The organism is Bradyrhizobium sp. SZCCT0231 (genome assembly GCF_018130245.1).
Classification (GTDB): domain Bacteria; phylum Pseudomonadota; class Alphaproteobacteria; order Rhizobiales; family Xanthobacteraceae; genus Bradyrhizobium; species Bradyrhizobium japonicum_F.
Genome location: NZ_JAFCKP010000003.1, coordinates 55,143 through 112,813, shown reverse-complemented (window position 1 = coordinate 112,813; position 57,671 = coordinate 55,143). Strand labels below are relative to the sequence as shown.

At 64.8% G+C, this 57,671-nt stretch carries 49 protein-coding genes (2 of these 49 cut by a window edge); 17 read left to right on the top strand and 32 right to left on the bottom strand.

The genetic code is table 11. The features are described 5' to 3' along the window. The 7 genes from JQ566_RS10900 to JQ566_RS10870 form a co-directional block, all read right to left on the bottom strand. Positions 1 to 971, bottom strand: the 5' portion of a protein-coding gene (locus tag JQ566_RS10900; RefSeq protein WP_212372242.1) for an ABC transporter ATP-binding protein. It extends 4 nt beyond the left edge of the window; 971 of the gene's 975 nt are visible here — the first part of the coding sequence; the start codon lies at positions 969 to 971; its stop codon lies off the left edge, out of view. After that, a complete protein-coding gene (locus tag JQ566_RS10895) occupies positions 968 to 2,383 on the bottom strand; it encodes an amidase (RefSeq protein WP_212372241.1) in 1,416 nt (471 codons plus the stop codon). Before JQ566_RS10895 ends, JQ566_RS10900 begins: the two co-directional genes overlap by 4 nt. Continuing rightward, the gene (locus JQ566_RS10890; protein WP_212372240.1) at positions 2,380 to 2,577 is read right to left on the bottom strand and encodes a hypothetical protein; all 198 of its coding nucleotides are present in this window, start codon (positions 2,575 to 2,577) and stop codon (positions 2,380 to 2,382) included. The genes JQ566_RS10895 and JQ566_RS10890 overlap by 4 nt, the downstream gene beginning before the upstream one ends. Next, positions 2,574 to 3,635 carry an ABC transporter ATP-binding protein gene (locus JQ566_RS10885; RefSeq protein WP_212372239.1) on the bottom strand — a complete coding sequence of 354 codons (1,062 nt, stop codon included), beginning with the start codon at positions 3,633 to 3,635 and terminating at the stop codon, positions 2,574 to 2,576. Before JQ566_RS10885 ends, JQ566_RS10890 begins: the two co-directional genes overlap by 4 nt. Before the next feature lie 3 nt (positions 3,636 to 3,638). After that, positions 3,639 to 4,541, bottom strand: coding sequence for an ABC transporter permease (locus JQ566_RS10880; RefSeq protein ID WP_212372238.1), 903 nt, complete (start codon positions 4,539 to 4,541; stop codon positions 3,639 to 3,641). A gap of 3 nt (positions 4,542 to 4,544) precedes the next feature. Next, positions 4,545 to 5,498, bottom strand: a complete 954-nt coding sequence (locus JQ566_RS10875) for an ABC transporter permease (RefSeq protein ID WP_212372237.1) — start codon at positions 5,496 to 5,498, stop codon at positions 4,545 to 4,547. 277 nt (positions 5,499 to 5,775) lie between these two features. Beyond that, positions 5,776 to 7,437: an ABC transporter substrate-binding protein gene (locus JQ566_RS10870; RefSeq protein WP_212372236.1), complete on the bottom strand. Its 1,662-nt coding sequence runs from the start codon at positions 7,435 to 7,437 to the stop codon at positions 5,776 to 5,778. A 199-nt stretch (positions 7,438 to 7,636) separates the two neighbouring features. On the opposite strand from JQ566_RS10870, the gene JQ566_RS10865 reads away from it, so the two are divergent. Then, the gene (locus JQ566_RS10865; protein ID WP_212372235.1) at positions 7,637 to 9,232 is read left to right on the top strand and encodes an ABC transporter substrate-binding protein; all 1,596 of its coding nucleotides are present in this window, start codon (positions 7,637 to 7,639) and stop codon (positions 9,230 to 9,232) included. Between the two features lie 259 nt (positions 9,233 to 9,491). On the opposite strand, the gene JQ566_RS10860 is transcribed toward JQ566_RS10865, so the two are convergent. Continuing rightward, positions 9,492 to 11,723: a CHASE2 domain-containing protein gene (locus tag JQ566_RS10860; RefSeq protein WP_212372234.1), complete on the bottom strand. Its 2,232-nt coding sequence runs from the start codon at positions 11,721 to 11,723 to the stop codon at positions 9,492 to 9,494. Positions 11,724 to 11,801: 78 nt separating this feature from the next. Continuing rightward, a complete protein-coding gene (locus JQ566_RS10855; RefSeq protein WP_212372233.1) occupies positions 11,802 to 17,147 on the bottom strand; it encodes a VCBS domain-containing protein in 5,346 nt (1,781 codons plus the stop codon). Positions 17,148 to 17,767: 620 nt separating this feature from the next. On the opposite strand from JQ566_RS10855, the gene JQ566_RS10850 reads away from it, so the two are divergent. Together JQ566_RS10850 and JQ566_RS10845 are read left to right on the top strand one after the other, a co-directional pair. After that, on the top strand, positions 17,768 to 18,499 hold the full coding sequence (locus JQ566_RS10850; protein WP_212372232.1) for a transglutaminase-like cysteine peptidase: 732 nt from the start codon (positions 17,768 to 17,770) through the stop codon (positions 18,497 to 18,499). A gap of 221 nt (positions 18,500 to 18,720) precedes the next feature. Beyond that, complete coding sequence (locus JQ566_RS10845; protein WP_212372231.1) at positions 18,721 to 19,836, top strand: lysozyme inhibitor LprI family protein; 1,116 nt, start codon at positions 18,721 to 18,723, stop codon at positions 19,834 to 19,836. A gap of 161 nt (positions 19,837 to 19,997) precedes the next feature. Here the strand turns inward: JQ566_RS10845 and JQ566_RS10840 are convergent, their stop codons facing one another. The 6 genes from JQ566_RS10840 to JQ566_RS10815 all read right to left on the bottom strand — a co-directional run bounded on the left by JQ566_RS10840 (position 19,998) and on the right by JQ566_RS10815 (position 26,779). Next, positions 19,998 to 21,197, bottom strand: coding sequence for an ABC transporter substrate-binding protein (locus JQ566_RS10840; protein WP_212372230.1), 1,200 nt, complete (start codon positions 21,195 to 21,197; stop codon positions 19,998 to 20,000). A 72-nt stretch (positions 21,198 to 21,269) separates the two neighbouring features. After that, a complete protein-coding gene (locus JQ566_RS10835) occupies positions 21,270 to 23,108 on the bottom strand; it encodes an AMP-dependent synthetase/ligase (protein ID WP_212372229.1) in 1,839 nt (612 codons plus the stop codon). Positions 23,109 to 23,199: 91 nt separating this feature from the next. After that, positions 23,200 to 23,988 carry an ABC transporter ATP-binding protein gene (locus tag JQ566_RS10830; RefSeq protein WP_100232260.1) on the bottom strand — a complete coding sequence of 263 codons (789 nt, stop codon included), beginning with the start codon at positions 23,986 to 23,988 and terminating at the stop codon, positions 23,200 to 23,202. Between the two features lie 3 nt (positions 23,989 to 23,991). After that, positions 23,992 to 24,750, bottom strand: a complete 759-nt coding sequence (locus JQ566_RS10825; protein ID WP_212372228.1) for an ABC transporter ATP-binding protein — start codon at positions 24,748 to 24,750, stop codon at positions 23,992 to 23,994. Further along, a complete protein-coding gene (locus tag JQ566_RS10820) occupies positions 24,747 to 25,898 on the bottom strand; it encodes a branched-chain amino acid ABC transporter permease (protein WP_212372227.1) in 1,152 nt (383 codons plus the stop codon). Before JQ566_RS10820 ends, JQ566_RS10825 begins: the two co-directional genes overlap by 4 nt. Positions 25,899 to 25,903: 5 nt before the next feature. Beyond that, on the bottom strand, positions 25,904 to 26,779 hold the full coding sequence (locus JQ566_RS10815; protein WP_100232257.1) for a branched-chain amino acid ABC transporter permease: 876 nt from the start codon (positions 26,777 to 26,779) through the stop codon (positions 25,904 to 25,906). Between the two features lie 273 nt (positions 26,780 to 27,052). Here JQ566_RS10815 and JQ566_RS10810 point away from each other — a divergent pair, with 273 nt between their 5' ends. The 6 genes from JQ566_RS10810 (at position 27,053) to JQ566_RS10785 (ending at position 31,523) form a co-directional block, all read left to right on the top strand. Further along, on the top strand, positions 27,053 to 27,802 hold the full coding sequence (locus tag JQ566_RS10810) for an ABC transporter ATP-binding protein (RefSeq protein ID WP_212372226.1): 750 nt from the start codon (positions 27,053 to 27,055) through the stop codon (positions 27,800 to 27,802). After that, entirely contained in the window at positions 27,799 to 29,325 is a 1,527-nt protein-coding gene (locus JQ566_RS10805) for a permease (protein WP_212372225.1), read from the top strand. Before JQ566_RS10810 ends, JQ566_RS10805 begins: the two co-directional genes overlap by 4 nt. An 83-nt stretch (positions 29,326 to 29,408) precedes the next feature. Then, a complete protein-coding gene (locus JQ566_RS10800; RefSeq protein ID WP_122405874.1) occupies positions 29,409 to 29,663 on the top strand; it encodes an AbrB/MazE/SpoVT family DNA-binding domain-containing protein in 255 nt (84 codons plus the stop codon). Further along, positions 29,660 to 30,064, top strand: coding sequence for a type II toxin-antitoxin system VapC family toxin (locus JQ566_RS10795; RefSeq protein ID WP_212372224.1), 405 nt, complete (start codon positions 29,660 to 29,662; stop codon positions 30,062 to 30,064). The genes JQ566_RS10800 and JQ566_RS10795 overlap by 4 nt, the downstream gene beginning before the upstream one ends. A gap of 59 nt (positions 30,065 to 30,123) precedes the next feature. Then, positions 30,124 to 30,936, top strand: coding sequence for an MBL fold metallo-hydrolase (locus JQ566_RS10790; protein WP_212372223.1), 813 nt, complete (start codon positions 30,124 to 30,126; stop codon positions 30,934 to 30,936). A 65-nt stretch (positions 30,937 to 31,001) separates the two neighbouring features. After that, a complete protein-coding gene (locus JQ566_RS10785; RefSeq protein WP_212372629.1) occupies positions 31,002 to 31,523 on the top strand; it encodes a hypothetical protein in 522 nt (173 codons plus the stop codon). A 107-nt stretch (positions 31,524 to 31,630) separates the two neighbouring features. Here JQ566_RS10785 and JQ566_RS10780 read toward each other — a convergent pair whose 3' ends face one another. Beyond that, positions 31,631 to 32,086, bottom strand: a complete 456-nt coding sequence (locus JQ566_RS10780) for a cupin domain-containing protein (protein WP_212372222.1) — start codon at positions 32,084 to 32,086, stop codon at positions 31,631 to 31,633. A 236-nt stretch (positions 32,087 to 32,322) separates the two neighbouring features. Here JQ566_RS10780 and JQ566_RS10775 point away from each other — a divergent pair, with 236 nt between their 5' ends. After that, the gene (locus JQ566_RS10775) at positions 32,323 to 32,877 is read left to right on the top strand and encodes a hypothetical protein (protein WP_212372221.1); all 555 of its coding nucleotides are present in this window, start codon (positions 32,323 to 32,325) and stop codon (positions 32,875 to 32,877) included. A 132-nt stretch (positions 32,878 to 33,009) separates the two neighbouring features. Here JQ566_RS10775 and JQ566_RS10770 read toward each other — a convergent pair whose 3' ends face one another. Continuing rightward, positions 33,010 to 34,266 (bottom strand): aminopeptidase, encoded by a 1,257-nt coding sequence (locus tag JQ566_RS10770; protein ID WP_212372220.1) that lies wholly within the window; start codon positions 34,264 to 34,266, stop codon positions 33,010 to 33,012. 113 nt (positions 34,267 to 34,379) lie between these two features. Next, positions 34,380 to 35,741 carry a 3-carboxy-cis,cis-muconate cycloisomerase gene (pcaB, locus tag JQ566_RS10765; protein WP_212372219.1) on the bottom strand — a complete coding sequence of 454 codons (1,362 nt, stop codon included), beginning with the start codon at positions 35,739 to 35,741 and terminating at the stop codon, positions 34,380 to 34,382. Positions 35,742 to 36,220: 479 nt separating this feature from the next. On the opposite strand from pcaB, the gene JQ566_RS10760 reads away from it, so the two are divergent. Both JQ566_RS10760 and JQ566_RS10755 read left to right on the top strand, forming a co-directional pair. Next, positions 36,221 to 37,777 (top strand): winged helix-turn-helix domain-containing tetratricopeptide repeat protein, encoded by a 1,557-nt coding sequence (locus tag JQ566_RS10760; protein WP_212372218.1) that lies wholly within the window; start codon positions 36,221 to 36,223, stop codon positions 37,775 to 37,777. Positions 37,778 to 37,898: 121 nt separating this feature from the next. Beyond that, positions 37,899 to 39,479 carry a GMC family oxidoreductase gene (locus JQ566_RS10755; protein WP_212372217.1) on the top strand — a complete coding sequence of 527 codons (1,581 nt, stop codon included), beginning with the start codon at positions 37,899 to 37,901 and terminating at the stop codon, positions 39,477 to 39,479. Positions 39,480 to 39,482: 3 nt separating this feature from the next. Here the strand turns inward: JQ566_RS10755 and JQ566_RS10750 are convergent, their stop codons facing one another. The 11 genes from JQ566_RS10750 to JQ566_RS10700 form a co-directional block, all read right to left on the bottom strand. Beyond that, positions 39,483 to 40,166, bottom strand: a complete 684-nt coding sequence (locus tag JQ566_RS10750) for a hypothetical protein (protein WP_212372216.1) — start codon at positions 40,164 to 40,166, stop codon at positions 39,483 to 39,485. 87 nt (positions 40,167 to 40,253) lie between these two features. Continuing rightward, the gene (locus JQ566_RS10745; RefSeq protein WP_212372215.1) at positions 40,254 to 40,958 is read right to left on the bottom strand and encodes a hypothetical protein; all 705 of its coding nucleotides are present in this window, start codon (positions 40,956 to 40,958) and stop codon (positions 40,254 to 40,256) included. Between the two features lie 132 nt (positions 40,959 to 41,090). Continuing rightward, positions 41,091 to 41,339 (bottom strand): hypothetical protein, encoded by a 249-nt coding sequence (locus JQ566_RS10740; protein WP_212372214.1) that lies wholly within the window; start codon positions 41,337 to 41,339, stop codon positions 41,091 to 41,093. Between the two features lie 99 nt (positions 41,340 to 41,438). Then, a complete protein-coding gene (locus JQ566_RS10735) occupies positions 41,439 to 42,422 on the bottom strand; it encodes an NAD(P)H-dependent flavin oxidoreductase (protein ID WP_212372213.1) in 984 nt (327 codons plus the stop codon). A 446-nt stretch (positions 42,423 to 42,868) separates the two neighbouring features. Then, entirely contained in the window at positions 42,869 to 43,648 is a 780-nt protein-coding gene (locus tag JQ566_RS10730) for a thioesterase family protein (protein ID WP_212372212.1), read from the bottom strand. A gap of 178 nt (positions 43,649 to 43,826) precedes the next feature. Further along, positions 43,827 to 44,795, bottom strand: a complete 969-nt coding sequence (locus tag JQ566_RS10725; RefSeq protein ID WP_212372211.1) for an NAD(P)H-dependent flavin oxidoreductase — start codon at positions 44,793 to 44,795, stop codon at positions 43,827 to 43,829. Between the two features lie 248 nt (positions 44,796 to 45,043). After that, a complete protein-coding gene (locus JQ566_RS10720) occupies positions 45,044 to 46,444 on the bottom strand; it encodes an aspartate ammonia-lyase (protein WP_212372210.1) in 1,401 nt (466 codons plus the stop codon). A 36-nt stretch (positions 46,445 to 46,480) separates the two neighbouring features. Beyond that, the gene (locus JQ566_RS10715) at positions 46,481 to 47,014 is read right to left on the bottom strand and encodes a hypothetical protein (protein WP_212372209.1); all 534 of its coding nucleotides are present in this window, start codon (positions 47,012 to 47,014) and stop codon (positions 46,481 to 46,483) included. A gap of 46 nt (positions 47,015 to 47,060) precedes the next feature. Beyond that, entirely contained in the window at positions 47,061 to 47,663 is a 603-nt protein-coding gene (locus tag JQ566_RS10710; protein WP_212372208.1) for a YqaA family protein, read from the bottom strand. A 45-nt stretch (positions 47,664 to 47,708) separates the two neighbouring features. Further along, positions 47,709 to 48,113, bottom strand: a complete 405-nt coding sequence (gene hisE, locus JQ566_RS10705) for a phosphoribosyl-ATP diphosphatase (protein WP_212372207.1) — start codon at positions 48,111 to 48,113, stop codon at positions 47,709 to 47,711. A 118-nt stretch (positions 48,114 to 48,231) separates the two neighbouring features. After that, positions 48,232 to 48,597, bottom strand: coding sequence for a hypothetical protein (locus JQ566_RS10700; RefSeq protein ID WP_212372206.1), 366 nt, complete (start codon positions 48,595 to 48,597; stop codon positions 48,232 to 48,234). Between the two features lie 229 nt (positions 48,598 to 48,826). Here JQ566_RS10700 and JQ566_RS10695 point away from each other — a divergent pair, with 229 nt between their 5' ends. The 5 genes from JQ566_RS10695 to JQ566_RS10675 all read left to right on the top strand — a co-directional run bounded on the left by JQ566_RS10695 (position 48,827) and on the right by JQ566_RS10675 (position 55,952). Continuing rightward, positions 48,827 to 49,876: an ABC transporter substrate-binding protein gene (locus JQ566_RS10695; RefSeq protein WP_212372205.1), complete on the top strand. Its 1,050-nt coding sequence runs from the start codon at positions 48,827 to 48,829 to the stop codon at positions 49,874 to 49,876. 85 nt (positions 49,877 to 49,961) lie between these two features. Next, the gene (locus JQ566_RS10690; protein WP_212372204.1) at positions 49,962 to 51,758 is read left to right on the top strand and encodes a glucan ABC transporter ATP-binding protein/ permease; all 1,797 of its coding nucleotides are present in this window, start codon (positions 49,962 to 49,964) and stop codon (positions 51,756 to 51,758) included. Positions 51,759 to 51,948: 190 nt separating this feature from the next. Further along, positions 51,949 to 53,433 carry a D-alanyl-D-alanine carboxypeptidase family protein gene (locus tag JQ566_RS10685; RefSeq protein WP_212372203.1) on the top strand — a complete coding sequence of 495 codons (1,485 nt, stop codon included), beginning with the start codon at positions 51,949 to 51,951 and terminating at the stop codon, positions 53,431 to 53,433. 192 nt (positions 53,434 to 53,625) lie between these two features. Continuing rightward, positions 53,626 to 55,311, top strand: a complete 1,686-nt coding sequence (locus JQ566_RS10680) for a long-chain fatty acid--CoA ligase (RefSeq protein ID WP_212372202.1) — start codon at positions 53,626 to 53,628, stop codon at positions 55,309 to 55,311. Positions 55,312 to 55,466: 155 nt separating this feature from the next. Beyond that, a complete protein-coding gene (locus tag JQ566_RS10675) occupies positions 55,467 to 55,952 on the top strand; it encodes a peroxiredoxin (protein ID WP_212372201.1) in 486 nt (161 codons plus the stop codon). Positions 55,953 to 56,090: 138 nt separating this feature from the next. Here JQ566_RS10675 and rnhA read toward each other — a convergent pair whose 3' ends face one another. The 3 genes in view from rnhA to ispH are tightly spaced (at most 6 nt apart) and all read right to left on the bottom strand, a layout consistent with a single transcriptional unit that may run on beyond the window. Next, positions 56,091 to 56,555, bottom strand: coding sequence for a ribonuclease HI (rnhA, locus tag JQ566_RS10670; protein ID WP_212372200.1), 465 nt, complete (start codon positions 56,553 to 56,555; stop codon positions 56,091 to 56,093). Beyond that, positions 56,552 to 57,535 carry a homoserine kinase gene (locus tag JQ566_RS10665; protein ID WP_212372199.1) on the bottom strand — a complete coding sequence of 328 codons (984 nt, stop codon included), beginning with the start codon at positions 57,533 to 57,535 and terminating at the stop codon, positions 56,552 to 56,554. The genes rnhA and JQ566_RS10665 overlap by 4 nt, the downstream gene beginning before the upstream one ends. Before the next feature lie 6 nt (positions 57,536 to 57,541). After that, positions 57,542 to 57,671 carry the end of a 4-hydroxy-3-methylbut-2-enyl diphosphate reductase gene (gene ispH / locus JQ566_RS10660; protein WP_212372198.1) on the bottom strand. It continues 839 nt past the right edge of the window, so the window shows 130 of its 969 coding nt (coding positions 840–969); its start codon lies off the right edge, out of view — the gene reads right to left on this strand; the stop codon is at positions 57,542 to 57,544.

The following is a 57,671-nucleotide window of genomic DNA, read 5'->3' as shown; positions in this document are numbered from 1 at the left end:
GTCGCAACAACCGGCTCTGCCAGCACGCACCGCGCCGCCCGGCCCGGACCCACCTCCACATTCGCAGGCAATTGCTCCAGGCAGCGCGGCTGGGCCACAGCGCAGCGGGGAGCGAAGGAGCAGTTGTGCGGCTTCTCGGCGAGCGAGGGCGGCGTGCCGGGAATGGTCTCCAGGCGGGCGCCGCGCTTGGCGCCATGGACGGTGGAGGCGAGCAGGCCCTTGGCGTAGGGATGCACCGGCGAGCGGACGATGTCGCGAAGCGTGCCCTGCTCCACGATCTGGCCGGCATACATCACCGCGACGCGGTCGCAGATCTCGATCGCGACGCCGATGTCGTGGGTGACGAAGATGACGGACATGCCGAACTCGCGCTGCAGCTCGCGCAGCAGCAAGAGGATCTGGATCTGCACTGTGGCATCGAGCGCGGTGGTCGGCTCGTCCGCCAGCAGGATTTTTGGCCGACAGGCGAGCGCGAGCGCGATCATCGCGCGCTGACGCATGCCGCCGGACATCTCGTGCGGATAGGCGTCCAGCCGGCGCTTGGCCGAGGGGATGCGCACGACCTCGAGCATTTCGAGCGCACGTGCCCTACCCTCCGCGTAGCTCTTGCCTTCATGGCGCACCACGCTTTCGGCGATCTGTGCGCCGATGGTGTAGACCGGATCGAGCGCGAGCGCGGGTTCCTGGAAGATCATCGAGACGGTCTGGCCGCGGAACGACGACAGCTCCTCGTCGTTCATCGCGAGCACGTCGCGGCCCAGCACGTTGACCGTGCCGGAGATCTGCGTGCGCTTCTTCGGCAACAGGCGCATCAGCGCGCGCAAGGTCACGCTCTTGCCCGAACCGGACTCGCCGAGCAGGCCCAGCACCTCGCTGTTGCCGAGCGAGAGGCTGAGGTCGTTCACGGCATAGACCGTGCGCTCGCCGGTGAAGCGGATGTTGAGGCCCGAGATCTCGACGAGTTTTGTCATGACGGCAGTTTCGGCAATCGATCGTGATAGTCGGTGGCGCGCTGGAAGGCCGCGCCGATGGTGAGCAGGGTCGCTTCGTCGAAGGAGCGGCCGATCAGCTGCATGCCGACAGGCAGTCCGCTTTTGGTGAAGCCCGAGGGAATGGTCAGCGACGGCAGGCCCAAGAAGTTCACGGGACGGGTGAACAGCGTCAGCCGCTGCAACAGCGACGGCGCGTTCGGGCCGCCACCGACATCGCTCTCCTCGATCGACGGCGCCGGCACCGGGGATGCCGGCGCGATCACCGCGTCGACGCCCGCGGTCGCCGCATTGTGCGCGGCAAGCGCCGGCCCACGCCAGCGCATCGCTTCGAGATAGGTGATGGCGGGAACGGCCAGGCCGTTCTGGAGGCGCATCAATGTCTGCGCGCCGTAATCCTGCGAACGCTCGATCAGCCAGCGCTTGTGGAAGGCGGCGGCTTCAGCGGCCAGCACGAGCTGGCTCGCCGCCTGCAATTGCCGCTGGTCCGGCAGCTCGACCTTGACGATGTCGGCGCCCTCGCGCTTGAGCACCGCAATGGTCTCGTCGAGCACGCGCGCGACCTCGCTGTCGAGATCGTCGACATAGTAGGTCGCGGGCACGCCGATCTTGAGGCCGTTCAGAGATCCCTTGGTCGCGGCGACGTAGTCCGAGAGAGGCTCGCGGCTCGCGGTCGGATCCTCCGGATCCGGGCCGGCCGTCAACGCCAGCAGCAACGCGCAATCCTCCGCGGTGCGCGCGAGCGGGCCGACCGTGTCGAGCGATTGCGACAGCGGCATAGCGCCGGCGCGGCTGACGCGGCTCCAGGTGGTCTTGAGCCCCGTGACACCACAGAAATGCGAGGGCATGCGGATCGAGCCGCCGGTGTCGGAGCCGAGCGCGGCATAGGTCAGGCGCGCTGCGACCGCCGAGCCCGAGCCCGAGGACGAGCCGCCGGTGATGTGCGCCACGTTCCAGGGATTGCGCACCGGACCATAATGGCTGTTGTGCCCGGTCGCACCATAAGCGAACTCGGCGAGATGCAGCGTGCCGAGCCGGACCTGGCCGGCATCCTTCAGCCGCTGCAAGGCGGTGGACGTGACGGTCGGCACGAAATCGCGCCGGATCAGCGAGCCGCAGGTCGCGACGTGGCCCGCGTCGTAGTACATGTCCTTGTGCGCGAGCGGCACGCCATGCAGCGGCCCGCGGGCGTTGCCCTTGGCGAGCTCGGCGTCGGCGGCCTCGGCCGCCTTCAGCGCGGCTTCCGCTTCGATCGACATGAAGGCGTTGAGATGCGGCTGCCATTGCGCGATGCGGTGCAGCAGCGCACGCGTCACCTCATGCGAGGACAGCTGCTTCATCGCGATCGCGCGCGCGACCTCGGTGAGCGTCATCAAGGCGGGCTCACGGCTCATTTCGACACCTTCTGCGTCTGCGCGAGCACGTAGGACGCCGGCTCTAGGTCGAAGGGCAGCGTGCCGGCGATCGCGGCAAAGCCCTCGAAGGCGGGCCCTATGGCATTGGAGATGCGGGTTGCGATCTCGTCGTCCACGGGCACGCCGGCAATTTGCGCGATCGGCTTGATCTCTTTCGGTGTCGGTCTGGTCATGCGGTCTTCTCCCTGGGCGCGCGGCTATGGCCTGAACCCGGAATCGCCATGTAGCACGCGGCCTCGTGGCCCATTCTATCGAGCGCGGTGAGCTTTGGTGTCGCATTTGCGCAGAGCGGCTCCGCAAACGGACAACGGGTGTGGAAGCGACAGCCCGAGGGCGGATCGATCGGATTGGGCGGGTCGCCCGATATCGGCGGCGTCTCGGTGCGCCTGTCGGGGTCCGATGACGGCATCGCCGCGAGAAGGGCGCGCGTGTAGGGGTGGGCGGGCGCGTCCCAGACCTGATCGACCGGACCGAGCTCGACGACCTCGCCGAGATACATCACCAGCACGCGGTCCGAGATGTAACGGACCACGTTGAGGTCGTGGCTGATGAAGAGATAGGTCAGGCCGAACTCGCGCTTGAGATCGGCGAGCAGGTTGAGCACCTGGGCCTCGACGGATTTGTCGAGCGCGGAGACGGCCTCATCCAGGATCACCAGCCGCGGCGAGAGAGCAAGCGCACGGGCGATGTTGACGCGCTGGCGCTGGCCGCCGGAGATCTCGTGCGGATAACGGTTGGCGAAGGTTTCCGGACGCAAGCCGACCTTGCCGAGCAGCTCGCGCGCCAGGTTGCGCGCCGCGCCATCGGCCATGCCGTGGACCTTCGGTCCGAAGGCGATGGATTCCTCGATCGTCAGGCGCGGATTGAGCGAGGCGTAGGAGTCCTGGAACACCATCTGCATGCCGCGGCGCAGCTCGCGCAGCGACAAGGACTGCCCGACCGTCATGCCGTCATAGATGATGTCGCCGTCATCGCGCGGCATCAGATGCATCAAGAGGCGCGCGGTGGTCGACTTGCCGCAGCCGGACTCGCCGACGATGCCGACGGTCTCGCCCTTGGCGACGGAGAAGGAGACGTTGTCGACGGCGCGCACGGTGCGCTTGGCGGCGAACAGGCCGCCGCGCACCGGGAAATGCTTGGTCAGGCCGTTGACCTGAAGCAGCGGCTGCGCGACGCCGCCGCGGTCCTCGACCGGTTCCAGCATGGCGACGGACGTGTTGGTTTCGCTCATGGCCTAGTTCCTGATGTCCATGGCGCTGCGCAGGCCGTCCGAGAGCAGGTTGAAGCAGATCGAGACCGCGAAGATCATCGCGCCCGGCAGGGCTGCGACCCAGGGATTGACGTAGATCGCGGTGCGCAGGGTGTTCAGCATCAGGCCCCATTCCGGCTCCGGCGGTTTTGTCCCGAGGCCGAGGAAGGACAGGCCGGCTGCCAAAATCATCGAGACCGAGATCAGGCTGGTCGCATAGACGAAGATCGCGCCCAGCACGTTGCCGAGGATGTGGACGCGCATGATGGTGAACGGTCCCGCGCCGGAGGCACGCGCGGCCTCGACGAAGTCCATGTTGCGCACGCCGGTCGTGACGCTTTCGGCAACGCGGGTGATCTGCGGCACGAACACGATGGTGAGCGCCACGATGGAGTTGAGGATGCCGGCGCCGAGCGCGCCGGAGATCGCGATCGCCAGCAGCACCGACGGGAAGGCGTAGAACACGTCCACCGTGCGCATGATCGCGGTATTGAGCTTGCCGCCGACATAGCCGGCAATGATGCCGAGCGAGGTGCCGATGCAGAAGGCGAGGATCACCGGCAGGATGCCGATGACCAGCGACAGCCGGCCGCCATAGATCAGCCGCGCCAGCATGTCGCGGCCGAGCTCGTCGGTGCCGAGCGGATAGCCTGTGGTGCCGATGTGGCGCAGGCGGCGGATCATCGAGCCCTTGTAGGGGTCTTCGAGACCGAGCCACGGCGCGAGGATCGCGGAGAGGAAGATCAGCAGCAGCACCAGCGCGCAGGCCATGCTGACCTTGTCGCGCATGATGCGGCGGCCGACGGTCGCCCAATAACCGCGCGCCTTGGTGGCGGGTGCGGCCTGCAGCGCAGCGTCGGCGGTGGCTGTCAACGGAAGCTCGCTCATCGGCTAGCCCCGCTTGATGCGCGGATCGATCGCGGCTTGGGCGATGTCGACCAGCAGATTGAGAAAGACGAAGAACAGCGCCAGGATCAGGATCGTGCCCTGCAGCAGCGGCAGGTCGCGCTGGAAGATCGCCGAGTTGAGCAGGAAGCCCGAGCCCGGCCAGGAGAACACCGTCTCGATCAGGATCGAGCCGCCGAGCATGTAGCCGAGCTGGAGCCCCATCACCGCGAGCGCGGTGGGTGCGGCGTTCTTGACGACGTGACGGAACACGCCGAGCTCATGCAGGCCCTTTGCACGCAAGGCCTCGACGAAATCCTGGGAGAGGATGTCGCCGGTGAGCGCGCGCACCGTGCGGGTGACGATGCCCATGGGAATCACCGAGGTCGTGATCGCCGGCAGCACGAGGTATTTGAGGTGCGCCCAATCCCACGCCCAGGAGTTGGAGCCGCTGGGCCCGGCGCCGACCGCGGGCAGCCAGTTGAGCTGGACCGAGAAGATGATGACGAGCAGCATGCCGAGCCAGTAATGCGGCACCGAGACGCCGGCGATGGCAAAGGAGGTCGCGACCTTGTCGATCCAGGTCTCGCGGAAATAGCCGGCGATCAGGCCGAGCAGGATGCCCATGGTGAAGCCGATGATGGCCGCGGCAATCGCGAGCGTGACGGTATTGCCGACCGCGCGCATGACCTCGGCGAGCACCGGGCGCCCGGTGGCGATGGAATTGCCGAGATCGCCATGCAGCGCGCGCAAGAGCCAGAGGCCGAACTGCACCGGCAGCGGCCGGTCGAAGCCATAGGCGGCGCGCAGCTGCGCGGCGAGCTCCTGCGACGCATCGGCCGGCAGCACGGCGACGAGCGGATCGCCCGGCGTGATGTGCACGAGCAGGAAGCACACCAGCGCCACGCTGATGACGATGGGGACGACATAGACAATGCGTCTGGCGGTATAGGCGAGCACGTTGGATTCTTTCTTCCCTTCTCCCCTTGTGGGAGAAGATGGCATAGGCCGCCTCCGGCGGCCGTTCTTCAAGTCGACGCCGAAGCGAAGCTTCGGCTACGGCGCCGGATGAGGGGTTCTAACCCCGGATACGGTCGTTACGAACGCGAAAGCGGTAACCGCGGAGAGAGCCCCCTCACCCGGCTTCGCTGTCGCGAAGCCACCCTCTCCCACATCCGCCTTCGCCAAGGCTTCGGCGGACAGGAGGGGAGAGGGTGCAGCGAGTACGCGGCGCGAATTACTGCTTGATCGACACCGGCGAGAAGTCGATGAACCAGCTCTTCGGCTGCACGACGCCCGTGACCTTCGGGCTCATCGCGCGGGGGCCGACGTCGTGGGCGACGTAGAGGAAGGCAGCGTCGTCGACGGAGGCTGCGTGCAATTCGGCGAGCGCGGCGTCACGTGCGCCGGGATCGAAGGTCTGGCGCGCCTTCTTCACCAGCTCATCGAATTTGGGGTTGTTGATGAAGCCCCAATTGTTCGAGACCGGCGGCGCCATGCTCGATTGCAGGAAGCGCACCAGCGCGAAGAACGGGTCCATCGCCGCGTAGGTGACGTTGGTCGCATTCGAGCCGTTGGCCGAGGGGTCCTTGGCGCCGCGACGCCAGTTGGTGAACAGCGTGTTCCACTCGATAACGTCGAGCTTCACGTCGAAATAGCATTCGGCCAGCGCCTGCTGGAGATATTCGTTCATCGCCAGCGGCTGCATCTGACCCGAGCCCGATGCAGAAGTCTGCGTCTTCACCGTCAGCTTCTTGTTGGGGCCGAAGCCGGCCTCCTGCATCAGCTTCTGCGCAGCCGCCTTGTCATACTTGATTTCGAAGGTCGGTTTTCCCCGCCAGGGATGGCCGGGCTCGAAGGTGCCGGTCGCCGGCACCATCAGGCCGCCGAGCAGGCCCTCCCTGAGGCCTTCGCGATCGACGCAGAGGTTTGCCGCCTTGCGCACGCGAATGTCGTTCCAGGGCGAGCCCTCGACGCGCGAGAACTGCCACGGCCAGACATGCGGCTGCTCGTTGGCGTAGAGCTTGAAGCCGCGCTGCTTCAGTTCGGGCAGCGCGTCCGGCGCCGGTGCTTCGACCCAATCGACCTGGCCGGACAGCAGCGCCGCGGTGCGCGCGTTCGCCTCCGGCATCGGCAAGAGCACCATCTTGTCGACCTTGGGCACGCGATCCTTGTTCCAGTAGCTCGCGTTCTTGACCAGCTCGAGCCGTTCGCGCGGGGTGAAGCTCGCCATCTTCCACGGGCCGGTGCCCGAGGCGTCCTTGGCGAAGGCGGTCCAGGCGGCTTGCGACTTCGCCTTGGCGTCGGCACCTTCGGCCTTGTCGTAGAAGGCCTGCCACTTCGCCGGGCTCGCCATGAACAAATTGGTGAGGTTGATCGGCAGGAAGCTGTCGGGCTCCTTGGTGGTGAGCTCGACCGTCATGTCGTCGATCTTCTTCGCAGAAGCCAGCGTCGGCATGCGCGAGGCGGTGACGCCGACCTGGCTGGCGTCGAATTGCGGCGCGTCCTGCTTCAAGACCTTCTCGACATTCCACACCACGGCGTCCGCGTTGAACGGCGAGCCGTCATGGAAGGTGACGCCAGGGCGCAGCTTGAACACCCACTTGGTCTTGTCGGCATCGTCGACCTTCCACTCGGTGGCAAGACCCGGAATCACCACGCTCGCCTTGTCGGCAGAGGACAGGTCCCAGCCGGTCAGCGCGTCATACATGGTGAGGCCGGTGAAGCGGTTGCCTTCAAAACCCTGATCGGGCTGGCCGAGGGTGCGCGGAATATCGGCAGCAGTCATGCCGATACGCAGCACAGTTTCCGCAGCGACCACGCTTGGCCAGGCGGCCGCGCTGCCGAGCGCCAGCAGCGCGATCAGCGCCGCGCGGGTCTTGTTCTTCTTGATAAGCATCGCTTCAGTCCTTCTCCGGCTTTCGATGATTAATTTTGATGCAATCGTATGCAATGGCTATGCCAAGGAGAAACAAATTCTGCAAATTGCCCGCGCGGCGACAAGTCCTTGTGATGAGGCACCGGCAAAACCGGCGCGCTGCCTATTCTGGCATCAAGATTGCACGTTTGGCCGCAGATCTTCCCTGGAGCTTTGGGCCATGCGTATTCGTCTGTCGACCTGTCTCGCCGTGCTTGCGCTGGCGTTCTCCGCAATCTCGGCGCGCGCCGAAACGGTGGTGCGCTATGGCATCTCGATGGCGGACATTCCGCTCACCACCGGCCAGCCCGATCGCGGCGCCGGCGCTTATCAGTTCACCGCCTACACGATCTACGATCCCCTGGTCGCCTGGGAGATGGACGTCGCCGATCGACCCGGCAAGCTGGTGCCGGGCCTCGCGACCGAATGGAAGGTGGACGATGCCGACAAAACCAAATGGCGCTTTACCCTTCGCAAGGGCGTGAAGTTTCACGACGGCAGCGACTTCAATGCCGATGCGGTGATCTGGAATCTGGACAAGGTGCTCAACGACAAGGCGCCGCAATTCGACAAGCGGCAGAGCGCGCAGGTGAAGACCCGCCTTCCATCCGTTGCCAGCTACGCCAAGATCGACGACTTCACGGTGGAGATCACCACCAAGACGGTCGATTCCTTCTTTCCCTATCAGATGCTGTGGTTCCTGGTCTCGAGCCCGGCGCAATATGAAAAGCTCGGCAAGGACTGGGACAAGTTCGCCAGCCAGCCCTCCGGCACCGGCCCGTTCAAGCTGACAAAGCTGGTGCCGCGCGAGCTCGCCGAGCTCAGCAAGAATCCGGACTACTGGAACAAGAAGCGCATTCCCAAGGCCGACAAGATCGTGCTGGTGCCGATGCCGGAAGCGCTGACGCGCACCAATGCGCTGCTCGCCGGACAAGTGGACCTGATCGAGACGCCGGCGCCCGATGCCGTGCCGCAGCTGAAGGCGGCCGGCATGAAGCTCGTCGACAACGTCACGCCGCATGTCTGGAATTATCACCTCAGCGTGCTGCCGGGCTCGCCCTGGACCGACATCCGCCTGCGCAAGGCGCTGAACCTCGCGATCAACCGTGACGAAGTCGTCGGACTGATGAACGGCCTCGCCAAGCCTGCCAAGGGCCAGGTCGACCCATCGAGCCCGTGGTTCGGCAAGCCCAGCTTCGAGCTGAAATACGATCTCGCCGCCGCCAAGAAGCTGGTCGAGGAGGCCGGCTACTCCAAGGCAAAGCCGCTCAAGACCACCTTCATCATCGCGCAGGGCGGCACCGGCCAGATGCTGTCGCTGCCGATGAACGAGTTCCTGCAACAGAGCTTCAAGGAGATCGGCATCGACATCGAGTTCAAGGTGGTCGAGCTCGAGACGCTCTATACGCATTGGCGCAAGGGCGCCGCCGACGAGATGAACGCCGGCATCACCGCCAACAACATCGCCTATGTCACCTCGGACCCGCTCTACGCCATCGTCCGCTTCTTCCATTCGGGCCAGATCGCGCCGGTCGGCGTCAACTGGGGCGGCTACAAGAACCCGAAGGTCGATGCCCTCATCGACGAGGCCAAGAAAACCTTCGACAGCGCCAAGCAGGACGAATTGCTGGCGCAGGCGCATGCGTCGATCGTGGACGATGCCACGCTGGTGTGGGTCGTCCACGACACCAACCCGCACGCGCTATCGCCGAAAATCAAGCAGTTCGTGCAGGCGCAGCACTGGTTCCAGGATCTGACGACGATCGGGGTGGAGTGAGGGGCGGCAAGCGCCGCAGTCGTAGGGTGGGCAAAGCGCAAGCGTGCCCACCGAGCTACGACGAGAGAGAAGACGTGGGCACGGCGCTAACGCGCCTTTGCCCACTCTACGGGAGTTGGTGTTTGGCCCACACAGGCGCGTCAAACTCGTCATTGCGAGCGAAGCGAAGCAATCCAGAATCTTTCCGCAGTGGCAGTCTGGATTGCTTCGCTTCGCTCGCAATGACGGAGTGTGAGGCACTGGCAGCGGCCCACCTGCCCTACTTCGTCAGCAGCGCATACGCCCCGGTCCAGCCCTCCGGCGGCGGATTGAGCTGGAAATCCTTGATTCGCGCTTCATAGAGCCTGAACAGCTTCTCCAGCGTGTCGGCGTCCTCGCTTTTGCGGCCGCGCTCGATCGCGTCCAGTGCGCCCTGCCAATCGCGGCCGCGGTAGCAGCCGAGCATCTCGATGGTGATGTTGCGCAGGCGCTGGAACGCGGCCGAACGCATCACGTCCTCGCGGCCCGCGATGGCGTAGATGACTTCCGGCTCGGTCTTGCCCTTGACCATGATGAAGTCGAGCTCGAGGATCGCGAACTTCTCCTTGGCGGCGAGTGCGGTCCTGGAGCCGATGATGATGGGAAAGCCGTACTCCTTCGACTGGCCTTCCAGGCGCGAGGCCAGGTTCACGCTGTCGCCGAGCACCGAATAGTTCTTCTTCAGGTCGGACCCCATGTTGCCGACCACGCCGATGCCGGTGTTGAGACCGATGCCGACATTGAGCGGGATGTAGACGTGGCCGCCCTCGGCCGCTTCCTGCTCGCGCTCCTTGTTGACCGCGTCGATCTGCTCGAGCATCCGGATCGCGGCTTCGCAGGCGTTGATCTCGTGCTCGGCATCGTCGAGCGGCGCGTTCCAGAACGCCATGATGGCGTCGCCCATGTACTTGTCGATATAGCCCTTGCGCTCGATGATGACGTCGGTCAGCGGCGTCAGGAAGCGGTTCATCAGCGCGATCAGCCCTTGCGGATCGCGCTTGTAGCTCTCCGAGATCGTGGTGAAGCCGCGCACGTCGGAGAACATGATCGTCATCTCGCGCTCCTCGCCGCCGAGCACGAGCTTTTCGGGCGACTGCGCCAGCTGCTCGACCAGCACCGGCGACATGTATTGCGCGAACATGCCGCGGATCTGCACGCGCTGGCGCTGCTCGCGCACGAAGCTGGCGAAGATCAGCGTCAGATAGATCGCCGTGGTCGAGAGCAGCGGATAGGTGAAGTCGATCAGATAGCGGTACTGCGCGTAGAAGAACCAGGACGTGCCGACCAGGATCGCAGCGAACATCGCACCGGCGAGCACGAGGCGCACGGGACCGAGATTCGGCGTGAAGATGATGACGAGCAAGCCGATGACGAGCGCGGCGAGCAGCTCGATGCCGAGCGCGTAGTTCGGCTGGGAAATCACCGCGCCGCTCAGCACGCTCTCCAGCACCTGGGCATGGATCTCGACCCCGGGCATGGTCGAGGACACCGGCGTGGTCTTGATGTCGTTGAGCCCGACCGCGGAGGTGCCGACCAGCACCAGCTTGCCGGCGAGCTTGGCGGGCGGCACGGTGTTGTCGAGCACGTCGGCCGCCGAGACGTAGATCGAAGGATCCTGGCGCGCATAGTGCACCCAGAGCTGACCGTTCTTGTCGGTCGGAATCTCCACGCCCTTGAGGCGAACGGCCCGCACGCCGGTCTTGTCGGTCCGGATCAGCAGCGTCGGCGTGCCCGTGGCGACGCGCAAAATCTCGAGGCTGAGCGAGGGCATGATGTTGCCCTGGGCGCGCATCACCATCGGCACGCGGCGGATCAGGCCGTCGCGCTCGGTCTTGATGGTGAACAGGCCGCGGCCGGCCGCGACCTTCTCGATGACGGGCACGTTGCGGAGCAGGCCGGGGAATTCGAACAGGAAGCGCTCGGCATTCTCCTCGCCGACCGTCGCGATGCCGGTGAAAGGCAGCGACTTGTCGATCTCGGACGAGATCGCCCGCTGCCCGGTCTCACCCAGCACCACGCGCGAGCGCTTGATCGCCTCGGCAAGGATCTGGTCGTTGGTCGGCAGCTCGCGCAGCTTGGCACGCGTGGCATCGTCGAGATAACGCATCTGGCCCGCGACCAGATCCGGATTGAGGCGGTCGGGCTCCGCAAACACCACGTCGAAGCCGATCGCCACCGCGCCCTTGTTGGTGAGGTTCTGGATCATATCGGCGATCCGCGTCCGCGGCCACGGCCACTGGCCAAGCTTGGCGAGGCTCTTGTCGTCGATATCGACGATGGTCACCGGCCGCGCCGTCTTGTGCCTGGGATCGATCAGCTGGAACATGTCGAAGGTGCGCAGCCGCAATTCCTGGATCGGCGGCGGATCCCAGAGGCGCGCGCCGGCAAACAGAACCAGCAGCGCAAGGCACATCAGCCGCGCAAAGCCGAGCTTCCGCGCAAACCACCGCCTCAGGATCTTCAGACGTTTCATGCCAGCTGGAATATCACGCTTTGACGGCGAGCGGCAGCTCCGATCGGGTGTGCAGACGATGGACCTCGCCCACGCGCGTCAGGAATGCACGATGAAGTCGCTCGCCTGAAGACTGACGCCCTTCACGAGGATGGTGTTCGCCGCATCGAGCGTGATCAGGGTGTCTGTCCCCGACGCGGTCACATGCTGGGTCATCCAGTCGGACACGCTGGCGGTGGTCACGACGGCCGACAGATCGATGTGATCCTGATTGTGCGTGAAATCCAGGATCATGTCGCGGTTGGAGTTGGCCGCAAACACGAACTGATCCTGATAGCCGGTCCCGAACAGCACATCCTTACCGTTTGTGCTGGCGAGGGTGACCGGGCCTTGTTCGGTCAGGTTGAAGATCAGGTTGACCGTGTCGCTCGCACCGTGGCCGTCGGTCACAGTGATCGCCAGCTTATCCGTCGCAAGCGCGCTCTGGCTCGGCTCGGTGTAGGTCAGCCCCTGGAGTGCTGAATTGACGCTCGCCAGGGTATCGGACGTCGGTGCAGGCTCCACATAGGTGCCCGAATCCGCCGCCGCGGTGAGTACGAAGGTTTCATCGAGAGCAGCGTCGGCGTCGCTGACCGTGATGCCGTGGACGAAGATCTGGTCGCCTTCCTGCGTGACGTTGATCTGATCGACGTTGATCACCGGAGCGACATTCCCGTCGTTCGCGCCGGTCACGTCCACCGTGAGCGTTGCCGCGCCGGTCGCACCATGCGCGTCCGTGGTCTGGACCGTGAAATTATCCTCGTAGGATCCTTCCGCCAGCGCGTTGATCGCGTCGGCGTTCGGAACATAGCTGTAGCTGCCGTCGGCGTTGACTGTCAGCGAGCCGTACAGACCCGTCGCCGTCCCATGACAATCCGCATTGAGGACGGCGTAGGTCAGCGTCGCCGTCTCGCCGCTGTCCGCATCGCTTCCGGCCAAATACCCGGTGAGAGGAACGAAGGTGTCGGTTGCGGCCGTGTCCGTGAGCGGACCGATGTGGAGGTCGGATAGCGTCGGCGCGTCGTTCGTGCCGGCGATGTTGATGGTGACGACCCCACCCGTGCCAGCGCCATCCGCATCCGACGGAACGATCGTGTATTGCAGCGACAGCGTCTGGCCGGCGGCGAGGAAGTCAAAGGCCTGGCTACCCGAATTGAAATTCCAAGTGAACTGGGCGTGGGTGGCCGTGCCGTTCAGGATATCGCCGGACGGAACGGTGAGATAGTTCAGCAGGGCCTCATGCGACAGCCCGCCGACATTGCCGGTTTGCAGCACTCCGCCGAGAGAGACCTGCAGCTGGCTGACCGACACCGTGACGTGATCGGTCGCGTCGACGTCGGAGACCGCCAGCACGCCGTGCGAAAGCTGACCCGCATTGGTTTCCATCAGATCGGCAACGGCACCGCCTGGTCCGGAGGTGCCGCTGGCCCAGTCCGCATCGCCCTCGATCATAAGGCTCTTGGCGGGATTGACCGTATTGGAGGCCGTCGTCCCGCTGCCGTCGCCGAGCTGATAATAGGCAGCAAGATTCGCCTCACCGCCCGTGAGCGCGGTGAAATCGATCGATTGGATCTGCGCCTGCGTGAGCACGGTGGTCCAGACGCTGACATCGGCGATCGAGCCGTAGAAGCCTTCGGTGCCAAAGCCCGCCGCGCCCGGGTCGCTCGCGGCACCAATCATCATGTAGGACGCCGACGGATTCGACGGACTGCCGTCGATCGGGTTGACCGTCCACGACTGCGAATATTCGAGGTGCCCGTCGAGATAGAGCTTGAAGGTGTCGTTCTCGCGCGTCAGCGCAATGTTGTGCCACTGCGACGCCGTGAGTGCCACGCCGGTATCGGCGATCTGGCGGCCGCCCGCGAGAATCTGCAGCTCCATCGTACCATCGGTGTTGACGGTGCCGAGGAGACCGAAGCCGGCGGTCGAAGTGTTGCCGTTGTAGAACAGGATCTGGCCGTGGCCGGCATCTGCCGCGCCGTTCCAGTTGACCCAGCCGTCCAGCGTCACGTCATCGGTGGCCACCGTCGGCACCTCGCCGACGGCAATCGTCTGGCCGTCGAAATTCATGTAGTCCGACGTCACATAGGAAACCGCCGGCGCATCGTTGGTGCCGGTGATCGTGACGGTGACGTCCTGGCTGACGGTGCCGCCATGATGATCGTCGAACGTGACGGTATAGACCTGGGTGATGGTCTGGCCCTGCGCCAGCGACTGCAGCACGGGATTGCTGTTGTCGAGCGTGAAATGCCAGCCCAGCGTCGCGCCGTTGCTGGTGTCGCTGCCGGATTCGGCCACCGACGAATCGATCGAGAAAGTGCCGATATGCGAACCGGTCCCGAAGCCCGGGAGATCCGTGCTGACGGACGACGACTTGAACGACCACTCCGCCGTGTGGGTGTCGATCAGGTCGAGGTCCTGGATCGCCAGCGTGCCGCAGGTCGTCAGCGAGGCGCCGTCGTCCTCGGTGACCGCGCCCGTCGCCGCGGCGGCATCGCTCGTGATCGTCGGCGCGTCGTTGGCGCCGTTGATCGTGACGGTGACGTCCTGCGATACCTGCGCGCCGTGGTTGTCGGTGAAGGTGACGGTATAGACCTGGGTGATGCTCTGGCCCTCAGCCAGCGACTGAAGCACCGCGTTGTTGTTGCCGAGGCTGAAGTGCCAGCCCAGCGTCGCACCATTGTCGGTGTCGGTGTTGAACTCCGCGACATCGCAATCGATCGTGAAAGTGCCGAGCGGCGTGTCGTCGTCGAAGCCAGGCAGATGCCCACTCGAGGTCGACGACTTGAACACGGCCTGCGCCGTGTGGGTGTCGATCAGGTCGAGATCCTGGATCGCCAGCGTGCCGTCGATCGACAGCGTCGCGCAGCTATCCTCAGTGACGCTCCCCTTTGCAGCGTCGGCATCGCTCGTGACGGTCGGCGCATCATTCGTGCCGGTGATGGTGACCGTCACGTCCCGGGTGACCGTCCCGCCGTGATGGTCGTCGACCTTGACAGTGTAGACCTGGGTGATGGTCTGGCCTTCGGCCAGCGACTGGAGTACCGGGTCGTTGTCGTTGAGCGTGAAGGTCCAGCCCACCGATCCGCGCGTGCTGACACCCGGACTCTCGCTCACCGCCGTCAGCGCAAAGGTACCGATATGCGAGGTGCCGTTGCCGAAGCCGGGCAGATGCGCGTTCGACGTCGTCGACTTCAGGACGAAGCTCGCGCCGTGCGTATCCGTGAGATCGGGGTCGTTGAAGGCGATGGTGCCGCTGGCCAGCAGGCTCGCCGCGGCGTCCTCTTTCACGGTGCCGGTCGGCGTGGTCGAGTCCTCGACAATCGTCGGCACGTCGTTGGTGCCCTCGACATTGACGTCCGCGCCGTCGATGGACACGGTAATCGGCGTGCTGACGACGCCGCCGTGCCCGTCATCGACCTGCACCACGTAGTTGAGGATCAGCTTCTCGTCCTCAGCCAGGAAGTCGAAGAGATGGTCGGGAACGCTGTAGGTCCAGGTGGCCGAGCCGTTGTTGCCGTTGCCCGCGCCCTGCACCACGGTCAGCGGCACCTCGACGGCTGCGATCGCGGCGCGTTGCTCCGGCGTCAGCGTCGCGGTGATGTCGTTGCCTTCCGCATCGAGATATTTGAACGGCTGGGCGGACGAGAGCGCCGCGCTCACGATCGGCCGGTCCGTCAGATCGACGTCGGTGAAGGTGACCGTGCCCGTGATGGTGTCCAGAGCCTCGTTGCCGGTCCCGACCTTCTCGATGACGGTTCCGCCGGACGTCGCCACGGTGGGCTTGTCGTTCGTTCCCGTGATGGTGATGGTGATCGGGATGAACTTGCTCTCGGGGCTCACCGTGAAATTGGTGTCGACGCGGAACACGTAGGTCAGCGTCAGCGTCTCGCCGGCTGCCAGGAAATCGAAGACTTTGTCCGGGATCGTGTAGGTCCAGACCGCCGAGCCGTTGTTCTCGTTGGCGGGGTCGGCAACGACGCTGATCTGGATCTGCGTCGCCGCGATATCCTGCTTCTGGAGCGCGGTGAGCGAGCCGGTGACGTCCTGCTGGCCGGCATTCTTGTAGACATAGTTCGGTGCCTCGGCGAGGCTGACGCTCACCGTCGGCCGGTCGCCGAGGTTTTGATCGACGAATCGGATCAGGCCGGAAACCGTGTCAGCGTGCGTGTCGCCGGTGGTGTCCGCGCGCTCGGTCAGCGCGAACGCCGTCTTCACGTTGCCGCTGGCGTCAAAGCTTTGCACAATCGGCTGGCCGGGAATGCGCACGACTAGCGGCGTGGACGCGCCGGGCCGCTCCGATCCCTGCAGATTGAGATTGACGAATGTCGCGGTCACGATGGCGCCGGATCCCGACTTGAACACCAGGTCCTGGCTGAACGGCGTGATCGTGTCGGTGAAGTTCGTGGTCAGCTTGGTGTTGGTGTTGTTGTCGGTGAACTTCTGCGTGAACACGTCCGTGATCAGCTTCTGAATTTCCGGCGACATCAGCGCATTGGAGATCGAGACGTTGCCGCCGCTGATCTGGATCATCTGGCCGGCCTGGTTGACCGTCGCGATCGGCAGCAGCGTGATCTTGTCGAACAGGATGTAGGAGCCCGTCGTGCCGTTCGGCTCGACCAGCACCTGGAAGCTCGCCTGCGGCTGCGGATCGCCGCCGCCGGCGGGAACGACGAAGTTGATCTGGGTCAGCACCGCGGTGCCGCGGATGCCCATGGTCGCGACCGGCGTGTCGACCTTCATGTCGCCGTGCTTGGCGGTCTCGCCGGCGACGAAGGTGATGGTGCCCGCAACCAGGCTGAGCAGCGAGGAGTTGCTCGACCCGTTGGGGTCGTAGACCATCTCGTTCAGCACCATCCGCGCATTGGAGGACAGGCCGAACACGGTGCCGTCGATGAAGGTGATGCCGAGCGTCGAATCGGCGCCGGTCGAGACCACGTCACCCTTCTCGACATTGTCGCCGTTGTTCAGGATGACCGAGACGCCGTTGCGGATCGCGGTCGCGCTGCCCACGAGCTTCGTGACGTGACCGATGACCTGAGCGGCCGCAGCGCCGGGCGCGGCCTGGGCAACCTGGACGTGGCCGGTGAGGGCGTTGACGATGTCGCCGGTGAGATGGGCGCCGTCGGGCGAGGCGATCGCGGCGCGCTTGTCGCCCCTGAAATAATCGTGAACCACGAACTCATGCCCTTCGTGGGACAGCACGAGATCGAGGCCGGCGCGCTTGAACTCGCCGTTGAAGATCAGGTTGGGGTCGGGAACAACGAACGCGCCATCAGGCACATGACCGTGCGCTTTTGCGATGAAGGGCTTGGCCGCAAAGGAATCGGCATGGCCGTAGGCGGGCGCGCTGGAACCCTCGCCGTTCAAGGAGGTCGCGGCGTCAAATTTGCCAGCGTAGTTCAACCGGGCACCGTAAAAAGGGTTAAAATCTAAGTAAGTATCGACTGCCTAAGCTTGCTTAGCATTACCAAGTCCTTAGCGAAACCGTCTATTGCTTGTGTGATTTCGCGTCACTTGGCCGTAAGAGCCTCCGCACGGCGGCGCCTTCCCAGACAAGCGGAAGTAATATTTCAAGCATTCTGAAGTCGAAACAGGCTTAGATGCACGCATTTCCCGTCCCCCCAAGTCGTCTATCGTACAGTTGGTAGAATAGATACTTGCGTCATCTTTCCTTCGTGGTGCCCTGCAGCATCCTGCGGCAAATACGGGGCTAAATCTGTGACCTAACTAACAGAACCCGTAAAATAGCGGGCCGTTAGCCATGAGAGGCAGAATCGGCAGCCTCGCAACTTCTGCCTGCAACTGGCTCCATTTCGCGGCGGCGAAGCCTCCCTAGCCTCCGAATCGTAAAATTTTACGCAATTCGAACAGGCCCGTTTCAGCCTGTCACCCGGTTCTGGGGCCCCTGCCGGGCGCGTTAAGCAGAACAAAACGGCCCGTCTCGCACTATCTCCGCGAAAGCAACAAAGCCCGGCACGTCGAGATCGAGGGGGATCTCGCGAAGCTCGGGAAGGGGATGTCAGATGGAGACTGCTGCTCGCTCGCGCGCCTGGCGCGCAATCCTTGTCTTGTGCGGCTTGATCCTGCTCGGATCGGCTGCCGAGCTTCGCGCCGGCACGCTGCTGTCGCCGGGCGCCGGCGTCCTCGTGCGCAAATCCGCCGAACCGTTCGGCGTGTTCGCCTTCGCCATCTCGTCCGGCAGCCTGCAGCAGAAATGGTCCGCGCTGAAGGACAAGCTCGACGACGACATGGTGCAGCTCGCGCTGTGCGACGGCGACCGGGACAATTGCGCTTCGCCCGCGGCCCTGAAGCTGCTCGCCATCGTCGACCAGGCCCGCACCCGCGACGGCCGCGCGCGCCTCGGCGAGACCAACCGCGCCGTCAACCTCGCCATCCACGCCGCCAATGACGGCACCGACGACGTCTGGAGCCCGCCGCTTGCGACCTTCGCGCGCGGCGCCGGCGATTGCGAGGACTATGCCATCGCCAAGCTGGCCGCGCTGCGGCTGGCGGGCGTTGCCTCTGAAGACCTCCGCATCGTCGTGGTGCGCGACGTCAGGGCCGGCGAGGAGCACGCGATTGCCGCAGCAAAGCTCGACGGCCAGTGGCTGATGCTCGACAATCGCCGCATGGCGATGGTCAGCGATGACGCGACCCGGAGCTATCAGCCGCTGTTCGTGCTCTACCAGTCGGCGGTGATGAAGTATGTCGACGAACCGATCCAGGTCTCGATGGTGGCCGCCGAGGTGCGTTGATCGAAGCGGCCTCGTAGCCCGGATGGAGCCAACGGGTCGGCGCGAAGCGCCGCCCGATGACAGGCTCCGCGAAATCCGGGACTCTTACCACTCGCACCGGCCCCGGATTACGCTTGCGCTCCATCCGGGCTACAGACCTCCCACTGTACACCCAGCACAAACCCATTTCACCGCGAGATCCCAGACGCTAGCATGGCGCCTTCCATGCGGGGGCTACTGGAATGCGATTCATCGTGCTGTCTGTGCTTGCGCTGCTGGCATTGCCGGCGACGCCCGCGTCCGCGCAATCCGACCGCTCGATCGCCGACAGGCTGCCGCTATTTGCCAAGAACAACTGCCAGCAGATTCGCGACCCCGGCAACCAATTGTTCTGCGGCGATGCCGAGCTTGCCGCTGCCGCCGAGAAGCTGGGCGTGGCGATCGAGGCGCGGCTCGCCCGCTTGCCCGATCGCCTGCCTGGAATCGAGGAGAATGCGATCTGGATCCGCCAGCGCAACCTCAGCTGCGGCATCGTCGGCCAGACCGCGATCCGCGCCGACGAATTCGACCGGGTCAAGGCGTGCCTGCTCAAGGTCACCGAGGAGCGCGCCGCCATCGTGCGCGATCCTGATTTCGACTGCCTCGCGGCCAACACCGCAGCAGGCGCGCTGATCTGCGCCGACCCGTCGCTGGCGCTTGCCGAAACCGAGCTCAACGGCCAGGTGCTCGGCCTGATCGGCAAATTGGACCCGACCGCGGCGCGCTTTGCCTTCGCCGAATACGGAAGGTGGACGCGAGAGCGCGACCGCAAATGCAATCTGGTCGGCAAGGAGAACGTGCCGCTGCAAGAGCTCGAATCCGCGGAGGACTGTCTCGCCGACCATTTGAAGCGCAAGACCGACGAAATCCGCGCGGCGAAGGGCGATCCCAGAAAAGTGTTCGGCCGGCAGGTCGCAGCCCGCTCGCCCGACACCGACGCGGTCGATTTCTGCGCCGCGCGAATCCATGCGGCCAATTCCTGCGGCAACTTCCTGCGCATCAACCGCGTCTATGCGCTCGACAGCCAGGTGACCGAGCAGGAGGCGCAGGTCACGGGCGAGATCGAGATGGCCGTGCTGACGCCCTTCACCATGTGCAGCAAGGTGGCCTCCACCTGCACCGGCACCTGCTGGGACGCGAGGACGGGTCGTCCGCAGCCGGGAGCCGGCAACAAGGAGCGCTCCGCAGAAGCCTTCAACGTCACACGCCGCCTGAGGATCCAGCGAACCTTCGCCTTCGTGAAAGCCGCCGACGGCTGGCGGTGCCGGGAGGACGAGCTGGCGCCGGTGAATTCGGGCACGGCGGGCGGGGGATCGTAGCTGGTCCTCTCCCTCTCCCCGTTCTTACGGGGAGAGGGTTGGGGTGAGGGGCTGCCTCCGCAAAGACGGTGAAGGATGGACTCGCGGAGACTCCCCCTCACCCGGAATTTGCTCCCGCAAATTCCGGCCTCTCCCCGCACGCGGGGAGAGGCAAAGAAGCATCAAAACATCAGATTGTCCTTGACCAGCACCCAGCGGCCGCCCCTGACCTGCTGCACCTGGGTGATGGTGTTGGCGAGATGGTTGGTCTTGGAGAACGTCGTCGGCGGCGAGTTGAAGATGTCGAGGAACTTGTCGCCCGACTCGAGCGCGTCGAGCATCTTCTGCCCGGTCAGGTCCTTGCCCGCCTTCTGCGCATAGAAGGCGAAGGTCATCACCGCATTGTAGCCGATGATGGCCTGCGTATTGGCATCGGTGTTGAACGTCTTCTTGTAGTTGACGAGCCAATCCTTGACCTTGTCCTTGGCCGTGTCCTCGTAGGGAATCTCGAAGCCGCTGGCGGCGTAGAGACCTTCGACGGCTTCCTTGCCGAGGGCGGGCACTTCCATCACGTTGGTCGGCGTGGCACCAAGGAAAGTGACGTCCCAGCCGAGCTTCTTGGCTTCGGACATCGCGCCAATCGTTTCGCGGATCACGGTGCCGAGCACGACGAGGTCGCAGCCGTCGGACTTCATCTTGGCTACTTGTGCGCTGAAGTCGGAGGCGCCGCGCTTAAAGCTCGTGGCCGAGGCCGGCTGGAGCTTCATCGCCTCGAGTTGCTGGGTGAAACCGTCGAGCACGTTTTTACCGTACTCGTCGTCCTGATACATGATGCAGGGCTTCTTCGGGCTTTTGATCTCCACCATGTATTTGAGCGCAGCGCGGGTACTCTCGACGTAAGGAACGAGATTGGCGAACTTCAGCCGCTCCTGCGGCTTGTTGGGATCTAACTTGAAGGTAAATTCAGCCGAACTCAGGGGAAACAGCTGCAGCACGCCGGCATCGAACAGCACATCCTGGGCGGCGAGCACGGTCGGCGACCCCATCGGGCCGATCATTGCGAAGATCTTGTCGCGTTCGATCATCTTCTGCGATGCCAGCACCGCCTTCTTCGGATCGTAGCCGCTATCCTCGAGGACCATCTTGATCTTGCGGCCGTTGATGCCGCCGGCGGCGTTGATCTCCTCGACCGCCATCTTCATCCCGTTGGAGACCGACACGCCCCAGCCCTTGACCGGACCCGACAGGTCCTGATGGGTGCCGATGACGATCTCGGTTGCCGAGATGCCTTCATTGGTGACCTTGGTTTGCGCGACGGCCGGCAGACAACTGAGCGCGATAGCGCCCATAGCAAGGCCGAACGCGTTGAACGACTTCGACATTGACGTCTCCTCTCCTTGGGGCCCGTATTGTGCGAAGGGCGGGGCCATCGCTCCCTCGCTTTTTCAAATGACTCACGCCACCGCACGCTCGCGATACATTGCGTCGATCTCGGCGGCGTAGCGCTTGTTCACGAAGCCGCGCTTCAGCTTCATGGTCGGCGTCAGCTCCTCGTCCTCCGGGGTGAGCTGGCGCTCGATCAGATAGAACCTCTTGATGGTCTCGACCCGGGCAAAATTGCCGTTGACCTGTTCGATCTCGCGCCCGATCAGGTCCTGAATCTCCTTCGCCCGGCACAGGCTCGCATAATTGGTGAAGGGGATGTCGTGGTCCTGGGCGAACTTCTCGACGTTTTCCTGGTCGATCATCACGAGGCAGGTGAGATAGGGCCGCTTGTCGCCGATCACGACCGCGTCCGAGATGTAGGGCGAGAACTTGAGCTGGTTCTCGATCTCGGACGGCGTGATGTTCTTGCCGCCGGAGGTAATGATGATGTCCTTCATCCGCTCGGTGATGCGGACGAAGCCCTCATTGTCGATGGTGCCGACGTCGCCGGTGTGCAGCCAGCCGCGGGAATCGATCGTCTCCGCGGTCTTCTCCGGCTGGTTCAGGTAGCCCATGAACAGGAACTCGCCCTTGATCAGGATCTCGCCGTCGGGCGACAGCGCGACCTCGCCCCAGGGCACCGCGGTGCCGACCGAGCCGAGCTTGATCCTGTCCGCGGGCATCATGGTGGCGACCCCGCAGTTCTCGGTCTGGCCGTAGACCTCGTGCATGTCGATGCCGAGCGCCAGATACCAGCGGATCAGCTCCGGTGCGATCGGAGCCGCACCGGTGAACGCGGTGCGGCAGCGGTCGAGCCCTATCATGCGGCGAATGTTTCTGAACGCGACCAGGTAAGCGATGCGGTTGGCGATGCGCAGAGACAGCGGTGGCGCCCTGCCCTCCATCCGGCAATCGACCATGCGATAGCCGATGCCGATGGCGCGGCGGTATACCCATTGCTGCAGCGGCGTCGCATCCTTCAGCGCGATGGTGATGGCGGAATAGAACTTTTCCCAGACGCGCGGCACCGCCAGAAAGGCGGTCGGCTGCACCTCGCGCAGATTGTCCGGCACGGTTTCCGGGCTCTCGGCAAAATTCATCACCGAGCCGAGCGCGACTGAGATGTAGTAGCCGCCGATGCGCTCTGCGACGTGGCAGAGCGGCAGGAAGACCAGCCGGTCTTCGTCCTCTTGTGCCGGGATGAAGTCATTGGCGTGCCGCATCTGGTGGGTGACGCTGCGGTTGGCATGCATCGCGCCCTTGGGCGGACCGGTCGTGCCGGACGTATAGACGAGAATCGCGAGATCGCCGGCGCTGCGGCTGTCGATCATCTCCTGCCACAGCGCTTCGCGGCCGACCATGTGGTTGCGGCCGAGCGCGCAAAACTCGTCGAGCGACATCACCATGTCGTCGGAGAAGCCGCCGAGGCCCTCCATGTCGAACACGATGATCTTCTGCAGGGAGGGGCAGCGCGCGCGGCAGGTGAGTATCTTGTCGAGCTGCTCCTCGTCCTCGGCGAAGATCACCTTCGTGCGGGAGTCGTTGACGAGATACTCGACCTGGGACGAGGAATCGGTCGGATAGATTCCGGAGGAGACGCCGCCGGCGCACAATATTCCCATGTCGGCGTGGACCCATTCGGGCACGGCATTGGCGATGATGGAGGCGACGTCGCCGGGCATGAAGCCGACGGCGCGAAGCGCGTAGGCGATCTCCTTCGAGATCTCCAGCCATTGGCGCCAGCTCGTCGGTTGCCAGATGCCGAATTTCTTCTCGCGGATCGCCGGCCTGTCGCCCCGCGTCTCGGCGGCGCGCAAGAAGCTCTTCGCGATCGTATCAGCGACCGTCAGCACCGCCGGTCGGGCCATGCGCCTCTCCTCCCTGTCGCCTGCCTCCGCTGCCTGCCTTGCCGGCGGTCCATGTTGCGGATGGCAGGCTCATCTTACCGCCAGCTCTTCCTCACCGCCACGTCTTCTTCTTTTTCCAGCGCCGCTCGCCGCGCGCGCCCGCTTCCTTGGCGCCGAGGTAGAATTCCTGGATATCCTGGGAATGCATCAAGCGGTCGCAGCTGTCGTTCATCACGATCCGGCCGATCTCCAGGACATAGCCGTAATGGGCCGTCTCCAGCGCCACCTTGGCGTTCTGCTCGACCAAGAGGATCGACATGCCCTGCTCCTCGTTGACCCGTCGGATGATGGTGAAGATCTCCTTCACCAGCAGTGGCGACAGGCCGAGCGAGGGCTCGTCGAGCAGCAGCAGCGTCGGCCGGTTCATCAGCGCGCGCCCGATCGCCAGCATCTGCTGCTCGCCGCCGGAGAGCTGGCCGGCCGGCTGGTTGATGCGCTCCTTCAGGCGCGGGAAATAGCCGTAGACGCGCTCCAGATCCTCCGCGACGCCGTCGCGGTCCTTGCGCGGATAGGCGCCCATCATCAGGTTCTCACGCACGGAGAGGAACGGGAATACCTCGCGCCCCTCCGGCACGTGGCTGAGGCCGAGCCGCACGATCCGGTCAGCCTCCATGCGCTGGATCGGCTTGCCCAGAAACTCGATGGTCCCCTTCTGCGGATCGAGAATGCCCGAGATGGTCTTCAGCACCGTGGTCTTGCCGGCCCCGTTGGCCCCGAGCAGCGTGACGATGCGGCCTCGCGGCACTTCCAGCGAGATGCCCCGGATCGCCATGATCGGCCCGTAATAGCTCTCGATGTTGGAGAGCTTCAGGATGATGTCCGGGGTCGCCGCGGCGTCCATGCGTCAGGCTCCCAGATATGCGGCGACGACGTCGGGGTGCTGCTGCACCTCGGCGGGTGAGCCCATCGCCAGCACACGACCATAGTTCAGCGCGATGACGCGGTCGGAGACGCGGTTGACCAGCGACATGTCGTGCTCGACCATCAATACGGTGACGCCGAGCTCGCTCTTCATGTCGCGGATCCAGAACGACATGTCGTCGGTCTCCTCGACATTGAGGCCGGAGGACGGTTCGTCGAGCAGGATCAGCTTCGGCTCCGAGCACAGCGCGCGCGCCAGCTCGATCACCTTGCGCACGCCGTAAGGCAGGCCCGAGATCAGCTTGTCGCGATAGGGTTCGAGATCGAGGAATTCGATGACCTGCTCGACCCTGCGGCGGTGCACCTTCTCGTTGGCGCGCACGCTCGGCAGGAACAGCAGCTCCTGCCAGAGCCGGGTGGTCGAATGGCGATGGCGGCCGACCAGAAGGTTCGAAAGCACGGTCGCGTTCTCGAACAGCTCGATGTTCTGGAAGGTGCGGGCGATGCCGAGCTTTGCGATGTCGTAAGGCGGCTGCTCTGTGATGTCCTGGTCCTCGAAGAAGATGCGGCCCGAGGTCGGCCGGTAGATCCGCGAGATCAGGTTGAAGATCGAGCTCTTGCCGGCACCGTTCGGCCCGATGATCGAGAGGGTCTCGCCCTTCTCCACCGCGAACGACACCGCATCGACGGCCTTGAGGCCGCCGAAATGCAGCGACAGGTTCTCGGCGCGGAAATAGCTCATCGGTTGCGCTCCGACTTCACGTAGATCTTCTGCCGCTTGAAGGTGGCGCGCTTGTAGAGCGGAAACAGCTGGAAGAAGAGTTTTATCTTCAGCCAGCGGCCGTAGAGCCCGAGCGGCTCGAACAGCACGAACAGCACGATGATGATGCCGTAGATCGCGCCCTTCAGGCCGTTGAGCGAGGCGAAGGCCGCGACGTTCGACTGGATATTGCCCACAGTCGCCGAGCTCGCCCCGAATGCCGCGGCAATGCCGGCGATGATGCCGGGCATGTCGTCCTTGAGATAGGTCAGGAACGGATCGATCATCACGATGAAGATCGCGCCCAGCACCGCGCCGTGCAGGCTGAATGTGCCGCCGATCAGGATCACGATGATGAACTCGATCGAGAGCTGGAGCGTGAACATCTCCGGCGAGATGAAGGAGAGCTTGTGCGCGAACAGGACGCCGGCAAGGCCGGTGATCGCCGCCGAGATCGCGAACGACTTGACCTTGTAGAGCGCGACGTTGACGCCCATGCTGCGCGCCGCTGTCTCGGAGTCGCGGATCGCGACGAAGGCGCGGCCCGTCGGCGAGCGCAGCAGATTGAGCGTGCCGACGATGGTCAGCACCAGCACGGCAAGACAGAGGTAATAGAAGGTCGGGCTGTCGCGCGGCACGGCGACGCCGAGCAGCGACAGCGTCTTGACCCGCATGCCCTCATTGCCGTTGGTGACGCTTTCCCACCGCGCCAGAATCTCCTCGACGATCAGGGCAAAGGAGATGGTGGCGATGACGAGGTAGATGCCGGTGAGGCGCAGGGCGGGAAAGCCGACCATCGCGCCGATGATGCCGGTCAACAGCCCGGCGGCGAGGAAGTAGACCGGGAACGGCACGTTGTATTTCTGCAAATACGCCGCGGTGTAGGCCCCGATCGCGAGGAACGCGGCATGCCCGAGCGAGGCCTGGCCGGTGAAGCCGGTCAGGATCAGCAGCGCCACGCCGACGATTGCGTAGATGCAGACGAAGACGAGCTGGCTCATCAGGTAGCTGGAGAGCACATGGGGCGCGATCAGCAGGAGCGCGAGCAGGACGCCATAGGTGACGACGTAGCCCGAATGCGGGAACAGCTTGATGTCGTCCTCGTAGTCGGTCTTGAACAGGAAGCGCATGGCGTTCAGACCTTCTTGCGGACGTGAAGGCCGAATAGGCCTTCGGGCTTCAGCAGCAGGACCGTGAGCAGCACGACGTAGGGCGCGACGTCCTTCCAGCCCTCGGGCAGGTAGAATCCGGCCATGCTCTCGATCACGCCGATCAGGACGCCGCCGACCACCGCGCCCGGGATCGAGCCGAAGCCGCCGAGCACGGCGGCGGGAAAGGCCTTGAGGCCGAGCACGAGGCCGACATTGGAGTGGATGAAGGTGATCGGCGCCAGCAGCACGCCGGCGCAGGTCGCGACCGCCGCGCTGATCGCCCAGACGACCGACACCACGCGCTTGACCGGAATGCCCATGTAGTAGGCCGCCAGCATGTTCTCGGAGCTGGCGCGCATCGCGGTGCCGAGCATGGTCTTGTTGAAGAACAGCCAGAGCAGCGTGCACAGGATCATCGTCGCCGCGATCACGGAGAGCTTGTCGTAGGCGAGCACCAGCGAGCCCATGCGCAGCACGCCCTGGCTGAACGGCGTCTCGATCTTCAGATCGTCGGTGCCCCAGATCATGCCGGCGATCGAGCGCAGGAAATAGCCGAGGCCGATCGTCGCCATGATGATCGAGAACTGCGGGTAGCCGAGGATCGGCCGCACCACCACGCGCTCGGCCAGCATGCCGAACAGCGCCATCGCGGCCACTGCACCGGCAAAGCCGATCCAGTAGTTCAGGCCCATCATGCCGATGAAGGTGAAGGCGAAGAAGCCGCCCAGCATCATCAGATCGCCCTGGGCGAAGTTGACGACCTCGGTGGCCTTGTAGACGAGCACGAAGCCGAGCGCGATCAGGCCGTAAACGCAGCCGAGCGCAACACCGCTGACCAGCTGCTGAACGAAATCCAGCATCGCCGCGCATCCTCCCGACGCAACCGGCGGTTCTTTTGGCCGCCTTGCCGCATCTTGTGTCCAGTCGCTACGCAGTCGTTTCGCTGCGTTGGCGCCATTTGTCCGGAATCAATTCAGCCTGAACGCCCGCGCGCTGTCAACAAACGGTGACTTGTCGGGGTGCCTTGCCTTTAGTCCAATCCGGATCGCGGAATTTGCGGCAGTGCGATTCACCGTGCCGAAACATCTTCGGGTCATGGTCTCGGGCGATGCAAACCGGATGGTGTGGCCGTCATGAAGCCGGACAACTCGGCCCTGGAAGTCCGAGGGTTAACGAAGCGTTTTGACCGTGTGGCGGTCGACAGTCTCGATCTCACCATTCACGCCGGCGAATTCTATGCGCTGGTCGGCCCCAACGGCGCCGGCAAGACCACGACTTTGCGCATGGTTGCAGGCCTGCTCAGGCCCGATGCGGGCGCTGTCTCGATCTTCGGCATCGATGCGCTGGCAGACCCCGTCGCCGCCAAGCAGGTGATGGCCTGGGTCTCCGACGAGCCCATGATCTACGACAAGCTGACCCCGCTCGAATATCTCGAATTCGTCGCCGGGCTCTGGGGCATCGCTCCGTCGGCTTCGGAGCCGGTCGCGCAAGAGCTGCTCGGCTCGCTCGGGCTCGAGGCGCACCGGCACGAGCGCTGCGAGGGCTTTTCCAAGGGCATGCGCCAGAAGGTCGCTCTCGCCGGGGCGCTGGTGCACGATCCCCGTCTCATCATCCTCGACGAACCGCTGACGGGGCTCGATGCCGTCTCCGCCCGCCACGTCAAGGGCCTGCTCAGCGCGCGCGTCCGCGCCGGCTGCACCGTCATCATGACCACGCATATTCTCGAGGTCGCCGAGCGCATGGCCGACCGCATCGGCGTGATCGCCTCTGGTCGCCTGGTCGCGGAAGGCACGCTCGCCGAGCTGCGCCAGCAGAATGGCCATGCCGACACCAGCCTGGAAGATCTCTTCATTGCGCTGGTGACGCTTCAGGCCGCGGCATGAGCTCGGCGACCGCGCTCTCCTGGTTTGCCCGCCACGAGCTGCGGCTCGCCTGGCGCGAATGGTTCGTCATGATGACGGGCGGCCGGCGCAAGCGTACGCGCGCGGCAATGATCGGCCTCTTCTGCTTCGCCGCGCTGCTGCACCTGCCGGCCTGGGCGGTGATCGGCCGCTTCGCCGACCTGCACCTCCCGCTCGACAAATCCTCGCTGATCGTGATTTCGGCGACGATCTTTCTCGCCTGGACCTTGATGCTGTCGCAGGCGATCGAATCGGTGACGCGGGTATTCTACGCCCGCGCCGACCTCGACCTGATCATGTCCTCGCCGGCGACGCTGGCCAATTTGTTCTCGGTCCGCATCGCCGCGATCGCGCTGACCGTCACCCTGCTCGCGCTGCTGTTCTCGACGCCTTTCATCGACGTTCTCGTGATCGGCGGCGGCGCGCGCTGGCTCGCCGCCTTCGGCGTCGTCATTGCGATGGGCCTGTCGGCCGCGGCGATCGCCATCGCCGTCACCATTCTCCTGTTCCGGTTGATCGGCCCGGCGCGAACCCGCCTGATCGCCCAGATCCTCGCCGCGATCATCGGCGCGGGTTTCGTGATCGCGCTTCAGGTCGCCGCGATCATGTCCTACGGCACGCTGTCGCGCTTCACCATCCTGACCTCGGGGAACCTTGCCGCCTACGCGCCTGATATCGACAGCATCTGGTGGTGGCCGGCGCGGGCGACCATGGGCGACAGCGAGGCGCTGCTGCTGCTTCTCGCGCTCGCTCTGGTGCTGCTCGGAAGCGTGATGGCGATCTTCTCGCACCGCTTCGCCGACACCGCGATCGATGCGGCGGCGTACGGCACGTCCGGGCGCGTCCGTGCCAAGGAGCGCCCGTTCCGCGGCGGATCGCGCCCGCAGGCGCTGCGGCGCAAGGAGTTCATGCTGCTGTGGCGCGATCCCTGGCTGATCTCGCAGACATTGATGCAGCTGCTCTATCTGGTGCCGCCGGCGCTTCTGCTCTGGCGCAACTTTGCCGACAGCTCGGCGGCGCTGACGCTGATCACACCTGTGATCGTGATGGCGGCCGGACAGCTTGCCGGCGGGCTCGCCTGGCTGACGATCTCGGGGGAGGATGCTCCCGATCTCGTCGCCACCGCGCCGCTGACGTCATCCAGCGTCATCCGCGCCAAGATCGAGGTGGTGCTGATCGCGATCGCGGTCATCTTCTGCCCACTGGTCGGAGCGCTGGCCTTGGCCTCGCCGTTCCAGGCCGCGGTGAGTGCCGGAGCGATCATCGTCAGCGCGGCCTCGGCGACCGCGATCCAGCTCTGGTTCCGGGTGCAGGCAAGGCGCAGCCAATTCCGCCGCCGCCAGACGTCTTCGCGGCTTGCAACCTTCGCCGAGGCCTTCTCCTCGATCGGCTGGGCCGCAAGTGCGGCGCTGCTGCTCGCCCTGCCGCTGGCCGGCCTCATCAGCGGCCTGATCACCGCGAGCCTCGTCGCCCTGACCTGGAAGTTCAGCCCCAGGCGGGAGTGAGAGCGGGAGTGGGGGGCTCCCCGCCTCACTTGAAAGTAAGGCTAAATCGCCTTACTTATCGGGAAGCAAGGATTGAGGCTCCGATGAGTACGCTCACTGTCACGGCAAAGGGGCAGGTTACGCTCCGGAAGGATCTCCTGGAACACCTCGGTGTACATCCGGGCGACAAGATCTCGATAGAAAAACTTCCTGGGGGACGAGTTGAGGTGAAAGCCGCTCGACCAACCGGAAAGATTTCGGATGCCTTCGGCTTCCTGAAAGGGAAAACGAACAATCGATCACTGTCGATCGAGGAAATGAACGAGGTCATTGCTGACGCGTGGGCCGGTAAGCGATGAAGATAACACCCGATACCAATGTCCTGGTGCGGGTTCTGGTCGAAGATCATGCCGAACAGAGCAAGGTGGCCGAAGCCCTTCTCAAGAAGGCAGACCTCATAGCCATTTCGATCCCCGCATTATGCGAGCTGACCTGGGTTCTCTCTCGAGGCTACAAGACTTCGGCTGCCGATATCGCGGCTTCGATCCGGCACTTAATCAATGCCTCCAATACGGTTGTTGACCGGCCCGCAGCCGAGGCCGGATTGGCGTTCCTCGATGCCGGGGGTGATTTCGCCGATGGTGTCATCGCCCACGAGGGCAACTGGCTTGGAGCCGATACCTTCGTCTCTTTCGACAAGAGGGCCGTGAAACTGACCGAGGCAAGCGGCGGATTGGCGCGGTTGGCAGGCGGCACATGACGCAAGGATAATTCGTCGATACACTCAGCAGGTCGTTGATGAGCTGCGGACGGTTCTTCATGTCTCGACTATGGCTGGCGGCTTTGGCGTTCCTCGGCTGGCTGCTGACCCCTGCCCTCGCCCAGCAGCCACAGCGCAGCGAATGCCTGGCGATGGCCAATGCGGCGCCGCGGGTCATACCGGTCGTCTTCAGGCAGGCGGCAGCTGCGGCCGAGGTCGAGATCACCTATGCCGGCCACTCCACCTATTTCATCGACACGCCCGCCGGCTTGCGCATCGCGACCGACTATAGCGGCGCATACCAGGTGGGTCGGCTGCCCGATGTCGTCACCATGAACCGGGCGCACAGCACGCACTATTCTTTATACCCCGACAAACGAATTCCCCATGTGCTGCATGGCTGGGCCGACGACGGCAAGCCGGCGATCGTGTCGCAGCGTATCAGCGACACCTTCATCCGCAACGTCACGACCGACATCCGCCGCTATTACGGCGACGATGCCGGCAGCGACATGATCCGCGACGGCAATTCCATCTTCATCTTCGAGGCGGCCGGCCTCTGCATCGGCCATCTCGGCCACCTTCACCACAAGCTGGACGACAGCCATTTTGCCCAGATCGGGCGGCTCGACATCGTGATGGTGCCGATCGACGGCACCTATACCATGTCACTGGACGGCATTTCCGAGATCACCAAGCGGCTGCGCGCCTCGGTGGTGCTGCCGATGCACCGCTTCGCCACCCCGCTCGACGACTTCATGCGCCGGATCGGCCAGCAGTTCGAGATCGACCGTCGCTTCGAGCGCTCGTTCCGGATGTCGCGGGATACGCTGCCGACGAAGCCGACGGTCATCATCCTCGACGGGGTCTGAGGCGCAATTTTCTCCAAGCCGGCTGTCGGCCTTTGGTGCTGATCTCCCCGCGACAGGAGATCGACATGACAGATTTTGCGCGATTATTGCACGCGGACGGACCAAACCCAGAGCATGCGGAGGCGCTTCAGCTTTACGGCCGCTTCGTCGGCGACTGGGACGCCGAGATCACGGCACATGCGCCTGATGGCGCCAGGCACACGGCGGTTGGCGAAATCCATTTCGGCTGGGTGCTGGAAGGCCGTGCGGTGCAGGACGTCTGGATCATTCCCCGGCCGGCGGGCAGCGCGGCCTTTCCGATCGCCGGCAATTGGTATGGCACGACGCTGCGCGTCTACGATCCGGCCATGGATGCGTGGCGGATTTCCTGGTTCGATCCGGGCCGCCGCGTGTTCCGGCAGCAGATCGGGCGTCCGCGTGGAAACGACATCGTGCAGGAAGGCACGACCGAATCCGGCGAGTTGACGCGTTGGAGCTTTACCGGGATCGGCAATGACTCTTTCCACTGGCTTGGCGAAGCCAAGTCCGCAGCAGCGCGGGATTGGCAGCTGATGGTGGAGGTCAGAGCGCGACGGCGCAAGCCATGAACATCGTCAGGCCATGATATCGAAACGAGAAGAGGGGCCGGGATGTTGATCCCGACCCCTCTTCGTCGTGGCCGCTGGGAAGCGTCCTTGAAACCTTATTGTCCGCTTTAGCCGGCGCCCATCAGCGAGGCCGGACGGCGCTCGCCGGTCAAGGCGAACATCTTCTTCAGCTTGTTGACGACGCGGATCAGGAATCCGATCATCACCGGATTGGTCTTGCGGCAGAAGGCGATCTTCTTGACGTGGCCTTCGACATGCCATTTGGCATGCGCGCCGTCGCGGAAGAAAATGACGTCGCCGGGGCCGTAGCGCTTGGGCGCGAGCCCATCGCTTTCGAGCACGATCGATCCTTCCATGATCATGATCGTCTCGTCGATGTCGTAGTACCAGTTGAAGCGGCCCTCGGTGCAGTGCCAGATGATCGTCTGCGCGGTGCCGTCGGCGCTGGTCGACAGGACGCGGGAGCGCGATACCGGATTGCCCTCTATGATCCAGGATGGCTCGATCGGCCGCAGCTCGAGATCCACATTGCAACTACCGATTTCAATCAATGCGCGCGACATCTGCTTCCCCAGAAGATATAATATGAATGGCCGGGTCTCGGCCCGGATTGCTTCGAAAGAAGTTGGGACGCTAGTAGCCGGTTTTTAATTCTTTCTTACGCAGAGCTCGACAATCAGCCCCAAGTTGCAGCTGCGAAACGGTTAACGTCACGATTTCCCTGCGAATTCGCACACATGAACCGATCTCTTCCGGGGTGCGACAAAGTGCGCGAAAGTATTGGGAAGGAGCCGCACCGATGCCCCTCACGCCCGAGGTTCTGACAGCCAACAGCGAGGTCGTCGCCCTGCTCCGCAGCCTCGACGTCTCCTTCGCGCCGGACGAGGAGCCCTGGTTCACCATCGACGGCATCGAAAGCCCGCGGCACATCGGCAGTGACGGCTCCGGCAGCGCGTTCGTGCTTCTGCCGTCGCAGCATGTGCTCTACGTCTCATCGGAGGGCCGCGCTGGCGTCATCGCGGAGAGCCTCGAGGCATTCATCCAGCTCGTCGTCGCCCGCCCTTATTGGCGCGACATCCTCAAATTCTCCGCGGGCGGCGACCTTGCCGAAATGCGGCGCGCGGCGGATGCGCTGGAGGCGACGCTCGACGACGAGGATGAGGTCAATGAGGCTCGCGAAGACATCCGCGGCGCGCTCGACCTGCCGGAGACGAATGATCCCGTTGCCGCGCTCTACGAGGCGGTGGCTGCTTCCGACGCCATCGTGCGGGCCACCGATGGCAGCCCGTTCACGACGCTGTTCAACCGCTTCAGCATCGACAACAACCCGATGCTGCGCAACGCGGCGGCGTGAGAGCGCGCTGGACGCTAACACTTGGAAATTATGTATTTGCGCCGTCATGGCCGGGCTTGTCCCGGCCATCCACGCCTTGCGCCACAAAGAACGTGGATGCCCGGGACAAGCCCGGGCATGACGAGTAGCGCGTTACTTCGCCCACTCGCCCTTGCGGAACACGGGCACCTTGCTGCCGTCGGCCAAAATGCCGTCGATGTCGGTCTCGGCCGAGCCGATCATCCAGTCGATATGGATCAGGCTCTGGTTGCCGCCTTGCGCCGCGATCTGCTGCGGCGTGAGCTGGGCGCCGTTGACGAAGCATTTCGAATAGCACTGGCCGAGCGCAATGTGAGACGCTGCGTTCTCGTCGAACAGCGTGTTGTAGAACAACAGGCCGCTCTGCGAGATCGGCGAGGAATGCGGCACCAGCGCCACCTCGCCGAGGCGCCGAGCGCCCTCGTCGGTGTCGAGCACCTTGTTCAGCACCTCGGCGCCGCGCGAGGCCTTTGCGTCGACGATCTTGCCGTCCTCGAAGCGCACCGCGATGTTGTCGATCAGCGTGCCCTGATAGGACAGCGGCTTCGAGCTCACGACATGGCCGTAGACGCGGCGGCAATGCGGGGTGGTGAAGACCTCTTCGGTCGGAATATTGGCGTTGCAGCTGATGCCGTTCTTGGACAGCGAGGCCCCGCCTTCCCATTCGTGGCCGTCGGCAAGGCCGATGGTGAGGTCGGTGCCCGGACCCGAGTATTGCAGCGCGCGAAAGCGCTGGCCGTTGAGCCAGTTGGTGCGCTCGCGCAGCACCGCATTGTGGCTCGCCCAATTGCCGATCGCGTCCTCGCGATCGACGCGGGACGCGGCGAAGATCGCATCCGCGAGCTTGCCGACCGCGACGTCCTCGGGATCGTCAGGGAACACCAGCCTCGCCCAGGACGGGCTCGGATAGGCGATGATGTTCCAGTTGGTGTCGAAATTGACGATCTTCTCCAGCGCGGGCTGATAGGCCATCGAATTCGCCTTGCTGGCGCGTGCCACTTTCGATGGATCCTCGCCCGACAGCAACATCGGGTTGTCGCCGACGATGGCGAGCCGTGCGGTGTTGTCCGAGAACGCCTTGGCCATGCCCTCGTAAAGCCAGCCGGCGGCACGATCGAAACTGTTGTCGTGGCCGTGGCGGTAGCGCGCCAGCGTCATCTCCTCGTCCGACAGGATCGGCGTCACGAGGCCCGCGCCGGCCTTGTAGGCATGCACGGCGATCCGCCGCACCAGCGGCAGTGCAATCGCGGGCGCGGTCAAGAGCAGGTCCTGTCCCGGCCGCAAGCCCAGGCCCACCTTCACCGCCACCTCGGCCAGCCGGTCGAGCTTCGCGGGATCGACGGGAGTGGAAGTATTGCGTTGATCAGTCATGCCGGGCCCTCTGCCGAAAGTCTCTCGCTCAATCTAAGTCTAGCATCGCAAGACACAAGTGTGCGAGCGTCTTGCGATGCACGAAAGATACGCAGTTTCACCCATTTTGGTTTTCAACGCGTTGCCGATTTCAGCACCCGGTCGACCATGGCCGGTGCAAGCCCGAGGTAATTTTTCGGTGAGGTGAGCGCCTCGATTGTGGCGCGGTCGATGCGGCTCGATATCCGTGAATCCAAGGACAGCGCATCAGCAAGGCTCATTCCCTTCTCGTTGGCGTGGCGGCAGGCGTCATAGACGACGTCATGCGCCTCCTGCCGGCCGATCTGCGGCGCGAGCCCCATCATGACCGCTTCGGCCACAATCAGGCCGCGGCTGATGGCGAGATTGTCGTTCATCTTCGCCTCGTCCACGATGAGGCCCGCGAGCGCGAACTTCGCCTGGTGCAGCGCGCCGGCGGTCAGCACGAAGCTTTCGGGGATCGCCATCCATTCGGCGTGCCAGGGACCGGTGGCACGCTCGAAATCCTGCACCATGGCGTCGAGCATCAGGCCGGCATGCTGGCGCACCGCCTTGGATGCCGCAAGCATCAGTTCCGATGAAATCGGGTTGCGCTTCTGCGGCATGGTCGAGGAGGCCCCGCGCCCCTTGACGAAGGGCTCGTAGACCTCGGCGAACTCGGTCGAGGCCATGATCATGATGTCGAGCGCGATCTTGCCGAGCGAGCCGGTGACGAGGGCGAGGAAGTTCACACCTTCCGCAAAGCCGTCGCGCGCGACGTGCCAGGTCGAGGCGGGAACGCCGAGCTTCAGCTCGGCGCAGAGCGCCTCCTGCACCTCGAATCCCTTGTCGCCAAGCGAGGCCAGCGTGCCGGCAGCGCCGGCGAACTGGCCCACCAGCACGCGCGGCTTCAGCTGCGCCAGCCGCTCGGCGTGGCGATCGAACATCGCGAGCCAGATCGCGGTCTTGTAGCCGAAGGTCACCGGCAGCGCCTGCTGGAGATGGGTTCGGCCCGCCATCGCCGTGTCGCGATGGCGCTTCGACAGATCAGCCAGGATCTTGCGCAGCTCGGCGATGTCGCGTTCGATGATCTCGAGCGCGGCGCGCAGTTGCAGCACCAAGGCGGTGTCCATGATGTCTTGCGTGGTGGCACCCCAATGCACGTAGCGGCCGGCCTCGCCGCACTGCTTCACCATCTGATGCACCAAAGGAAGGATCGGATAGCCGACGACGTCGGTCTCCTGCCTGAGCAGATCGAAATCCAGTGCGGCAACGTCGGTCAGCGCCGCGATCGCTGCGGCCGCCTCGTGTGGGATCACGCCGCACTTCGCCTCCGCCTTCGCCAGCGCCACCTCGACCTCGGCATAGCGCGCGACCGTCGCGACGTCGGAGAACACCTCGCGCATCTCAGGCGTGCCGAAGGCATCGCGGAACAGCATGGAGTCGAGCACGGTGGTGGACGCGGGGAAAGCAGGCATGGGCGTTTCTTCGTGGCTGGCGTTTTGTGTGGCGCTAGCTTACGCAGGCCGCACAGCTCGGCAATGGACATTCGCAGTTTCGCCATACATTCGTCCCGCCCGACAAGCGTCGCGCCATCGCCCGTCATCCCCGCGCAACCGCGAAGCGGTTGTCGCTGGAGGTGCCGAAGCGAAGCGGAGGCCTCGAAGGATGGACGGCCCGGCTGCATCGTGGCCGTTCATCCTTCGAGGCTCCGCGTACGCTGCTTCGCAACCTACGCCTCGCACCTCAGAGGGTGACGGATTGATTGCGGTGGCAGATCTCGGCGACCCCCGACCGCAACATTCCAGCTGCGGTTGTATTCCCGCCCGAAAACGGCATGGCTGCCATCACGCGATTGCGATGAACCAAGCGCCCCCTTCGGCAGACACACGATTTTCGACCCAAATTTCATTTTGTTTGTTTGCCCCGATTTCGCAATGAGGCCTGAGTTTTCGACGTGCAGTTTCTGTTCCGGGACCACCTTCTCGACACCGACCTGCGCGAGCTGAGCCGCGAGCAGGTTCCCGTTGCCGTGGAGCCGCAGGTTTTCGATCTCGTCGTCCACCTCATGCAGAACCGCGACCGGGTGGTCAGCAAGGACGAGCTGATCGACAAGATCTGGCACGGGCGCAGCGTCTCCGAATCCACCCTGACCAGCCGGATCAACGCGGCGCGCAAGGCGATCGGCGACGATGGAGCGAGCCAGGCGCTGATCCGCACCATCACCCGCAAGGGTTTTCGCTTCGTCGGCGATGTCCAGACACAACACGGCGCGGTTCTGCCGGAGCCGGTCCGTATCGCCCAGCCTCAGGCAGCCTTCGCGCTGTCCGAGCGGCCCGCGATCGCCGTGCTGCCCTTCACCAATATGAGCGGCGAGGCCGAGCAGGATTATTTCTCCGACGGCATCAGCGAGGACATCATCACCGCACTGTCGAAGCTGCGCTGGTTCTTCGTCGTCGCGCGCAACTCCTCCTTCGTCTACAAGGGCCGCGCCGTGCACATCCACGAGGTCGCGCGGGAGCTCGGGGTGCGCTACGTGGTCGAAGGCAGCGTGCGGCGAAGCGGCGAGCGGGTGCGCATCTCGGCCCAGCTCAACGACGTCTCGACCGGCAGCCATCTCTGGGCCGAACGCTACGACCGAGAGCTCGCCGATATCTTCGCCGTGCAGGACGAGATCACCGAGGCGATCGTCGCCGCCATCGAGCCGCAGCTCTATGCCGCCGAAAGCTTCCGGGCCCAGCAGAAGCCGCCGGGCAGCCTGGATGCATGGGACCTCGTGATGCGCGCGCTGTCGCATTACTGGCGCATCACCCGCGAGGATACTGCCGCCGCACAAAAGCTGCTGGAAGAAGCCGTCGCGGTCGATCCCGCCTATGGCAAGGCGCTGGGCCTGCTCGCGACCAGCCATATCTTCGGCGCTCATATGGGCTGGACCGACATGGCCGCGACCGTGCCGGTCGCAGAACGCGCGGCGCTCGCGGCCGTGGAGGCCGATCGCGAGGATGCCTGGGCCCATCACGGCCTTGCCTACACCTATCTGTTCCGCCGCCGCTTCGACGACGCGCTGGCCGAATTCGAATTGGCCTTGACGCTCAATCCGAATTTCGCGATGGCGCACGCCTTCCACGGCGTGACGCTGTGCTATGCCGGACGATGGCAGGATGGCGATGCCGCCGCCCGCCGCGCGCTGCGGCTGAGCCCGCGCGACCCGCTCGCGGCGATCTATTGCGGGGTTGCGGCCTACGCAAGGTTCGTCGGCCACGACTACGAAGGCGCCGTGCAGATGGCACGAGAATCGATGCGCCAGCGCGGAGATTTCGTCGGCGCGCACCGCGTGCTGACGGCCGCCGCCGGCATGCTCGGCGATCCGGCACTCGCGGCGTCCGCTCTGGACGGCCTGCGCCGCGCCCAGCCAGAGGTTTCGCTTGCCTGGATCACGCGCGAGCTGCCGATGCTGCGGGAAGAGGATCGTGCGCATTACCTCCAAGGCTTGCGCCGTGCGGGCATGAAGTAAAGCGCGATACTGACGGCATACCCTCCCCTTGTGGATCGGGAGAGGAATTGCAGTGTGCCGATCCGCAAAGCACGAATCTTGCAGGCACTCCGCGACGTGAATGTTCGCGGAGCGCTCGTCAATGTACGACACGATCATCGTGGGCGCCGGCTCGGCCGGCTGTGTGCTGGCCAACCGGTTGTCGGCCGATCCAAATCGCAAGGTTCTGGTGCTGGAGGCCGGTCGCGCTGCCCCGCCCGCCTCGGACATTCCGTCCGACTGGCCGACGATGTTCAATACGGCGGTCGATTGGGGGTTTCATACCGAGCCGCAAGCAGGCTGCCGGGGACGGCGCATCTTCTGGCCGCGCGGCAAGATGGTCGGCGGCTCCGGCGCGATGAATGCGATGATCTATATCCGCGGCCTGCCGTCGGATTACGACGGATGGGCGCGGGCGGGCTGCGCAGGCTGGTCCTGGAGCGACGTGCTGCCGAAATTCATCGCCTTCGAGAACAATGCCCGCTTCGCCGACGATCCCTTCCACGGCACCAGCGGCCCGCTGCACGTCGCCGACGTGCCTTTCGTCGATCCCAACGAATTGAAATGGCTGGAGGCAGCCCAGGCCGCGGGGCTTTCGCACAACCCCGATTTCAACGGCGCCACCCAGGAAGGCGCCGGCTTCTTCCAGTTCGTCATCAGGGACGGCGAACGCTTCGGCACCGGCAAGGCCTATCTGCGCCCGGCGCTGGCGCGTCCCAATCTCGTCATGAAGACCGGCGCACGCGTCACTCGCATCATCATCGAGCGCGGCCGCGCGATCGGCGTCGCCTATCTCGACAATGGGCAACTGAAGAGCGCCTTCGCCACCAGCGAGATCGTGCTCGCCTCCGGCGCCATCGGCTCGGCACAACAACTCCTGCTGTCAGGCGTCGGCCCGGCTGACGAATTAAAGGCGGTCGGCGTCGACGTCCTGCATGACCTGCCCGGCGTCGGCAAGGATCTCCAGGACCACATCAACATTCCGATCACCTTCTACACGAAGGAGAGGATCGGCGTCGGAGCCTGGACCGACGAAAGTCTCGCGGCGAGCCTTGCAGAGTGGCAGGCGCACCGCAGCGGTCCGCGCACCTCGCCCTGGGTCGCCGCCGGCGCCCATGTGCGCAGCCGCCCCGAGGTCGAGCCCGATCTCCAGCTCTATGGCGCGATCAGCCCGCACCGCGACTATGTCCGCTTCCTGTCGTCCAAGCCGGGCATCACCCTGCATGCGACCTTGCAGCGGCCGAAGAGCCGCGGCGAGATCACGCTACGCTCGTCCGATCCGATCGAAGATCCCGCGATCGACCCCGGCTATTTCGCGTCGGACCCGAGCGGCATGGACATCGCGACCATGATCGAAGGCGTACGCGTCAACCGTCGCATCGCCGCGCAATCACCGCTCAAGGAGATGATCGAAACCGAGGTCACGCCGAGTGCCGAAGCGATCAGCGATGCCGAGATCGCCGACTATATCCGCGGCCATTGCACGACGCTCTATCATGCCGCCTCGACCTGCCGGATGGGCACGGACGATTTGGCCGTCGTCGATCCCAAGCGATTGCAGGTGCGCGGCATCGACGGTCTGCATGTCGCCGACGCCTCGGTGATACCGATCATGATCTCAGGCAATATCCAGACGCCGACGATCCTGATTGCCGAATGCGCCGCGGCGGCGATCCTGGGCTAGACGCTAATCGTCGTCAGGTCCGAACAACCGGATCTGGGGGAAGCCGCCGCGCGGCCGGCCCGCGTAATCGCGCGCATCGGAATCCTCGCGGATGTTGCGCGCGACGTCATCCCAATCGGTGCGGTCGCGCATGCCGTGCGGCTCGCGGAATTCATGGTGCCGGCGCTCGGCCCAGCGCTCGCGACGCTCGGCTCGGCGCCGTTCGGTCGCGGCGCGCTTCACGTCGGAATCCCTCGCCTTGGCATAGGCGTTATTCGACGAGGATGACGGCTCGGTCGAGGCCTGCTGCTCGGCGGGTTTTGCGGCCTGTGGCGACGATGTAGGGGCGGGCTTGGGCGGCTCGACGGCAGCGGCTTGCGAGGGCTGCGGCGCCGGCGGTCCGGCATTCGCCTGCGTGGTTTGCGTGTCAGGCTTTGCGGCTTCAGGCTTTGCTTCGGCCTGGGCGGGCGCAGCGATCATCGCGCCGAAGGCTTGCGAGCCGGTGAGATAGTTCACGCGCTCGGACGGCGCGTTCGTGGTCGCCGGCGTGGGAGCTTCCGTGCGCTGCGCCGCCTTGCTGGTGTCCGGGCCCTGCTTGGGCGCGACCGGATTCATGATGTTGCCTGCAACGATGCCGCCGCCGAGACCAATGGCGATGGCCGCGATGATGGTTCCGGCACCGACGAAATAGGCTGTCGAGGCACGCATTCATCCACTCCTCTTTTGGAGCGGGCAACGCGTGGGAATTACCAGATGTTCCTGATGGCCGCGGCTCCTCAAAGGGGGAACCGCGTATCAGATCTGCTGCGCGACCTTCTCGAGCCCGATGAGGCGAGCGAGCTTGCGCACTTCTTCCTTCTGGTCGTCACGGAGCTGGAACAACAGCGGCATCGCGGCCGACTTCAACTGCTGCACCTCGTCGCAATTCGGATCGATCTGCGCACTGGGCGGCGCGTTCGGATTCGACAGCTTGTTCGCCTGGATCTTGCGGGCGACGTTGCGCAGCGCGGTCTCGACCGAGGGCCAGTAATATTCCTGCGACGACGACAGTTTCAGGCGATCCCTGATGCCCGCGATCTGCACGTCGGACAGCAGCGAATAGGACTTCTGCGGCTGCGGCTTGGCGACGACCTTCGGCTTGGCCGGAACATCGACGGTTGGGACCTCGGTCGCCTCGTGCGCGCTTGCTTTCGGCATGGGGAAATCGGAGGGCGTGGCGGCGGCGAAGGCCTGGCGCAACGGCTCGGTCAGGACAGGCGCCTGCGCAAGCTTGTCGGCGGCCACCTGGACCGGCTCGATCGCGGCCGAGGCCAGCGCGAGCGTCGGAACCAGACGGTCGGCCTTGGCAGCGCGGTTGGTTGCGAGCGGCTTGGGCGGGGGCGTCTGGGCGATCATCTCGGCGCTGACGCTGGGCACGCTGTCGCGGCCGAGAATGGCGGTGGTGGCGGCGCCGAGGACGAGGAAACAGGTCAGCGCGACGATGGTGATGGCTTTGGACAAACGTCCCTCCGCGTCCGACTTCAAGTCCACGTGATCACTGCCCGGAAACTGGGCGATAATTAAGGCTTAACCGTGCCATCGCGGCGGCAATCGCGCGGACTGCGGCGACATCGCCCGGAAAGCCCAAGGAAATCAGGCCGCTGCCGCCAGATCATAGGCGTCCTGGATGTCGGCCACGATCTCCGAAGCCTCCCAGACCGCACGCGGCTCGACCGATTGCAGCGTCACCGTCCAGTTGCCGCCGCGGCGGGTCCGGGGGACGCTGAGGATGTCGAAACGAACGTTGCGGCACAGCGGGTGGCGGGCCAGGGCATGGGCGACGCGGACGCGGATCTCGTCCAGCGATGCCGCCGTCTTGGTGTTGAGAAAATCGAAGTCCATCGCCTGTCCCTCTCGGTCCTGATTGGCGGCCTTGAGAGGGATTCTTGGCGGGCGATGGTTAATCTGCCGTTAAGTGGGCCGGTCCGGAGGTATGCGGGATTAACTGTGACCGATGCGATCGCGCCCACCTGCCTCGCGGTATTCTGCGATCGTCCGTGCGACGAGATCATCGACCGCGAGCACATCGGTGACGCCCGACGTCGAGTGCCCGCCGCTCCAGATGTCGCGCCAGCGCTTGGGCCGGTTCTCGCGCGCGGCGACGTCGATGTCCTCAGCGATGTCGATCGCGCCGCGCGCCGGCAGGTCGTCTGGATCGAGACCCGCAGCGACGATCGACGGCTTCAGCATGCTGGTCTGGAGGCCCGTGAACGCGGTGGTGAGCAGGATGTCGTCGGCGCTGCTCTCGACCAGCATCCGCTTGTAGCGGTCATCCGCCATGCTCTCCCGCGTCGCAATGAACCTCGTGCCCATGTAGCCGAGATCGCAGCCTAGCACTTCCGCGGCCTGCAGCGCGCAGCCGTCACTGATGCCGCCCGCCAGCACGATGATGCCGTCGTAGAATGCGCGCACCGCACGGACGAAGGCGAACGGGTTGAGCCAGCCGGTCTGCCCGCCCGCACCCGCCGTGAGCAGCACCAGCCCGTCCGCGCCTGCTTCCGCCGCACGCTCGGCGTGCCGGATCGAGGCGACGTCCGCCAGCACCAGCGCACCGGCCTCATGCAACGGCTTCGCTACCTGCGCAGGCGAGCCGACGGACGTGATGACGATCTCCGGCTTGTGCCGCAGCAGCACGGCGAGATCCTGCGCGAGCCGCGCGTTGGAGCGGTGCACGATCAGGTTCGGGCAGAGCGGTGCTGCCATGCGGCCGGTCTGGTCTTCGTGCAGCCGCAGCCGCGTCTCGATCTCGGTGAGCCATACATCGAGTTGTTCCGCACCACGGCAGTTCGCGGTGGGAAAGCTGCCGATCACCCCATTGCGGCAGGCCGCGACCATGAGCTCGACGCCCGACACCAGAAACATCGGCGCCGCGATCAGCGGCAGAGCGAGACGATCGCGGAAGCGGTGCAGTCGATCCGATGGCATGCATGCCTCCCTCTCGCGGGCTTTGTCGTTTCCTCCCGCAGTCTCTGTGCTAGCGTCGTTCCCGGCTTGTGACAAAGGTACTGCGTGCGGGCTTCTGGACCGGGCGGGACTGGATGGTGGGGTAAATACTCCGGGATTCTACGGTGTAGTTGTGGCCCCGGCACCACAGCGCGCAACGGAGTGCGCGCCAGCGATGCCCACCCGATTGCCCGCGAATCAGGGAATCACCTAGACCGCTGACGGGGCTGGGAAGCGGAGTAAGACATGAGAGTCGCTTCCCTGGAAAGTGCAGTCGCCGCGGTTACGTTGATCACGGCTATCATCGTGGTGCTGTGGGAGATCAAGATCTTCTACGGTCTGTGAACTGGTAGGATGGCAAGCATCCCTTCCGCGGCGGCGGAAGTCTGCCGTTCAATCGGCTCCCGGCACGGCCATGTCGCCTGCCATCATGCTCGCCGTTTTTCGATCACAAGGCTCTGCACCGCGCGGCCGAAGTAACCTTGGCGGTCCGCCAGCCGTGACATCGCAAGGCCCGCGCCGTCGGGGCCGATCCAGGAGTCGCCGTCGAGCAGGATCCAGTCGCCCACCGGCTGGCGCGCAAAGCTCACGGTGAGGTCTGCGTTGATGTAGGTCCAGGCGCGGAAGTCGAGCGTCGAGGCGGTGCCGTTGGAGAAATCGGCAGCGACCACGGCGCGCATCGCCTGCGAGACCGCTTCACCTGCGATCAAGGGATGGTCGACGCGAAACCAGATCGCGCCGGCACCGGCCTGGCCGAAGCGGCCGCGCGCGGCGCGCATCGAGACCGATCGCACGAACGGGCTGGTGGCGGCATGACCGTCCTCCGCAACCGAGTCCTCCGGAGACGGCAGCGTGACCGGCAGCTCCTCGACGTCGTCGGGCAGGCTCAGCGCCTGGCGCCTGATCTTGAGCACGGTGGCGCCGACCACCTGAACGCCATCGGCGAGCAGCTTGATCTCGCAGAGCTGGATCTTGCGGCCCTCGCGCAGGACCTCGGTCGCGATCGTGAGCGGCGCGACCGGAACCGGGCGCATCAGATCGATCGTGACGCGCGCGATGTCCATCGCGACTGGCGTCGGAATGCGTTCGGCCGCCCACGTCACCAGCGAAGCCGGTGCCGAGCCGTGCTGCATGCGCCGGTCCCATGGACCGGCCGCATCCGGACTGGTGACCACGCTGTTGCCGTCGACGCGGTAGATGGGGGACATCGTTTCAATCAGTCTCAGTTGACGTTCCCCGGACGCTGCGCAGCGCCATTAGCGCGTTTACGCGCGTCTTTGACGCGCTATGGCGGTGCGCTGCTGATCCGGGGTCCAAGCGTTGCGACGATGGGTCCCGGCCCTGCGGAGCAATGCTACGCATTGCACCGCGTCCGGGACACGAGAACTACAACGGCGGATCGACCGCTTCGTCGTATTCCTTCTTGAGGCGCGCGATCAGCTCGGCGGCGGGCACGATGCCCTCGATGCTGCCGATGCCCTGGCCGCTTCCCCAGATCTCCTTCCAGGCCTTCGGCTTGGCACGCTCGCCGGAGGCGTCGGTGCCGAAATTCATCTTGGAGGGATCGGACGTCGGCAGATTCTCCGGATCCATGCCGGCGGCGAGGATGGAGGGCTTCAGATAGTTGCCGTGCACGCCGGTGAAGAGATTGGAATAAACGATGTCGTCGGCGCTCGAGCCCGCGATCATTTCCTTGTACTTCTCGACCGCATTGGCCTCCTTGGTCGCGATGAAGGCCGAGCCGATATACGCGAAGTCGGCCCCCAAGATGCGCGCTGCGCGGATCGCCTTGCCATTGCCAATCGCGCCCGACAGCGCGATCGGGCCGTCGAACCACTTTCGCGTTTCGGCGACGAAAGCCAGCGGCGAGATGGTGCCGGCATGGCCGCCGGCGCCGGCCGCGACCAGGATCAGGCCGTCGGCGCCCTTCTCGATCGCCTTGTGCGCGAATTTCTGGTTGATCACGTCGTGGAAGACGATGCCGCCCCAGCCGTGCACGGCCTGGTTCAGCTCCTCGCGCGCCCCTAGCGAAGAAATGATCATCGGCACCTTGTACTTGGCGCACAGCTGCATGTCGTGATCGAGCCGGTTGTTCGACTTGTGCACGATCTGGTTGACCGCGAACGGCGCCGACGGCTTGTCGGGATGCGCGCGGTCATAGGCTGCGAGCTCTTCGGTGATCCGCGCCAGCCATTCGTCGAGCAGCTCCGGCGGCCGCGCGTTCAGCGCCGGAAACGAGCCGACCACACCCGCCTTGCACTGCGCGATCACGAGATCGGGCACCGAGATGATGAAGAGCGGCGAGCCGATCACGGGGATCGACAGGCGTCCCTTGAACAAGGCAGGCATGGACATTGCGGACGATCCTCTTCTGGCGGTCAAATTGAGGTTGGAGGCCATACCAACAAGGCAATCTTTCCACTGTCAAGTATTGCGTTTTGGCGCCATTACCGCAATTCCAAACGGCGGAATTCCTTCTGCCGTCATTCCGGGGCGCGCGAAGCGCGAGCCCGGAATCCATTTCGCTATTTGCGCTGAGGCCCGATGGATTCCGGGCTCGACGCTGCGCGTCGCCCCGGAATGACGAGAGAAGAGACCAGCCCCTACCCGATCAAATCCGGATTGATCAGCCGCTCGAACGAGAACATCTCGTCCCAATTCTCCTGCGTCAGCAGTTTCCGCTCGACCACGACGATCTGGTGCAGCGACTTGCCGCTCTTGTAGCCCTCGCGCGCGATCTCGGCGCATTGCTTGTAGCCGAGCAGCGGCTTCAGCACCGTGATGATGCCGAGCGAGTTCAGCACCATGTTGCGGGTGTGCTCCTCGTTGGCGGTGATGCCGACGACGCAATTCTCGCGCAGGCTATTGACCGCGCGCTCCATGGTGCGGATCGAGAAGAACAGCGCGAACGTGATCACCGGCTCCATCACGTTGAGCTGGAGCTGGCCCGCCGAGGCCGCCAGAGTCACAGTGGTGTCGAGGCCGATGACCAGGAAGCTGGTCTGGTTGACCACCTCCGGGATCACCGGATTGACCTTGCCGGGCATGATCGAGGAGCCCGGCTGCAGCTGCGGCAGGTTGATCTCGTTGAAGCCGGCGCGAGGACCCGAGGCGAGCAGGCGGATGTCGTTGCAGATCTTCGTCAGCTTGCTCGCGGTGCGCTTCAGGACGCCGGACAATTGCACATAGGCGCCGGTGTCCGAGGTCGCCTCGACGAGGTCGCTGGCGAGAATGAACTCGACGCCGGTCAGCGCGCTGAGGTGCCGGACGGCGAGCTTGGGATAGCCGACGGCCGCGGTCACCGAGGTGCCGATCGCGGTGGCGCCGAGATTGATCTCGCGCAGCAGCGCCCGCGCCTCGGAGATGCGATCGACCTCCTCGCCGATCGTGGTGCCCCAGCCGCGGAACTCGGCGCCGAGCGACATCGGCACAGCATCCTGCAGATGCGTGCGGCCCATCTTCAGCACGCGGTCGAACTCGCGACCTTTGGCGAAGAAGGCCTCCTGGAGCTGGCGCAGCGCCGTCATGTAGCTCTCGAGCCGCAGGATCAGCGCCAGCCGAAAGGCGGTCGGATAGGTGTCGTTGGTCGACTGGCCGTAATTGACGTGATCGTTGGGACTGACGTGCTGGTAGTCGCCCTTGGCAAAGCCGAGCGCTTCCAGCGCGAGGTTGGCGATAACCTCGTTGGCGTTCATGTTGGTGGAGGTGCCGGCGCCGCCCTGGATGAAGTCGGTGACGAACTGATCCATCATGTTGCCGGCGATGACGCGGTCGCAGCCGATGATGATGGCATCCGCGACCTTGGCGTCGATCGCGCCGAGATCGCGATTGGCCATGGCAGCAGCCTTCTTGACGTAGCCAAGCGCCTTCACGAAGTAAGGCTCCTGGCTCATCGGAATGCCGGTGATGTGGAAGTTCTCCTTACCCCGGATGGTCTGGACGCCGTAGTAGATGTCGTCGGCGATCTCACGCTGTCCGAGGAAGTCCTGCTCCGTCCGGCTCATGGGCGCTCCTTGTTGCTCGCGCGCTAGGCCATCACGTCAATTCTGGCACAACGCGCTGGTCACGAAAGTATCGGTGCGGCAGTCGTCCGGTTTGCGTTGCCTGCCCGGGATGAGAACCTTGGCCGAGCATTTCTCGGCGGAGTCGGCGTTGAGGCTCTTGCCTTCCTTGTAACCCTTGCCCTGGCAGAGCTGGTCGGCGGCCTGCTTGCAGTCGGGCGCGCCGTTCGACGAGACCGGGCAGACCACGCGGCCCGACACCATGGTCGAGGGCTTGGCCAGCCGCGACAGGTCGTTCATGGTCTGGCCGGGGCTTTTGATCGGCGGCAGAATCGAGGGCAGCTTGTCGAACAGCTTGCCCATTTCGTTGATCAGCCCGGGATTTTCCTCGCCCGCCGGCGGCGCCGACGGAGCGGGTGGCGACGGCGGCGCGGTCTGCGCCCTCTGCTCCTGGAGACCGAGCGACGGCGGGGCGGATTGCGTCCATGCGGCCCCGCCGCCACCGAGCAGAAGCAGCAGCGCTGATATCAGCGTCCCGAGCCGCACGGCCGGATTGCCGGATCGAACCATCATGACGGCAACCGTAGCCGAAGCCGGCCCGGCGGCAAAGCCGCTGGCGCTAGATCAGCTTGATGGCGATGACGAAGCCGAGCACCAGCGCCGCGGCACCGACCGCGACCACGAGACCGAGATGCTTCTCGATCTTCACGCGGATCCAGTCGCCATAGCGGTTGAGCAGGATCGCGACGATGAAGAAGCGTCCGCCGCGCGCAACGACCGAGAACAGGACGAACAAGAGCAGATTGTAGCCGGCAAAGCCCGAGGTGATGGTGACGAGCTTGTACGGGATCGGCGTCAGCCCCTTGAGCAGGATGATCACCGCACCCCATTCGGCGTATTTGGCACGGAAGCCGTCGACCTGATCGCCGAGCCCGTAGAGCTGAATCAGCCAATGACCCAGCGAGTCATAGAGCAGCGCACCGATGGCGTAGCCGAGAACCCCGCCGAGCACCGAGGTCACGGTACAGACGGTTGCATAGAGCCAGGCGCGCTGCGGGCGCGCCAGGGACATCGGGATCAGCATCACATCCGGCGGGACCGGAAAGAAGGAGCTTTCGGCGAAGGACACGATGCCCATGATCCAGAGCGCGTAGGGCTTGTGGGCGGCGTCGATGCACCAGTCGTAGATACGTTTCAGCATGGCGCCGCGATGAAGCACCATGGGACGGATTTGTCCATGCCGAGATTGAGGCGAATTATGACGTTTCTAGTGGCGCTTGCGCGCGGCGCGGCCTTCGAGCGCGACAATTGGCCGCCGGGAGGCCATGCGCGGTGACGCGACTTTGGGCAGCTTCATCGGCGACTTCGGCAGCTTCTCGGCAATCCCGAGCAAGTCCTCCCGCCGCGTCATTTCCCGCCAGACGTCCTCGGGGCGTACTCCGGCCGAAGCCCACAGCACGGTGAGATTGTAGAGCAGGTCGGCGCTTTCCCGGATCACGGCCTCGCTATCGCCATTGACCGCATCGATGACGACCTCGATGGCCTCTTCGGCCAGCTTCTTTGCCATTTTGGAGGGCCCACGCTGAAACAGCCGGGCCGTGCGCGATGTTGCCGGATCAAGATCCCTGGCCGCGAGCACAGCCAGATATAGCCGCTCAAGCGAATCACTCATGGTACTCAAAACTACTCTAAACAAATGGCGGGCGTGTTAACGCGCGACAATAAAAGCAGAAAACAGGCCGGCGCGGCAAGCGCGACGGCCTGTCATGGTCAACCTTCGGGTGCCGGAGCTAGTAGCAGTTCTGGTAGTAACCCTGGCCGCAGTACTCGGACGGAGCGGTGCCGCCATAGCGCTGATACTGGAAGTTCGGGCCTGGACCATAATAGGGCCCATAGGCAGGGGCGCTGTAATAGACGGGACCGCCGTAATAGCCATAGCCCGGACCATAGTCATAGGCGTAGGCGTCACGGGTTGCGGCGATGGCAAGACCGGTACCGATGGCAGCGAAAGCCGCAGCAGCGGCCGCGCCACCGCCACCATGCCAGTGGCGGCCGCCCGCATATGAAGCGGTCGGGGCAATTGTGGTCACCGCCAGCACCGCGGCGGTGGCAAGCATGGCCTTTCGGCCCGCAAACTTGGAGAATCGCTCGAACATGTCTTGGGCCCTCCTTTGGGACCTGGAATGGACGCCTGCGGACAGGCTCATGCCTCTCAAACCCGCATTACCTAAGTTGGGTTCCCCAACCCCAACACAAGCTGAACGGGGTTGCGTAATCGTGACGCAACCGCCGCTCATCCGCCGTTCATGTTGGCGCGCGCACGCTCGTCGCGGGCCGGCGCTGCAAGCGTCACGAAACCATAACAATGCGGAACCGGCGCAATCGATGTCGGGATTCAAGACGATCGCCCTTCACTGCCTGCTGGCCCTTGCGATCTCGTTCGCCGCATTGACTGCGCGCGAGGCCACGGGGGCCGAGAGCGGCGCCCCCTCCACTGCCATCCACTTCACCTTCGACCGTCCCATTGATGCGAGCATGGCGCCGTTCTTCCTTGCGGCGAAAGACGGCAGGTTCGGCGCCGAGCGTCTCAACGTGTCCTTCAACCGTGCGAGCGGATCGCCGGAGGCGCTCGCACGCGTCGCCAAGGGCGACAGCGAGCTTGCGCTCGTCGACATCAACGAGCTGATCCGCTTTCGTGACAAGGACGACGCGGCGCCGGTCAAGGCGGTGTTCATGCTGTTCAACCGCGCGCCTTACGCGATCATCGCGCGCAGGAGCCGCGGCATCCACCTCCTGCCCGATCTCGACGGCAAGACCGTCGGCGTTGCCGACGGCGATCTATCGATGCGGCTGTGGCCGGCGCTGGCGCAGCAGAACGGCATCAAGGCATCGCGCGTCAAATTCCACAAGGTCGGCGCGGCGGTGCGCGAGCCGATCCTGTCCGCGGGACAGGTCGATGCCGTCGCCGGCTTCAGCTATATCTCGGCGGTGAATCTACGCGACCGCGGCGTGCCCGCAGCCGATCTCGTCGTGCTGCGCTATGCAGACTATGGCTGCGAAGCCTATGGCTTTGCCGTGGTGGTCAATCCGGCCTTCGCCACAGCAAAGCCGGACGCCGTGAAGGGCTTCGTCCGCGCTTTGATCGCCGGCATCAACGCCACCGTCAGGGAGCCGGGGCGTGCGGCGGAGGAGGCCGCGAGCCGCATCGAAGACCGCGACCGCAACCTCGAGCTGGAGCGCCTGCGCACCGTCCTCGCCGACAACGTCCTGACCGACGAGGTCAAGCGCAACGGCCTCGGCGGTGTCGAGCCGGCGCGCCTGGAGCGCTCGATCGACCAGATCGCGCAGGATTTCAAATTCCACAAACGGCCGGCGGCGGGCGACATCTTCGACGACCAGTTCCTGCCGGCCGTGGCGGAGCGGCTGATCAACTGAGCAAAACCAGTAGCTTCCGCTGTATCTCGCAGGCAATCCCGGCTTACAATACCGGCCCCATTAGCTGCCCGAGTTGCCAGTCCGCATGTCCATGCTCCGTCTCTACTCCCGCGTTCTCGAGCTGCTCGGCAAGGAGGCGCGGCTCGGCTGGCTGCTCGCGGTCGCCAATCTCCTGCTGGCGGGCTCGCAATTCGCCGAGCCCGTGCTGTTCGGCCGTATCGTCGACGTGCTCTCGGGCAAGACGGTGGCCGGGTCGAACTCGGCCTGGCCGTTCCTGGCCGCCTGGGTCGCGTTCGGGCTCTTCACCATCGCGTGCAGCGCGCTCGTGGCCTTGCAGGCCGACCGGCTCTCGCACCGCCAGCGCCAGGCGGTGCTGACCGACTATTTCGAGCACATCCTGCAACTGCCGTTGACCTTCCACTCCGGCACCCATTCGGGCCGGCTGATGAAGGTGATGCTCAACGGCACCGATGCGCTGTGGCGGCTGTGGCTCGGCTTCTTCCGCGAGCATTTTGCCGCGATTCTCTCGGTCGTGGTGCTGCTGCCGCTGTCGCTCTACCTGAACTGGCGGCTGGCGATCCTGCTGTTCGTGCTCTGCATCGTCTTCACGGCGCTGACGACCTTCGTGGTGCGCAAGACCTTCGGCATGCAGATGGAGGTCGAGGAGCATTACAGCGAGCTCTCCGCGCGCGCTTCGGACGCGCTCGGCAACGTCGCGCTGGTGCAGAGCTTCGTGCGCGTCGAATCCGAGGTGAAGGGACTGCGCTCCGTCGCCGACGAGCTGCTGGCCGCGCAGATGCCGGTGCTGTCCTGGTGGGCGCTGGTCACCGTCATCACGCGCGCCTCCACCACCATCACGGTGCTCGCGATCTTCACCTTCGGCATCGCGCTGCACGACCAGGGGCTCACCTCGGTCGGCGAGATCGTGATGTTCGTGAGCTTCGCGACGCTTTTGATCCAGAAGCTCGAGCAGGTCGTGAGCTTCATCAACAACGTGTTCATGGAAGCCCCGCGCCTACGCGAGTTCTTCAATGTGCTCGACGCCGTGCCCGCGGTCCACGACCGGCCCGACGCAATCGATGCCGGCAGGCTGTCGGGCCTCGTCGAGTTCAACGACGTCACGTTCTCCTATGACGGCAAGCGGCCGGCGATCGAGGACCTCACCTTCACCGCGCTGCCCGGCCAGACCATTGCGCTGGTCGGCCCGACCGGCGCCGGCAAGTCGACCGCGATTGCGCTCTTGCATCGCGCCTTCGATCCACAATCCGGCGTCATCAAGATCGACGGCATGGACGTGCGCGGCGTCACGCTGACCTCGCTGCGGCGAAACATCGGCGTGGTGTTCCAGGAAGCGCTGCTGTTCAACCGCTCGATCGAGGAGAACCTGCGCGTCGGCAAGCCGGACGCGACCGAGGCCGAGATGCGCAAGGCGGCCGAGCGCGCCCAGGCGCTCGACTTCATCGAGCGCAGCGGCGGCTTCGCGACCAATGCCGGCGAGCGCGGCCGCATGCTGTCCGGTGGCGAACGGCAGCGGCTGTCGATCGCCCGCGCGCTGCTGAAGGACCCGCCGATCCTGATCCTGGACGAAGCGACCAGCGCGCTCGACGCCGTCACCGAGGTCAAGGTGAACGCCGCTCTCGACGAAGTGATGAAGGGCCGCACCACCTTCGTGATCGCCCATCGCCTCTCCACCATCCGCAACGCCACGCGGATCCTGGTGTTCGAGAATGGACGGGTGATCGAAACCGGAACTTTCGATGAACTCGTGGCCAAAGGCGGCCATTTTGCCGAGATGGCCAAGGCCCAGTTCATGGTGCAGGAGAACGCACGGGCCAGCGTGACGGCCGCCGAGGCTGCCGCGACAGCTGCCAAATCCCCCTAGCAAGTCCCGAGAGGATCGTCGAAATTCGGCCTACTTCGTTGCGGAATACCCGCCCGGAGCCCCTGTTCTCGACGCACCAGCCGGTATAGGTTTGCGACGCCGCAAGCGGCGGCGCCGGATTTCAGAACCCGAAACTCAGATCACGAGAGCCGACCGTATCAGGCGGATCTCCCAGGACCGGAATCGGATAGTGCACGCCCTTCGCCCGCTGCTTCGCAAATCCCTGTTCAACCTGTTCGCTGCGACGCTCGCATGTGGCGCATTGCTCGCGCCGCGCGCGGCGAGCGCCGAAGCGCTGCTGCTGATCGAGGCCGACAGCGGCAAGGTGCTCCAGTCGGATAACGCGACCATCCCCTGGTACCCGGCCTCCGTCACCAAGATCATGACCGCCTATGTCACGCTGAAGGCGGTCAAGGACGGCAGGCTGACGCTCGACACGCTGCTCACGGTATCGCCGACCGCGGCCTCGCAGTCGCCCTCGAAGATGGGATTCCGCCCGGGAACGCAGGTCACGGTCGACAACGCGCTGAAGATGATGATGGTCAAGTCGGCGAACGACATGGCCGTGGTGCTCGCCGAAGGCGTCGGCGGCTCGATCGACGGCTTCTCCGCGATCATGAACGACACCGCGAGGAAGCTCGGCATGACGCAGACGAGCTACGTCAATCCGAACGGCCTGCCCGCCGACGGCCAGATCACGTCAGCGCGCGACCTCGGCATTTTGGCGCGCTCGTTCCTGCGCGACCTGCCGGAATACGAATACTTCGTGCACATCCCGGCGATCCGCTTCGGCAAGCGCACCACCGGCAATTTCAACAAGCTGATCGGCCGCTATCCCGGCGCCGACGGGTTCAAGACCGGCTTCATCTGCGCCTCCGGCTACAACCTCGTCGCTTCGGCCACGCGCAACGGCCGCCGGCTGATCGCGGTGGTGCTGGGTGCCAATTCCGGCACCGCGCGCGCGGTGAAGGCGGCGCAGCTGCTCGAGCGCGGCTTCGCTCAGGACAATCTCACCTGGCTGCGCCCCTCGCTCGGCACCGTCGACAATCTCGTGCCGGTCGACGCCACCCCGCCGAACCTGCGCGACGAGATGTGCGGCCCGCACCGCAAGCGGCCGGCCACCGACGACGACGATGCACTGATTGCGGCCAATGGCGGCGCGACCGGATCGGCCTCCGCCACCGGCGGCGAGGCCCAGGTCACCTTCTTCACGGCGGGCCTGCAGCCGCCCCTGATGAAGGCTTCCGAGCTGATGGCCTCGGCCCCGACGCCAACGGAGCCCGTGCTGGTCTATACCGGCCCGACCCGCACCGGCACCGCCCTGATCGCGGCGGTTGCCGCCGACGCCGACCAGCAGGCCGCGTCAAAGCCGCGTGGCAAGAAGTCGCGCGTCGCCAAGAAGCCCGACGCGGCTGACAAGCCGACGGACAAGCCCAAGGACGCCAAGACGGCGGCGGCGAAGCCGGACGCCAAGCAGGCTGACGGCAAGAGCGATGGTAAGACCGCGGTCAAACCGGCCGCTGCCAAGCCGGCCGGAGCCAAGCATGCTGCGGCCAAGCCCGATGCGGCCAAACCTGCCGAGAAGCCTGCGGCAGGCGGCGATCAGGCGGCAAAGCCTGCCAAGCCCAAGGCCGCGACCAAGCCCGCCGCCGCCAAGCCGGCGAACAACAGTTAACGCCCCTCGGAAATAAGCCGCAGCCCGCGCTTCGCACCTGCGGCAGCGTGGTTTGCGACGATTCCAGTAGCTACGCCCCGGCCTTTGCCCTAAGCCACGACGACTTGCCACCCGTTCCGGCAAGCTGGATACTGGCGGCAATGAGGCAAGCCCGAGACACAACGGGCTCTGGTAAATTGAGGGGAGTTCTCCATGGAGCGCATCTGGCTCAAGCAATATCCGCCCGGCGTGCCCGCCGATATCGAGCCGACGCAATACGCATCGCTGGTCGACCTGCTGGAGGAGAGCTTTACCAAGTTCGCCGACCGCAAGGCGTTCATCTGCATGGACAAGTCGATCAGCTATCGCGACCTCGACCAGATGTCGGTCGCCCTCGCCGCCTATTTGCAGGGCCGCGGGCTGCAGCGCGGCGCTCGCGTCGCGATCATGATGCCGAACGTGCTGCAATATCCGGTCGCGACCGCCGCCGTGCTGCGCGCCGGATACGCGGTCGTGAACGTCAACCCGCTTTACACCCCGCGCGAGCTCGAGCACCAGCTCAAGGATTCCGGCGCCGAAGCCATCATCGTGCTGGAGAACTTTGCCCATACCGTCGAGCAGGTGATCGCCAAGACGCAGGTGAAGCACGTCATCGTCGCCAGCATGGGCGACCTGCTCGGCTTCAAGGGCGTGATCGTCAATCTCGTCGTCCGCCGCGTGAAGAAGATGGTGCCGGCCTGGTCGCTGCCGGGCGCGGTGGCCTTCAACGACGCGCTGTCGTCCGGCCGCGGCATGGCCTTCAACAAGCCGAAGCTGTCGCCCGGCGACGTCGCCTTCCTGCAATATACCGGCGGCACCACCGGCCTCTCCAAGGGCGCCACGCTGCTCCATCGCAACATCGTCGCCAACGTCCTGCAGAACGACGCCTGGCTCCAGCCGGCGCTCGCCGCGCCGCCGCATGTCGACCAGCTCATGATCGTCTGCGCGCTGCCGCTCTATCACATCTTCGCGCTGACGGCCTGCTACCTGCTGGCGGTGCGCGCCGGCGGCTGCAATCTCCTGATCCCGAACCCGCGCGACATACCCGGCTTCATCAAGGAACTGGCGAAATACCAGGTCAACAGCTTCCCGGCCGTGAACACGCTCTACAACGGGTTGATGCACCATCCCGATTTCAAGAAGCTCGACTTCTCCAAGCTGAAGATCTCCAACGGCGGCGGCATGGCGGTGCAGCGCCCCGTGGCCGATCAGTGGAAGGCGATCACCGGCTGCTTCATTGCCGAAGGTTACGGCCTGTCGGAGACCTCGCCGACTCTGACCTGCAATCCGGCGACGGCAACGGAGTTCACGGGCACGATCGGCATCCCCGTGCCGTCGACCTGGATCTCGATCCGCGACGACGACGGCAACGAAGTCCCGCTCGGCCAGCCCGGCGAGATCTGCGCCAAGGGCCCGCAGATCATGTCCGGATACTGGAACAAGCCGGAAGAGACCGCCAAGGTGATGACCGCCGACGGATATTTCCGCACCGGCGACATCGGCGTGATGGACGAGAAGGGCTACACCAAGATCGTCGACCGCAAGAAGGACATGATCCTGGTGTCCGGCTTCAACGTCTATCCCAACGAGGTCGAGGAAGTGATTGCGAGCCATCCGGGCGTGCTGGAATGTGCCGTGATCGGCATCCCCGATTCAAAGTCCGGCGAGGCGGTGAAGGCCTTCGTCGTGAGGAAAGACCCGAACCTCACCGCCGAGGCCGTGATCGAGTTCTGTCACGAGCAGCTGACCGGCTACAAGGTGCCCAAGCACATCGAATTCCGCACCGACCTGCCGAAGACCAATGTCGGCAAGATCCTGCGCCGGCAGCTTCGCGACGAGAAGAAGGCGGAAGCAGCGTAAGGCTGCGCCTAACCACCGTCGACCCGATGGGGAGCGCTTGCGCGCCCCGTCGTCATTGCGAGCGCAGTGACCTCATCACAGCGCGGTGAAGCCGTTTCCCTCCGGCGGTAAAATGCTCTAGAACAGCCCCCGGCCCTTTCCATGGAGAAACGACGATGGCGATCCAGACTGGCGACAAGCTGCCCGAGGCGAAATTCCGCGTGATGACGGCGGACGGCCCGCAGGTGAAGACCACCGACGATATCTTCAAAGGCAAGAAGGTGGCCCTGTTCGCGGTGCCTGGCGCCTATACCGGCACCTGCCACAAGATGCATCTGCCGAGCATCTTCCTCAACGCCTACGCCATGAAGGACAAGGGCGTCGACACCATCGCCATCGTCTCCGTCAACGACGCCTTCGTCATGAACGCCTGGAAGCGCGACACCGACCAGCGCGACGAGGCGATCTTCCTCGCCGACGGCAATGCCGACTTCACCAAGGCGATCGGCATGGAGCTGGACGCCTCTGCCAACGGCCTCGGTATCCGCTCCAAGCGCTATTCGATGCTGGTCGAGGACGGCGTGGTCAAGAAGCTGAACCTCGAGGCCATGCCCGGCAAGGTCGAGGTCTCCGGCGGCGATACGCTGCTGGGGCAGCTGTAAGCTTTAGGCCCAGCTCCTTCCAAGGATGACGTCATGCCCGGGCTTGTCCCGGGCATCCACGTTCTTGGGTCATGTGCGGAAAGACGTGGACGGCCGGGTCAAGCCCGGCCATGACGGCGGAGGGAGCGCTCGCCCTCCCTAGTCCCGCACCCGCTGCTGCAGCCTTGCCTTCGCGATCCCATCCCGCGCGAGCTGATCGGCGCGCTCGTTCTCGGGGTGGCCGGCGTGGCCCTTGACCCAGTGCCAGCGGACCTCGTGCTGCTTCAGTGCGGCGTCGAGGCGCTGCCATAGCTCGACATTCTTCACCGGCTTCTTGTCGGCGGTGCGCCAGCCGTTGCGTTTCCAGCCGAAGATCCAGCCGGTGATGCCCTGCCGGACATACTGGCTGTCGGTGTAGAGATCGACCGTGCACGGCCTCTTCAGCGCCTCGAGCGCGGAGATCGCCGCCATCAGCTCCATCTGGTTGTTGGTGGTGTGGCGCTCGCCGCCGTTCAGCTCCTTCTCCTTGTCGCCGAACTTCAGGATCGCGCCCCAGCCGCCCGGCCCTGGATTTCCCGAGCAGGCGCCGTCGGTATAGATCGTGACATTGGGAAGCTCGCTCACGCCACCAGCCCCGACGGCATCAGCCCATAGTCGCGCACACTCGTCACGCTCTGGTGGAAGCGCAGCTTGCGGAAATATTCCAAGGGATCCTTCGGCTTGACCAGCGCGCCGGGCGGCACGTTGAGCCAGTCGACCAGCCGCGTCAGCAGGAAGCGGATCGCAGCGCCGCGCGCCAAGAGCGGCAGCGCCGCCTCTTCCGCCTCTGTGAGCTTGCGCACGCGGCCATAGGCGTTGAGGAAGGCGCGCGCCTTGGTGACGTTGAAGGAGTGATCCGGCTCGAAGCACCAGGCGTTGAGGCAGATCGCGACGTCATAGGCCAGCATGTCGTTGCAGGCGAAGGTGAAGTCGATGATCCCTGAGAGCTTGTCGCCGAGGAAGAAGACGTTGTCGTTGAAGAGGTCGGCGTGGATCACGCCCTCTGGCAAGTTGGTCGGCCAGATCCCGCTGGAGAGATAATCGAGCTCGGCGGCGAGAAACGCACGCAGGCCGGGCTGCACCTCGTCGGCACGGCTTGACGCCGCGTCGAACAGCGGACGCCAGCCCGCGACCGACAGCGCATTGGCGCGCTGAATCGCGAAATTGGCGCCGGCCAGATGCATCCGGGCCAGCCCCTCGCCGACGCCGGCGCAATGGGTCGCGTTCGGCTTGCGCGGCCAGACGCCTTCGAGAAAGGTGATGATCGCGGCGGGGCGGCCCGACAGCTCGCGCAAAGCTTCGCCGTCTCGTCCCCTCACCGGCAGCGGGCAATTGACGCCGTGCTCGGCGAGATGCGTCATCAGCGCGAGGAAGAACGGCAGATCGTTCTTCGCCACGCGCTTCTCATAGAGCGTGAGAATGAACGAGCCCTTGCTGGTGTGCAGCAGGAAGTTGGAATTCTCGACACCCTCGGCGATGCCCTTGTAGGAGAGCAATTCGCCGAGATCATATTGTTTCAGGAAATCCGCAAGCTCGTCGGCGGCGACGTCGGTATAGACCGCCATAGAGGTCTACTCGGCGGCGGCTTCGGGGCGCACCTGACGTGGCAGCGGGAAGAACTCGTTCTCCTCCGCGGCCGAGACCGTCTCCACGTGCAGCGTGTAGCGCTCGGCAAAGGCGTCCATGATCTCCTCGACGATC

Coding starts and splice junctions, on each gene's coding strand:
- pcaB (WP_212372219.1), bottom strand. CDS start 35,741: ATGCCTGCTTTCCCCGCGTCCACCACCGTGCTCGACTCCATGCTGTTC.
- JQ566_RS10730 (WP_212372212.1), bottom strand. CDS start 43,648: ATGTCCCCCATCTACCGCGTCGACGGCAACAGCGTGGTCACCAGTCCG.
- JQ566_RS10725 (WP_212372211.1), bottom strand. CDS start 44,795: ATGTCCATGCCTGCCTTGTTCAAGGGACGCCTGTCGATCCCCGTGATC.
- JQ566_RS10750 (WP_212372216.1), bottom strand. CDS start 40,166: ATGCGTGCCTCGACAGCCTATTTCGTCGGTGCCGGAACCATCATCGCG.
- JQ566_RS10695 (WP_212372205.1), top strand. CDS start 48,827: ATGTCGGGATTCAAGACGATCGCCCTTCACTGCCTGCTGGCCCTTGCG.
- JQ566_RS10840 (WP_212372230.1), bottom strand. CDS start 21,197: ATGTCGAAGTCGTTCAACGCGTTCGGCCTTGCTATGGGCGCTATCGCG.
- JQ566_RS10800 (WP_122405874.1), top strand. CDS start 29,409: ATGAGTACGCTCACTGTCACGGCAAAGGGGCAGGTTACGCTCCGGAAG.
- JQ566_RS10775 (WP_212372221.1), top strand. CDS start 32,323: ATGCCCCTCACGCCCGAGGTTCTGACAGCCAACAGCGAGGTCGTCGCC.
- JQ566_RS10810 (WP_212372226.1), top strand. CDS start 27,053: ATGAAGCCGGACAACTCGGCCCTGGAAGTCCGAGGGTTAACGAAGCGT.
- hisE (WP_212372207.1), bottom strand. CDS start 48,113: ATGAGTGATTCGCTTGAGCGGCTATATCTGGCTGTGCTCGCGGCCAGG.
- JQ566_RS10795 (WP_212372224.1), top strand. CDS start 29,660: ATGAAGATAACACCCGATACCAATGTCCTGGTGCGGGTTCTGGTCGAA.
- JQ566_RS10860 (WP_212372234.1), bottom strand. CDS start 11,723: ATGAAACGTCTGAAGATCCTGAGGCGGTGGTTTGCGCGGAAGCTCGGC.
- JQ566_RS10805 (WP_212372225.1), top strand. CDS start 27,799: ATGAGCTCGGCGACCGCGCTCTCCTGGTTTGCCCGCCACGAGCTGCGG.
- JQ566_RS10665 (WP_212372199.1), bottom strand. CDS start 57,535: ATGGCGGTCTATACCGACGTCGCCGCCGACGAGCTTGCGGATTTCCTG.
- JQ566_RS10690 (WP_212372204.1), top strand. CDS start 49,962: ATGTCCATGCTCCGTCTCTACTCCCGCGTTCTCGAGCTGCTCGGCAAG.
- JQ566_RS10715 (WP_212372209.1), bottom strand. CDS start 47,014: ATGATGGTTCGATCCGGCAATCCGGCCGTGCGGCTCGGGACGCTGATA.
- JQ566_RS10700 (WP_212372206.1), bottom strand. CDS start 48,597: ATGTTCGAGCGATTCTCCAAGTTTGCGGGCCGAAAGGCCATGCTTGCC.
- JQ566_RS10770 (WP_212372220.1), bottom strand. CDS start 34,266: ATGACTGATCAACGCAATACTTCCACTCCCGTCGATCCCGCGAAGCTC.
- JQ566_RS10720 (WP_212372210.1), bottom strand. CDS start 46,444: ATGAGCCGGACGGAGCAGGACTTCCTCGGACAGCGTGAGATCGCCGAC.
- JQ566_RS10880 (WP_212372238.1), bottom strand. CDS start 4,541: ATGAGCGAGCTTCCGTTGACAGCCACCGCCGACGCTGCGCTGCAGGCC.
- JQ566_RS10755 (WP_212372217.1), top strand. CDS start 37,899: ATGTACGACACGATCATCGTGGGCGCCGGCTCGGCCGGCTGTGTGCTG.
- JQ566_RS10895 (WP_212372241.1), bottom strand. CDS start 2,383: ATGAGCCGTGAGCCCGCCTTGATGACGCTCACCGAGGTCGCGCGCGCG.
- JQ566_RS10780 (WP_212372222.1), bottom strand. CDS start 32,086: ATGTCGCGCGCATTGATTGAAATCGGTAGTTGCAATGTGGATCTCGAG.
- JQ566_RS10820 (WP_212372227.1), bottom strand. CDS start 25,898: ATGCGCTTCCTGTTCAAGACCGACTACGAGGACGACATCAAGCTGTTC.
- JQ566_RS10825 (WP_212372228.1), bottom strand. CDS start 24,750: ATGAGCTATTTCCGCGCCGAGAACCTGTCGCTGCATTTCGGCGGCCTC.
- JQ566_RS10740 (WP_212372214.1), bottom strand. CDS start 41,339: ATGGACTTCGATTTTCTCAACACCAAGACGGCGGCATCGCTGGACGAG.
- JQ566_RS10815 (WP_100232257.1), bottom strand. CDS start 26,779: ATGCTGGATTTCGTTCAGCAGCTGGTCAGCGGTGTTGCGCTCGGCTGC.
- JQ566_RS10890 (WP_212372240.1), bottom strand. CDS start 2,577: ATGACCAGACCGACACCGAAAGAGATCAAGCCGATCGCGCAAATTGCC.
- JQ566_RS10850 (WP_212372232.1), top strand. CDS start 17,768: ATGGAGACTGCTGCTCGCTCGCGCGCCTGGCGCGCAATCCTTGTCTTG.
- JQ566_RS10865 (WP_212372235.1), top strand. CDS start 7,637: ATGCGTATTCGTCTGTCGACCTGTCTCGCCGTGCTTGCGCTGGCGTTC.
- JQ566_RS10710 (WP_212372208.1), bottom strand. CDS start 47,663: ATGGTGCTTCATCGCGGCGCCATGCTGAAACGTATCTACGACTGGTGC.
- JQ566_RS10885 (WP_212372239.1), bottom strand. CDS start 3,635: ATGAGCGAAACCAACACGTCCGTCGCCATGCTGGAACCGGTCGAGGAC.
- JQ566_RS10845 (WP_212372231.1), top strand. CDS start 18,721: ATGCGATTCATCGTGCTGTCTGTGCTTGCGCTGCTGGCATTGCCGGCG.
- JQ566_RS10785 (WP_212372629.1), top strand. CDS start 31,002: ATGACAGATTTTGCGCGATTATTGCACGCGGACGGACCAAACCCAGAG.
- JQ566_RS10680 (WP_212372202.1), top strand. CDS start 53,626: ATGGAGCGCATCTGGCTCAAGCAATATCCGCCCGGCGTGCCCGCCGAT.
- JQ566_RS10790 (WP_212372223.1), top strand. CDS start 30,124: ATGTCTCGACTATGGCTGGCGGCTTTGGCGTTCCTCGGCTGGCTGCTG.
- JQ566_RS10870 (WP_212372236.1), bottom strand. CDS start 7,437: ATGCTTATCAAGAAGAACAAGACCCGCGCGGCGCTGATCGCGCTGCTG.
- JQ566_RS10830 (WP_100232260.1), bottom strand. CDS start 23,988: ATGGACGCCGCGGCGACCCCGGACATCATCCTGAAGCTCTCCAACATC.
- JQ566_RS10735 (WP_212372213.1), bottom strand. CDS start 42,422: ATGCCATCGGATCGACTGCACCGCTTCCGCGATCGTCTCGCTCTGCCG.
- JQ566_RS10835 (WP_212372229.1), bottom strand. CDS start 23,108: ATGGCCCGACCGGCGGTGCTGACGGTCGCTGATACGATCGCGAAGAGC.
- JQ566_RS10675 (WP_212372201.1), top strand. CDS start 55,467: ATGGCGATCCAGACTGGCGACAAGCTGCCCGAGGCGAAATTCCGCGTG.